48 protein-coding genes and 1 riboswitch (2 of these 49 running past the window's edge) are annotated in these 56,957 nt (G+C 67.3%); of the genes, 21 read left to right on the top strand and 27 right to left on the bottom strand.

Translation table 11 applies throughout. From position 1 onward, the window contains the following. Positions 1–94, bottom strand: the 5' portion of a protein-coding gene (locus VPH47_RS05190) for an AraC family transcriptional regulator (protein ID WP_032127825.1). Its footprint begins 629 nt before the window's first position; 94 of the gene's 723 nt are visible here — the first part of the coding sequence; its start codon is at positions 92–94; its stop codon lies off the left edge, out of view. A gap of 107 nt (positions 95–201) precedes the next feature. On the opposite strand from VPH47_RS05190, the gene VPH47_RS05185 reads away from it, so the two are divergent. Both VPH47_RS05185 and VPH47_RS05180 read left to right on the top strand, forming a co-directional pair. Next, a complete protein-coding gene (locus VPH47_RS05185; RefSeq protein ID WP_121504627.1) occupies positions 202–606 on the top strand; it encodes a hypothetical protein in 405 nt (134 codons plus the stop codon). Between the two features lie 77 nt (positions 607–683). Beyond that, positions 684–1,481: a hypothetical protein gene (locus VPH47_RS05180; protein ID WP_368850266.1), complete on the top strand. Its 798-nt coding sequence runs from the start codon at positions 684–686 to the stop codon at positions 1,479–1,481. Between the two features lie 63 nt (positions 1,482–1,544). Here the strand turns inward: VPH47_RS05180 and VPH47_RS05175 are convergent, their stop codons facing one another. The 6 genes from VPH47_RS05175 to hflK form a co-directional block, all read right to left on the bottom strand. Beyond that, complete coding sequence (locus tag VPH47_RS05175) at positions 1,545–3,668, bottom strand: methyl-accepting chemotaxis protein (protein ID WP_153855755.1); 2,124 nt, start codon at positions 3,666–3,668, stop codon at positions 1,545–1,547. Between the two features lie 110 nt (positions 3,669–3,778). Beyond that, complete coding sequence (locus VPH47_RS05170; protein WP_110713165.1) at positions 3,779–4,417, bottom strand: hypothetical protein; 639 nt, start codon at positions 4,415–4,417, stop codon at positions 3,779–3,781. Between the two features lie 117 nt (positions 4,418–4,534). Continuing rightward, on the bottom strand, positions 4,535–5,827 hold the full coding sequence (locus tag VPH47_RS05165) for an adenylosuccinate synthase (RefSeq protein WP_006463282.1): 1,293 nt from the start codon (positions 5,825–5,827) through the stop codon (positions 4,535–4,537). A gap of 293 nt (positions 5,828–6,120) precedes the next feature. Continuing rightward, positions 6,121–6,306, bottom strand: a complete 186-nt coding sequence (locus VPH47_RS05160; protein WP_005414170.1) for a DUF2065 family protein — start codon at positions 6,304–6,306, stop codon at positions 6,121–6,123. A 67-nt stretch (positions 6,307–6,373) separates the two neighbouring features. Then, positions 6,374–7,237 (bottom strand): protease modulator HflC, encoded by an 864-nt coding sequence (hflC, locus tag VPH47_RS05155; RefSeq protein ID WP_088026795.1) that lies wholly within the window; start codon positions 7,235–7,237, stop codon positions 6,374–6,376. Then, positions 7,234–8,367 (bottom strand): FtsH protease activity modulator HflK, encoded by a 1,134-nt coding sequence (gene hflK / locus VPH47_RS05150; protein ID WP_049401370.1) that lies wholly within the window; start codon positions 8,365–8,367, stop codon positions 7,234–7,236. Before hflK ends, hflC begins: the two co-directional genes overlap by 4 nt. Before the next feature lie 153 nt (positions 8,368–8,520). Here hflK and VPH47_RS05145 point away from each other — a divergent pair, with 153 nt between their 5' ends. Then, on the top strand, positions 8,521–9,516 hold the full coding sequence (locus VPH47_RS05145) for a YhdH/YhfP family quinone oxidoreductase (protein WP_049463116.1): 996 nt from the start codon (positions 8,521–8,523) through the stop codon (positions 9,514–9,516). Between the two features lie 88 nt (positions 9,517–9,604). Further along, a complete protein-coding gene (gene pilH, locus VPH47_RS05140) occupies positions 9,605–9,976 on the top strand; it encodes a twitching motility response regulator PilH (RefSeq protein ID WP_005410644.1) in 372 nt (123 codons plus the stop codon). A 146-nt stretch (positions 9,977–10,122) separates the two neighbouring features. On the opposite strand, the gene VPH47_RS05135 is transcribed toward pilH, so the two are convergent. Further along, on the bottom strand, positions 10,123–11,019 hold the full coding sequence (locus tag VPH47_RS05135; RefSeq protein WP_368850265.1) for a DnaJ C-terminal domain-containing protein: 897 nt from the start codon (positions 11,017–11,019) through the stop codon (positions 10,123–10,125). A 261-nt stretch (positions 11,020–11,280) separates the two neighbouring features. Here VPH47_RS05135 and VPH47_RS05130 point away from each other — a divergent pair, with 261 nt between their 5' ends. After that, positions 11,281–11,763 (top strand): peroxiredoxin, encoded by a 483-nt coding sequence (locus VPH47_RS05130; RefSeq protein WP_110713168.1) that lies wholly within the window; start codon positions 11,281–11,283, stop codon positions 11,761–11,763. A gap of 29 nt (positions 11,764–11,792) precedes the next feature. Next, positions 11,793–12,368, top strand: coding sequence for a bacterioferritin (locus VPH47_RS05125; RefSeq protein WP_110713170.1), 576 nt, complete (start codon positions 11,793–11,795; stop codon positions 12,366–12,368). A 114-nt stretch (positions 12,369–12,482) separates the two neighbouring features. Here VPH47_RS05125 and pbpC read toward each other — a convergent pair whose 3' ends face one another. The 9 genes from pbpC to prpB all read right to left on the bottom strand — a co-directional run bounded on the left by pbpC (position 12,483) and on the right by prpB (position 28,309). Further along, positions 12,483–14,864: a penicillin-binding protein 1C gene (pbpC, locus tag VPH47_RS05120; protein WP_180855562.1), complete on the bottom strand. Its 2,382-nt coding sequence runs from the start codon at positions 14,862–14,864 to the stop codon at positions 12,483–12,485. 49 nt (positions 14,865–14,913) lie between these two features. After that, positions 14,914–19,821, bottom strand: a complete 4,908-nt coding sequence (locus VPH47_RS05115; RefSeq protein WP_368850264.1) for an alpha-2-macroglobulin — start codon at positions 19,819–19,821, stop codon at positions 14,914–14,916. Positions 19,822–20,047: 226 nt separating this feature from the next. Further along, positions 20,048–21,508 carry a bifunctional 2-methylcitrate dehydratase/aconitate hydratase gene (locus VPH47_RS05110; protein ID WP_368850263.1) on the bottom strand — a complete coding sequence of 487 codons (1,461 nt, stop codon included), beginning with the start codon at positions 21,506–21,508 and terminating at the stop codon, positions 20,048–20,050. A gap of 124 nt (positions 21,509–21,632) precedes the next feature. Further along, a complete protein-coding gene (prpF, locus tag VPH47_RS05105; RefSeq protein WP_368850262.1) occupies positions 21,633–22,811 on the bottom strand; it encodes a 2-methylaconitate cis-trans isomerase PrpF in 1,179 nt (392 codons plus the stop codon). Between the two features lie 23 nt (positions 22,812–22,834). After that, positions 22,835–23,161, bottom strand: coding sequence for a type II toxin-antitoxin system RelE/ParE family toxin (locus VPH47_RS05100; RefSeq protein WP_006384132.1), 327 nt, complete (start codon positions 23,159–23,161; stop codon positions 22,835–22,837). Then, positions 23,148–23,405: a type II toxin-antitoxin system ParD family antitoxin gene (locus VPH47_RS05095; protein WP_032127809.1), complete on the bottom strand. Its 258-nt coding sequence runs from the start codon at positions 23,403–23,405 to the stop codon at positions 23,148–23,150. The genes VPH47_RS05100 and VPH47_RS05095 overlap by 14 nt, the downstream gene beginning before the upstream one ends. A 100-nt stretch (positions 23,406–23,505) precedes the next feature. Continuing rightward, complete coding sequence (acnD, locus tag VPH47_RS05090) at positions 23,506–26,124, bottom strand: Fe/S-dependent 2-methylisocitrate dehydratase AcnD (protein WP_368850261.1); 2,619 nt, start codon at positions 26,122–26,124, stop codon at positions 23,506–23,508. Positions 26,125–26,221: 97 nt separating this feature from the next. Continuing rightward, a complete protein-coding gene (gene prpC, locus VPH47_RS05085) occupies positions 26,222–27,379 on the bottom strand; it encodes a 2-methylcitrate synthase (protein ID WP_014038133.1) in 1,158 nt (385 codons plus the stop codon). A 36-nt stretch (positions 27,380–27,415) separates the two neighbouring features. Then, the gene (prpB, locus tag VPH47_RS05080) at positions 27,416–28,309 is read right to left on the bottom strand and encodes a methylisocitrate lyase (RefSeq protein WP_053510427.1); all 894 of its coding nucleotides are present in this window, start codon (positions 28,307–28,309) and stop codon (positions 27,416–27,418) included. A gap of 153 nt (positions 28,310–28,462) precedes the next feature. Between prpB and prpR the strand changes: the two genes are divergently transcribed. Further along, positions 28,463–30,046, top strand: coding sequence for a propionate catabolism operon regulatory protein PrpR (prpR, locus tag VPH47_RS05075; RefSeq protein ID WP_368850260.1), 1,584 nt, complete (start codon positions 28,463–28,465; stop codon positions 30,044–30,046). A 74-nt stretch (positions 30,047–30,120) separates the two neighbouring features. On the opposite strand, the gene VPH47_RS05070 is transcribed toward prpR, so the two are convergent. The 3 genes from VPH47_RS05070 to pdxH all read right to left on the bottom strand — a co-directional run bounded on the left by VPH47_RS05070 (position 30,121) and on the right by pdxH (position 31,838). Further along, positions 30,121–30,582 carry a DoxX family protein gene (locus tag VPH47_RS05070; RefSeq protein ID WP_368850259.1) on the bottom strand — a complete coding sequence of 154 codons (462 nt, stop codon included), beginning with the start codon at positions 30,580–30,582 and terminating at the stop codon, positions 30,121–30,123. A gap of 192 nt (positions 30,583–30,774) precedes the next feature. Continuing rightward, positions 30,775–31,242: an aminoglycoside 6'-N-acetyltransferase gene (gene aacA, locus VPH47_RS05065; RefSeq protein ID WP_368850258.1), complete on the bottom strand. Its 468-nt coding sequence runs from the start codon at positions 31,240–31,242 to the stop codon at positions 30,775–30,777. After that, the gene (pdxH, locus tag VPH47_RS05060) at positions 31,239–31,838 is read right to left on the bottom strand and encodes a pyridoxamine 5'-phosphate oxidase (protein WP_368850257.1); all 600 of its coding nucleotides are present in this window, start codon (positions 31,836–31,838) and stop codon (positions 31,239–31,241) included. The genes aacA and pdxH overlap by 4 nt, the downstream gene beginning before the upstream one ends. A gap of 40 nt (positions 31,839–31,878) precedes the next feature. On the opposite strand from pdxH, the gene VPH47_RS05055 reads away from it, so the two are divergent. Further along, the gene (locus VPH47_RS05055; RefSeq protein WP_368850256.1) at positions 31,879–32,706 is read left to right on the top strand and encodes a kinase; all 828 of its coding nucleotides are present in this window, start codon (positions 31,879–31,881) and stop codon (positions 32,704–32,706) included. 6 nt (positions 32,707–32,712) lie between these two features. Here the strand turns inward: VPH47_RS05055 and VPH47_RS05050 are convergent, their stop codons facing one another. Further along, positions 32,713–32,916 (bottom strand): dodecin family protein, encoded by a 204-nt coding sequence (locus VPH47_RS05050; RefSeq protein WP_005410663.1) that lies wholly within the window; start codon positions 32,914–32,916, stop codon positions 32,713–32,715. Positions 32,917–33,014: 98 nt separating this feature from the next. Here VPH47_RS05050 and VPH47_RS05045 point away from each other — a divergent pair, with 98 nt between their 5' ends. From VPH47_RS05045 to mdtD, 5 genes are all read left to right on the top strand, one after another. Next, positions 33,015–33,557, top strand: a complete 543-nt coding sequence (locus VPH47_RS05045) for a shikimate kinase (RefSeq protein ID WP_110713190.1) — start codon at positions 33,015–33,017, stop codon at positions 33,555–33,557. After that, positions 33,554–34,666 (top strand): 3-dehydroquinate synthase, encoded by a 1,113-nt coding sequence (gene aroB, locus VPH47_RS05040; protein ID WP_110713192.1) that lies wholly within the window; start codon positions 33,554–33,556, stop codon positions 34,664–34,666. The genes VPH47_RS05045 and aroB overlap by 4 nt, the downstream gene beginning before the upstream one ends. Before the next feature lie 164 nt (positions 34,667–34,830). Beyond that, positions 34,831–35,070: a WGR domain-containing protein gene (locus tag VPH47_RS05035; RefSeq protein WP_368850255.1), complete on the top strand. Its 240-nt coding sequence runs from the start codon at positions 34,831–34,833 to the stop codon at positions 35,068–35,070. A gap of 25 nt (positions 35,071–35,095) precedes the next feature. Further along, a complete protein-coding gene (gene hemE, locus VPH47_RS05030; RefSeq protein WP_019336385.1) occupies positions 35,096–36,178 on the top strand; it encodes a uroporphyrinogen decarboxylase in 1,083 nt (360 codons plus the stop codon). Positions 36,179–36,270: 92 nt separating this feature from the next. Next, on the top strand, positions 36,271–37,680 hold the full coding sequence (mdtD, locus tag VPH47_RS05025) for a multidrug transporter subunit MdtD (RefSeq protein ID WP_010482759.1): 1,410 nt from the start codon (positions 36,271–36,273) through the stop codon (positions 37,678–37,680). Between the two features lie 612 nt (positions 37,681–38,292). Here the strand turns inward: mdtD and VPH47_RS05020 are convergent. Continuing rightward, entirely contained in the window at positions 38,293–41,820 is a 3,528-nt protein-coding gene (locus VPH47_RS05020; protein ID WP_197612668.1) for a hybrid sensor histidine kinase/response regulator, read from the bottom strand. Between the two features lie 95 nt (positions 41,821–41,915). Beyond that, a complete protein-coding gene (locus VPH47_RS05015; RefSeq protein WP_368850254.1) occupies positions 41,916–45,461 on the bottom strand; it encodes an ATP-binding protein in 3,546 nt (1,181 codons plus the stop codon). A 164-nt stretch (positions 45,462–45,625) separates the two neighbouring features. Here VPH47_RS05015 and VPH47_RS05010 point away from each other — a divergent pair, with 164 nt between their 5' ends. From VPH47_RS05010 to VPH47_RS05000, 3 genes are read left to right on the top strand one after another with little or no spacing between them, the layout of a single operon-like run. Next, on the top strand, positions 45,626–46,258 hold the full coding sequence (locus VPH47_RS05010; protein ID WP_110713196.1) for a YceI family protein: 633 nt from the start codon (positions 45,626–45,628) through the stop codon (positions 46,256–46,258). Positions 46,259–46,268: 10 nt separating this feature from the next. Beyond that, on the top strand, positions 46,269–46,841 hold the full coding sequence (locus VPH47_RS05005) for a cytochrome b (RefSeq protein WP_153855745.1): 573 nt from the start codon (positions 46,269–46,271) through the stop codon (positions 46,839–46,841). A 3-nt stretch (positions 46,842–46,844) separates the two neighbouring features. Beyond that, entirely contained in the window at positions 46,845–47,417 is a 573-nt protein-coding gene (locus VPH47_RS05000; RefSeq protein WP_110713200.1) for a YceI family protein, read from the top strand. A gap of 99 nt (positions 47,418–47,516) precedes the next feature. On the opposite strand, the gene VPH47_RS04995 is transcribed toward VPH47_RS05000, so the two are convergent. Beyond that, positions 47,517–47,747, bottom strand: coding sequence for a glutaredoxin family protein (locus VPH47_RS04995; protein WP_110714365.1), 231 nt, complete (start codon positions 47,745–47,747; stop codon positions 47,517–47,519). A gap of 99 nt (positions 47,748–47,846) precedes the next feature. Between VPH47_RS04995 and VPH47_RS04990 the strand changes: the two genes are divergently transcribed. Beyond that, the gene (locus VPH47_RS04990; protein WP_049456519.1) at positions 47,847–49,229 is read left to right on the top strand and encodes an L-serine ammonia-lyase; all 1,383 of its coding nucleotides are present in this window, start codon (positions 47,847–47,849) and stop codon (positions 49,227–49,229) included. A gap of 128 nt (positions 49,230–49,357) precedes the next feature. Beyond that, positions 49,358–50,353, top strand: a complete 996-nt coding sequence (locus tag VPH47_RS04985) for an alpha/beta fold hydrolase (protein ID WP_368850253.1) — start codon at positions 49,358–49,360, stop codon at positions 50,351–50,353. Positions 50,354–50,459: 106 nt separating this feature from the next. Here VPH47_RS04985 and VPH47_RS04980 read toward each other — a convergent pair whose 3' ends face one another. The 3 genes from VPH47_RS04980 to VPH47_RS04970 are packed head-to-tail and all read right to left on the bottom strand — an operon-like array spanning position 50,460 to position 53,787. Next, complete coding sequence (locus tag VPH47_RS04980) at positions 50,460–51,527, bottom strand: homoserine dehydrogenase (protein ID WP_110713203.1); 1,068 nt, start codon at positions 51,525–51,527, stop codon at positions 50,460–50,462. Next, positions 51,524–52,759: an O-succinylhomoserine (thiol)-lyase gene (locus VPH47_RS04975; protein ID WP_110713205.1), complete on the bottom strand. Its 1,236-nt coding sequence runs from the start codon at positions 52,757–52,759 to the stop codon at positions 51,524–51,526. The genes VPH47_RS04980 and VPH47_RS04975 overlap by 4 nt, the downstream gene beginning before the upstream one ends. Next, a complete protein-coding gene (locus VPH47_RS04970) occupies positions 52,756–53,787 on the bottom strand; it encodes a homoserine O-succinyltransferase (RefSeq protein WP_049401407.1) in 1,032 nt (343 codons plus the stop codon). Before VPH47_RS04970 ends, VPH47_RS04975 begins: the two co-directional genes overlap by 4 nt. A gap of 77 nt (positions 53,788–53,864) precedes the next feature. Next, positions 53,865–53,983, bottom strand: a riboswitch (SAM riboswitch). Between the two features lie 149 nt (positions 53,984–54,132). Between VPH47_RS04970 and VPH47_RS04965 the strand changes: the two genes are divergently transcribed. The 3 genes from VPH47_RS04965 to VPH47_RS04955 all read left to right on the top strand — a co-directional run. Continuing rightward, positions 54,133–55,026: a M23 family metallopeptidase gene (locus VPH47_RS04965; RefSeq protein ID WP_368850252.1), complete on the top strand. Its 894-nt coding sequence runs from the start codon at positions 54,133–54,135 to the stop codon at positions 55,024–55,026. A 66-nt stretch (positions 55,027–55,092) separates the two neighbouring features. After that, positions 55,093–56,697, top strand: coding sequence for a peptide chain release factor 3 (locus VPH47_RS04960; RefSeq protein WP_049401409.1), 1,605 nt, complete (start codon positions 55,093–55,095; stop codon positions 56,695–56,697). 177 nt (positions 56,698–56,874) lie between these two features. After that, on the top strand, positions 56,875–56,957 hold the 5' end (the start) of the coding sequence (locus VPH47_RS04955) for a hemolysin III family protein (RefSeq protein ID WP_110713209.1). Its footprint extends 556 nt past the window's final position; the window shows 83 of its 639 coding nt (coding positions 1–83); it begins with the start codon at positions 56,875–56,877; its stop codon lies off the right edge, out of view.

Here is a 56,957-nt window from a genome sequence, read left to right as displayed (position 1 = left end):
CGTGGGTGTAACGCCCCTGAAGGTCCTTGATGAAGAACAGCACATCCGGGATGGCGTCGAACAGGGCTTCGATGTCGGCGGGCTCGACTCGCATGCCACAAGCATAGCCGAGGCCCCTTGCCGGTGCGATCACCCTTGCGGGACTTGCGCTTAACGCCGCCAGGTCCACCGTGGGGGACAGCCCCCACCGGAGAACCGGCCATGCCCCGCGGTGACAAGTCCGCCTATACCGAAAAGCAGAAGCGCCAGGCCGAGCACATCGAAGAGAGCGAGCGCGAGCGCGGTGCCAGCGAAAGCACCGCAGAGCGCATCGCCTGGGCCACTGTGAACAAGCAGGACGGCGGCGGCAAGCGCAGTGGCAGTGGACGCAAGGTGGCAAAGAAGGTCACCACCAGGAAGGTGGCTGCCAAGAAGACTGCTACGAAGAAGGCGCCGGCCCGCAAGACGGCCACGAAGAAGGCAACAAAGAAGACGGTGGCGAAGAAGGCCACCACCCCTGCATCGCGTAGTGCTGCCGCGAAGAAAGCGGCGAAGACCCGTGCGGCGAGGAAGACCGCGCGAAAGGTGGCGGCGAAGAAAGCGGCACGTACCCGCGCCAGCAGCTGAGCCCGTCAATCGGGATTGACGCCCGCAGATCAGCCATACTTCTCCAAGCCGCTGGACGCGGCAAAGGGGAATCATCCATGAATGTCCAATGCTCCGCAGCTTTGGCAGCCCTGCTATCGATGGCACCCGCTGCGCATGCGATCACCGCCTCTGACCCACCCCACGAATCCCGTCAGGCTGCGACCGCGACTGCGGACGCCGATATTGCGCGGATCGAATCTCTCGGCCGGTCATTGTTCGAACATGATCTTGCCGCCGAACGCGCAACCGACGCACTCGTAGCGAAGGGAATGCGCAAGGATGACCGCGTTGCTGGATGGGTCACCGAACAACGCGACAACCGCTATGTCGTCAGTATCCTCGGAGGTGCCAGTAGCGTGCTGTATCGGGTAGTCACCGACGACAAGGGAACGCTTGCCGGTCCTGTACAGACCCTGTCGCCACCCGAGCCACTATCGCCTTATGAGGCCGGCGCGGCAGCTGCGCGTGCACTGGCATTGAGCAGCAAGTTTCAAGCGTGCTCGAAGAACTACAACACGGTCGTGCTACCGAACGTGGACGGCACGGCAAATGCCTGGAGTGTCTACCTGCTTCCCGGCACATTCGATCCTGCAGCGGTGCCTCTGGGGGGAAGCCATCGCGTGGAAATCGCGGATGAAAAGATCACTTCCAGCCGGCCTTACACCCTCTCCTGCATCACGCTGCAGCGTCCACCGCGGAAGGGTGCCATGATGGTGACCCACCTACTCGATCCAACGCCGACCGAGGTCCACGTTTACTGGAGTCTCTGGGCACGCGCGCCACTGTTCGTGAGTACGGCCAAGGACGTGATCTGGAAGATTGAGAACGGACATATCAGCAAAGTCGTGGACTGACATCCGGTCACACCATGGACGCCCATGGTGTGACCGGCACCACAACGCTTACCGCGCAGCAGCTCAGGCTGCGCGACGCGGCACAACCGAAGCTGCGTCGCCTTCCACCTTGAACACCGACACCGACGTGGTCAGTGCATGCGCCTGTTCTTCCAGTGCGCGGCTGGCGGCGGTGGCTTCTTCCACCAGCGCAGCGTTCTGCTGGGTCACCTGGTCCATCTGCACCACCACCTGGTTGACCTGCTCGATACCGGCGGCCTGTTCCTTGCTGGCCGCAGCGATATCGCTCATCAGCTGGGTCGTGCGCGAACTTGCCTGCGCCACGCGCGCGATCGCCGCTTCCGATTCAACGGTCACCGCCAGGCCACTCTTCACCTTCGCAGCGGCGTCTTCGATCAGTTCCTTGATCTCCTTGGCGGCGACACCGGCACGCTGTGCGAGCGTGCGCACTTCGCTGGCGACCACGGCGAAACCACGGCCCTGCTCACCTGCACGCGCAGCTTCCACTGCAGCATTCAGCGCCAGGATGTTGGTCTGGAACGCGATGCCGTCGATCACCGTGGAGATTTCCGAGATGCGTGCCGAGGACTGGTCGATCTCACCCATGACCGACGCCATCTGTGCCATCGCCTGTTCGGTCTCGCGTACGGCGGCACCGGCGGCATGCGCTTCACTGTCGGCCTGACGCGCCAGCTCGGCGTTCTGGCGCACGGTGGAAGTCAGCTCCTCCATCGATGCGGCGGCTTCTTCCAGATTGGCCGCCTGCTGCTCGGTACGGCGCGACAGGTCGTTGTTGCCGGCGGCCAGTTCCTGCGCCGCGTTGTTGATGCTGTCGGCAGCCACCTGGATGCCTCGCACGATGCCGGTCAGCTGTGCGGTGGTGGTGTTGGCGTCGTCGCGCATACGGGCGAACACGCCGTCGTACTCGCCATCCATGCGTGCGGTCAGGTCGCCGTGCGAGATCGCGCGCAGCACGTCGGAGACATCGGCGATGCTGGCCTGTGAACTGGCCATCATGCCGTTGAGGTGCTCGACCATCGCCTTGAACTGGAACTGGAATGCAGCGGCGTCGCCACGCATGCTGAAATCACCGGCGCGCGCGGCGCGGGCCAGTTCATCGATCTGCGCGTTGATTGCCATCAGGCTCTGCTTCACTGCCGCCAGGGTGCGGGTCAGCGTGCCCTTCTCGCCCGGGTAATCCGGCAGGTCACGGCTGAGGTCGCCGATGGCGTAGCGCTGCATCACCTCGGCCATCAGCAGCTCCACCTGCACGTGCGATTCGACCAGGCTGTTGGTGGCCTGCACCATGCGGCCGAAGTCACCGGGGAACGCCGTGACGTCCATGCGATAGCGGATCGCGCCGGCCTCATGCTGCTCTGCCATCTGCAGCTGTGCGCCGATCGCCGCCTGCACACTCTGCCGCACACTGGCCATGGCTTCGCCCAGCTGGGTCAGTTCATCGCGGCCACCAAGACGAAACTCCTGGTCCAACTGTCCCTTGGACAGGCGTTCGGCCAGGTTCACGGCGCGGGCCAGCGGGCCGGTCAGGCTGCGGCCGATCATCACCGAGGCACCGATGCCCACCAGCAGCGCGACACCGCCCAGCACCAGCAGCTGCAGCAGACTGCGCTCACCCAGACGAATCGCCTCGGCGGCGGCATCACGGCTTTCCTTCTCTTCGAAGTCCACGCCATCGGACAGCGCCTTGTTCCAGCCATTGGCCGCTTCCTGCACCGGCCCCAGGGTCAGCGCCACGGCGCCCGGGTAGTCGCCCTGCTCCATCAGTTCGCTGGTCTGCTTGTTGAGCGGGCGCGCAATGGCACGCTTGGCCGCGATGGTTTCGGCAATGGCCTTGCCGTCGGCGTCGCTGGGCAGCGCCTGGTAGGCGGTCCAGCTGGCCTCGTAGCGCTTCACCAGATCGGCGATGCGCTGCTCGTCGTGGCCGCGGTCTTCGCCCTGGCGGATCAGCATCTCGCGGCGCACCACCATCATCTGGTTGTTGGCATCGAGCATCTGCGACAGCAGGCGCACCTTGGCCACGCTGACGTCGACCACCTGCTGCATCGCGCGCTTCTGCACGACACTGGCGGTGGCGCCGGTGGCCACCACGGCGGCGACCAGCAGCAGCAACAGGCCAAAGCCCAGCCCAAGACGCCAGGCAACCCTGACATTCCTCAAGTAGTTCATCGGTACATCCAAAACGGGGGGATGCGCCCCTATCGGCCGCTGCCGGGCGTGGCTTGATGGCGACCATGCCATCCGGCCGGGTACGGTTCAGAGAGGTGATGGCACGGCGGTCACGGCACCCGGCGCTGCCAGCGCCGCAGGGTGAAGGTGAACACCGCCAGCGCAGCGCCCGGAATCAGCAGGAACAACGCCGCCACCTTCCAGAAGAAGAACGGCCACAGCCACACGTAGTCCAGGTCAGTCAGCTTCAGCACGTCCATCGGTGGCAGCAGTTCCACCGAGGCCACGCGCCCCGCCAGCGCGGGCTCGACCTCCAGAACGGTCACCCGCAGCCACGAACGCCCGCGCGGCAGCGCATCCCCCCGGCCATAGCCGAAGTACGAGGCGGCAAATCCACCAGGCTCAACCGATTCCAGCGCGCGGGTAATGCCGGAGCCCGGCACGCCCGAACGCGTTTCGGCGCGGAAGTCAGTTTGATCTGTCGGGGTTTCCGCGCGCAGGCGCACCTCAGGGTCGATCGCCGTGGCAGTACCGTCATCCGCGTAACGCAGGCGCAGCCGCAATTGGTCATCAATGAAGCGGTAGACCGTGACCTCGGCCGTCGCACCCGGGCTCAGCACCAGAGGCAGCACCTGCGTGCGTGAGGCCATGTAGTTGGCGATCGCGCCCAGCACCAGCACCGCGCAGGCAAGCGCCCACAGGCTCCACAGCACCCACAGGGTGATCCGCACCACCGTTACGCCCTTCACGCTGATATCCGGGTCATCACGTCACTTCCCTGCTGGCCGTGCCGACACAGTAACGAAAAAGCCCCGCTTTCGCGGGGCTCTTCCTGTCACCTACGCCGGGCAGCGCCCGGCGCTACCTCAGGCGAACGGATCCTGCAGGACCATGGTGTGGTCGCGGTCCGGGCCGGTGGAGACGATGCTGATCGGGCAACCGGCCAGCTCTTCCAGCGAACGCAGGTAGGCACGTGCGGCCGGCGGCAGCTCGTCCCAGTTGGTGATGCCGTGGGTGTTCTCGCTCCAGCCCGGGAACTCCAGGTACACCGGGGTGCAGTCTTCCCAGCCCTGCGCGTCCAGCGGCGCGTATTCGGTGCGCTTGCCGTTGTATTCGTACGCAATGCAGACCTTCAGCTTTTCCATGCCATCCAGCACGTCCAGCTTGGTGATGCACAGGCCGCTGATGCCGTTGATGGCCACGGCACGCTTCAGCGCGACAATGTCCATCCAGCCGCAACGACGCGGACGGCCGGTCGAGGCACCGTACTCGGCACCGCGGTCACGGATGCCCTGACCGACTTCGTCGTCCAGCTCGGTCGGGAACGGGCCGCCGCCGACGCGCGTGGCGTAGGCCTTGGCGATGCCCAGCACGTAGTCGATCGAATCGGCGCCGACGCCGGAACCGGCCAGCGCACCACCAACAGTGGTGTTGGAGCTGGTGACGTACGGGTAGGTGCCGTGGTCGATGTCCAGCAGCGCACCCTGCGCGCCTTCGAACAGCACGCGCTTACCCTGCTTGCGCAGGTCGTGCAGGATGCCGGCCACGTCGGACTTCATCGGCTGCACGTATTCGCCGAAGGCCAGCGCTTCGTCGAAGGTCTTCTGGAAATCGACCGCGTCAGTGTTCAGATACTTGGTCAGCACGAAGTTGTGGTAATCCAGCGCAGTGCGCAGGAGTTCTTCCAGCTGCTTCGGGTAATGCAGGTCGGCGATGCGGATACCGCGACGCGCCACCTTGTCTTCGTAGGCCGGGCCGATGCCACGGCCGGTGGTGCCGATCGCCTTGCCGCCGGCAGCGCGCTCGCGCGCCTGGTCCAGGGCGATGTGGTACGGCATGATCAGCGGCGCGGCCGGGGAGATCTTCAGGCGCGAACGCACTTCCACGCCGGAGGCTTCCAGCTCGGCGATTTCCTTCTGCAGCGCGGCCGGCGAGATCACCACGCCGTTGCCGATCAGGCACAGCGCGTCGTCACGCAGGATGCCCGACGGAATCAGGTGCAGGACGGTCTTCTTGCCGTTGATGACCAGGGTGTGGCCGGCATTGTGGCCGCCCTGGAAGCGCACGACGGCGCCGATTTCCTCAGTGAGCAGATCGACGATCTTGCCCTTGCCTTCATCGCCCCACTGGGCACCCAACACTACGACAGACTGACCCATGACGGGCTCCTCGATTTGTTGCGGCCATCGGGGCCGCGGACGGTTGAACCGTGGCGGGGCTGGCCAGCACCTGGAAGGCGGCTCCAAACGGGGAGCAGCCGGCGATGGAAGGCCCAGACACGGAAAAAGCCGAACGGGGAGGCCCGTCCGGCTTTTGTGCATTATCCGGGTTTCCGGGGTCGGGTGCCACCTTTCCGACGGACGGCTTCACCGGCCGGTCAGGCGCCCCGCCCGGTCGTGCCGGCCGCTGGCCGGCAATCACAGGTTGCCGGCCAGCGGCCGGCACTACCCTTTCAATGCCGCACCCACCACAGCAGGCTCAGGCCGGCCAGCAGCACCAGCCCGCCGAAGCTGCGCAGGGCCGGGCTGGGCAGGTCCAGCAGGCGCTCGGCCATGCGCTTCCAGGCGAACGGGGCGACGAACAGGAACAGGCCTTCCAGCACCGCCACCAGGCAGACGGCGGCGAACAGATCTTTCATGGGGGACTCCGGAAAAAGCACGGGGCCCGGCATCTGGCCGGGCCCCGTGGGGTACTGCCCTGCGACCTCAGCGGTCGTTCTTCAGGTACTGCAGGAACGGGTCGTTCTTGTCGAGCACGATCACGCCGTTGCCGTCGCTCATGGAGCCACGGTAGGCCTCCAGGCTGCGGTAGAACGCATAGAACGACGGGTCGGCCGAGCCGGCCTTGCCGTAGATGCGCGCCGCATCGGCATCGCCTTCACCGCGCAGGCGCTGTGCATCACGCTCGGCTTCGGCGATCAGCACGGTGCTGTCACGGTCAGCCTGGGCGCGGATGGTCAGCGACTGCTCCTCGCCCTCCGCACGCAGCTTGGCCGCTTCCTGCTTGCGCTGCGCACGCATGCGCTCGTACACGTCATTGATCACCTGACTGTCGGTCGGCAGGTCCACCTGCTTGATGCGCAGGTCGATCATCTGCATGCCGAGGCCGGCCACCGCTTCGTTGATCCCCTTCAGCTGCTCGGCGATCAGCTCGCTGCGGTCGCCGGACACCAGCTGCTGCAGGGTGCGCGAGTTGATCTGGTTGCGCAGCGAGTCGGTGATGATCGGCGCCAGGCGGGCATTGGCGATACGCGGATCGCCGCCGGTGGCACGGAAGTAGTCACCCACGTTGGAGATGTAGCCGATGGCGAAGAAGTCGACGCTGACGTCCTTCTGCTCGGCGGTGAAGTAACGCGCCGGGGCGGTGTCGAGCACCTGGAAGCGGCGGTCGAAGACCTTCACCGTTTCCACCACCGGCACCTTGAAGTGCAGGCCCGGCTTGATGTCCGAACGCACCACCTTGCCCAGGTTCAGCACCATGGCGGTCTGGTCCTCGCGGACCACGTACACCGAGCCAAGCAGGCCCAGCACCACCGCCACGATCACGGCGATCCAGATAGGACTCTTCATCGGCTGCCCTCCTCACGGCCGCTCGGTCGCCCGGTCGGGCGGCCCACCGGCCGGCCCGGATCACGGGAAGCTTCCGCCGCTGCACCCGGCAGCGACGGCATCACCACCTCCGGATTGGTCACTCCCGGCGGCGCCGAGGTGGTGGGACGGGTATCGCCGGTCATCGGCACGTAGATCAGCTGGCGGCCATCGCCACCGATCACCTTGCGGTTCTCGCTCAGCACCTGCTGCACGGTCTCCAGCCACAGGCGCTTGCGGGTCACTTCCGGGGCGTCCTTGTACTGGGCCTGCAACAGGCTGAAGCGCTGCGCGTCACCCTCGGCCTTGGAGACCACGGCCTGCTTGTAGCCTTCGGCGGTGGTACGGGCGCGCGAGGCCTGGCCTCGGGCTTCCGGCACGACCTTGGCGGCGTAGGCCTGGGCTTCGTTGATCAGGCGTTCCTTGACCTGCTGGGCACCGTTGACCTCGTCGAAGGCCGGCTTCACTTCTTCCGGCGGACGGGCGTCCTGCAGGGTCAGGCCGGTCACGGTCAGGCCGGTCTTGAACGCCTTCAGCAGTGCCTGCAGGCGCTCCTCGGCGGCCACGGCCAGCGGGCCACGGTTGTTCAGCACCGCGTTGAGGTCGGCACGGCCGACTTCCTCGCGCACCGCGCTCTGCGCCGACTGCTCCAGCACCTGGTTGGCATCGACCGTGCCGAACAGGTACTGCTGCGGGTCGTCGATGCGGTACTGGACGTTCAGCGAGACGTTGACGATGTTCTCGTCGCGGGTCAGCACCGGCACCTGGATCGAGAAGGTCTTGATCTCGGTGGCATTGACCTTGGTGACCGATTCGATCGGCCACGGCAGCTTGAAGTTCGGGCCGGGCTGCAGGATGCGCGAGAACTGGCCGAAGCGCAGCACCACGCCACGCTGCTGTTCGCCGATCAGCTGGAAGCTGGAGAACAGCACCAGCAACACGACAGCTGCCACCACCCAACGCATGATGCCGCCGTCGAACAGGTCCTTCAGCGGCCCGGGCAGTCCGCCCCAGCCACCACCATTGCCACCGCCGCGCGACCCGAACGGCCCGCGTCGATTGTCCTCGGGGCCTTGTCCGCCCTTGTTGCCGCCGGGTGTATTCCAGGCCATGCACGCTCCATCAAGATTTGGGCTGCGGCGCGGGCCCTTCCCGCACCACCAGCCGTGAAACCATCACCGATCATACAAGATGGGGCGGATCGGCAGGATCGAAAGGGGGGCAACGGGGTAAGGTGGCGTTTTCCTCGAAGTCAGGCAACGCCGATGGCCCCCACCACCCCGTTCACCGCCTTCCGCATCGAAAACGACGCCGCCGGTTACCGCAGTGGCCTGGCCCAGCTCAATGTCGACGACCTCAACCCCGGCCAGGTACTGATCCGCGCCCACTGGTCTTCGGTCAACTACAAGGATGCCCTGGCCGGCACCGGCAAGGGCAGGATCCTGCGCCGTTTCCCGCTGGTGGGGGGCATCGACGTGGCCGGCACCGTGGTTGCCAGCACCGATCCAGACTGGCGTGAAGGCGATGCGGTGCTGGCCACCGGCTGCGGCCTCAGCGAAACCCGCGATGGCGGCTACAGCCAGTATGTGCGGCTGGAGTCGCGTGCGGTGATTGCCCAGCCGGCCGGGCTCAGCCCGCGCGAGGCGATGGTGCTGGGCACCGCCGGCTTCACGGCGGCGCTGGCGCTGCTGCGCATGCAGGACAACCGGCAGGTGCCGGAACTCGGCCCGCTGGCGGTCACCGGCGCCAGCGGCGGTGTCGGTGCGCTGGCGCTGTCGATCTTCAGTCGTGCCGGCTACACCGTGCACGCAGTCAGCGGCAAACCGGACCAGGCCGAGTTCCTGCATGGTATCGGCGCCGCTGAAGTACTACCGCGCGAGGCACTGTCCGACACCGGCCCGCTGCAGTCGGCCCGCTTCGGCGGGGGCCTCGACAATGCCGGAGGCGACATGCTTGCCAGCCTGCTGGCGCAGACCGTGCCCTACGGCAGCGTGGTCAGTGCCGGCCTGGCAGCCAGTCCGACGCTGGATATGACGGTGATGCCGTTCATCCTGCGCGGCGTGTCGCTGCTGGGGGTGTCCTCGGCCAATGCACCGCGTGGGCTGCGCGAAGAAGTGTGGTCGCGGCTGGGCAGTGACTGGAAGCCGCAGCACCTGGACCGCATCTGCACCGCCGAAGTCGGCCTCGATGGCCTTCCTGCCGTATTCGAACGGATGCTGGTGGGTGGTTCGCTGGGCCGTACCGTGGTGCGGATCGACTGAACGTCGCAGGCAGGCGACGGACGGCAGATGCGCCCCTCCCGCCAGTAATGTGCCCGCACTACACTGCGGGCATTACATGGGGAACAACATGGCACGCATTCTGATCGTCGACGACTCACCGTCGCAGCTGTTGGGGATACAGCGCATCGTCGAGAAGCTCGGGCACCAGATCCTGACCGCCACCGATGGCGCCGCCGGGGTCGAAACCGCCAAGGCCGAGCTGCCCGACCTGGTCCTGATGGACGTGGTGATGCCCAACCTCAATGGCTTCCAGGCCACCCGTACCCTCGCACGCGACGAGGCGACCCGGCATATCCCGGTGATCCTGGTGACCACCAAGGACCAGGACACCGACCGCATGTGGGGCATGCGCCAGGGCGCCAAGGCCTACATCACCAAGCCGTTCTCGGAAGACGAACTGTCCGAGGTGCTGGAACGGGTGTTCGCCGGGCAGGGCTGAAGCCGGCCTTGGTCGCCACATCGCCCCGGTAGGTGCCAACCTTGGTTGGCACGCTCTTGTCGTGCCGGCCGCTGGCCGGCAACCACGCACGACCGTCCATATCCATGAAAATGCCGGCCAGCGGCCGGCACTACCGGAAGGCGTGCTCAGATTGACTCGCCGAAGGCCTTGGCCAGGTTCCGGTAGGCCTTCTTCTGCGCCTCGTCGGTCGCGGCCGGGGCCACGATCTCGATCTCGACGATCTGGTCGCCATCCGGGTTGCCCGGCAGGCCGCGGCCGCGCAGGCGCAGCTTGCGGCCGGCATCGGAATCGGCCGGGATCTTCAGCTCCACCGTGCCACCCAGCGTCGGGACGCTCAGGCTGGTGCCCAGCGCGGCCTGCCACGGCGTGACGGGCAGCGTGTAGAGGATGTTGCGGCCGTCGACCTCGAACTGCGGGTGGGCGGCGTACTCCACTTCCAGCAGCAGGTTGCCGCCCTGGTTGCCCTGCCCGGCCAGCCGGATCACCTGGCCTGGGCGGATGCCCTTGGGCACGCGCACGTCCAGCTGCTTGCCGTTGACGGTGATGCGCAGGCTGTCGCCGCTGTAGGCCGCTTCCAGCGGAACCGACAGCTTGGCGCGGGTGTCGCGGTTGGGCGCGTGGCCCTGGCTGCTGAAGCCCGGCCCCGGACCGGCTCCGCCACCGCCACCGCGCTGGCGCGCGAACAGGCTCTCGAAGAAGTCGCTGAAGCCGCCATTGGGGCCGCCACCGCCGAACACTTCCTCGAAATTGAAGCCGCCGGCGCCGCCGTAGTTCGGCGGTACGTTGAACTCCTCGCCCGGGCGATAGCCCTGCGCGCGCAGCTGGTCATACGCCGCCCGCTTTTCGGGGTCGCGCAGCGCCTCGTAGGCCTCGTTGACCGCCTTGAACTTGTCTTCGGCCCCGGCCTCCTTGCTGACGTCCGGGTGGTACTTGCGTGCCAGCCGGCGGTAGGCGGTCTTGATCTCCGCCTCGCCCGCGCTCGGTTCCACCCCCAGGGTGGCGTAGTAATCCTTGAATTCCATCCAGCTACCTCGATCTGCTTCGGCCGCGCCGGTGGCGCCGCCCCGGGTTCATTCTACGCGCCGGCGATGCTACGCCGCCCCTCGTGCGGCCCCGGTGAGGCCGACTGATCCTGCGCAATGCGGCTGCCATCCCCATGCGCCACGCTGTGGCTGGAAGCCCCTGCCACAAAGCCTGAAGATGGGGCCTGCACACCGGGTTTCCAATGTCTTGACGCCCCTGTCCCATCCGGCCCACTAGCCTGCCCCAGCAAGGAGTTCCCCATGACCATCCATGTCGGCGACCGCATTCCGGAAGTGACCCTCAAGCGCATCCGCGAGGGCATCGAAACGCTCGATACGCACTCGCTGTTCGACGCACGCAAGGTGGTGCTGTTCGCGGTGCCCGGTGCGTTCACCCCGACCTGCTCGGCGCGCCACCTGCCCGGCTACGTCGAGAAGTTCCAAGCGTTCCGCCAGCGCGGCATCGACGTCTACTGCATGGCCGTCAACGACCCGTTCGTGATGAAGGCCTGGGCTGCCGACCAGAGCGTGCCCGACGGCCTGCTGATGCTGTCCGACGGCAATGCCGAACTGACCCGCGCGCTCGGCCTGGAGCTCGACGCCAGCGCCTCGGGCATGGGCATCCGCTCACGCCGCTTCGCCCTGTACGTGGTGGATGGCGTGGTACGCGCGGCCTGGATCGAACAGCCCGGCCAGTTCGAGGTGTCTTCGGCCGAGTACGTGCTGGACCACCTGCCCACCTGATCTTCCACCGCAAGAGGAAACGGCCAGCCATGTCCAGCAAGCCAGCCAAAGCTCCCAGATCTGCCGCCAAGGTACCCGGCATCAGCGATCGCAAGACCCTGCGCGAGCGTGCACGACGCAACATCGAGGACGGTGCGATCACCGACAGCTACAGCGCCGACCGCAAGGTGGTGATCAAGCTGCTCAACGATGCGTTGGCCACCGAGTACGTATGCGTGCTGCGCTACTACCGGCACTATTTCATGGCCAAGGGCATGCTGGCCGACGCGGTGAAAGCCGAATTCCTCGAACATGCACAGCAGGAACAGGCGCACGCCGGCAAGCTGGCCGAGCGCATCGTCCAGCTCGGCGGCGAGCCGGACTTCAACCCCGATACGCTGACCGCGCGTTCGCATGCCGAATACAAGGAAGGCAGCGACCTGCGCGACATGGTCCGTGAGAACCTGGTCGCCGAACGGATTGCCATCGACAGCTACCGCGAGATGATCAACTTCATCGGCGACCGCGATACCACCACCAAGCGCATCCTCGAAGAAATCCTCGCGCAGGAAGAGGAGCACGCCGACGAATTCGCCGACCTGCTGGATGGGTGGATCGGGGAATGATCCGGTAGATGCCCACCTTGGTGGGCGCCTTTGCCGCGTGCCAACCAAGGCTGGCACCTACCAGAGCACGGCGATGTCGTTGGCGCTGGACCGCGCGCCGACCAAGGTGGGCATCTACCGGAGGACGTTGAACCGCACCTGCGTCCACGCGCCGTCAGCCGCCAGCGCGGTCAGGGTGTGTGCGCCCGGCTCGGCGAATTCGCGCTGCATCAACTGCGCACCGTGGGTCTGCGCGATCCAGCGTCCATCCAGCAACCAGTCCACTGCCTGCTCACTGCCCAGCGCGCGCAGCTGCAGGCGCACGCCATGTTCCGCATTCGGCGCGCGCGCCAGCGTGGCGCCGTCGTTGAGCCCGTCCACATGCAGCGCCACACTGGCTTCGCGCCCATCGTCGCGGCAGTCTGGCGATAGCGCCGGCAGCTGCGAGGCCTCGCGCGTGGCCTTGGACAACCACGGTGACAGCAGCGCCGGCCAGCGCGCGATCTCACGTGTCACCTCCTCGTGTGACGCACGGCAATCGGCCGACACACGCAGGCCGGTCCGCGCGTCTGCGAGATAACGCTGCCGTCCCGGCTGCCAGCGCCGCGCCTCGCGCTCAGGGAAGGTCGGCGGCGCCGCGCCGTCCAGCAGATAGGCCGACATCCGCCGCTGGCACAGTGCCGCCGGCAGGCCCTCGGCGCGTTCGCCGGTGGGCCAGCAGATATCTTCCTGGCTGACACTGGCCGGCATCGGTGCAGCAGCCGAATCGCCGCGCTGGCGCGGCAGGCTGTCCACCACTTCGAACATCAGCGGCAGCGCGGTCACCGCGCCGTACTGGCCCGGCAACGGCGTGCCGTCCGGCCGGCCCACCCACACGCCCACGGTGTAGTGGCGGGTGCTGCCGATCGCCCACGCATCGCGGTACCCGTAACTGGTGCCGGTCTTCCACGCCACCCGCGGGCGTCCACCGACATCGAAGGTACCGACGCTGTAGCCCGGGCGAGGGTTCGATTCCAGCATCTCGCGCACGATCCAGCTGGCGCCCGGCGAGGCCAGGCGCCGCTCGATCATCGGTTCGTCATCGGTGTAGCGCACGCGCCCGGCGATGCCGTTGCGGTTGAGCGCGGCGAACGCACCGACCAGATCTTCCAGCCGCGCACCGGTGCCGCCCAGGATCAGCGACAGGTTGGGCGTGCTGCCCGGTGGGAAGCGCAGCTGGATGCCAGAGTGCGACAGGCGTGCGGCGAAGCGCGCCGCGCCCACCCGTTGCAGCAGGTCCACCGAGGGCACATTGAGTGACAGCCGCAATGCACTGGAGGCACCAATCGGCCCATTGAAGGCCATGTCGAAGTTGCCTGGACGGTAGCTGCCGAAACTCTGCGGCGCATCGACCAGCAGGCTTTCCGAATGGATCAGGCCATCGTCCAGCGCCATCGCGTACAGGAACGGCTTGAGCGTGGAGCCCGGCGAACGCCAGGCCTGCACCATGTCCACGTGGCCAAGGCGCTGGCGGTCGCCGAACGCCAGCGTGCCGACATAGGCGCGTGCCTGCAGGGTCTGGTTGTCGACCACCAGCAGCGCCGCCGAGGTGCGCTCGGGCAGCGTCGAGAAATAGCTGGCCACGCGTTCTTCCAGCGTGCGCTGCAGGCCGATGTCGATGCTGCTCTGGATGCGCGCCTGGCCTGGATGCGCCGAATGCAGGCGCTGCGCCAGCAGCGCGGCATGCAACGGCGGCCGCAGCGAGCGCGCGACCACGTTCTCGATGCGCGCGTCCTCCACCTCGTCCGCTGTCCACGCGCCCAGCTCGGCCATGCGTGACAGCACCTTGTCGCGCGCCTTCTGCGCCGCTTCCGGGTGGCGGTCCGGGCGCAGCCGGCTTGGCGCCTGCGGCAGCACCGCCAGCAACGCGGCCTCGGCGTGCGACAGCTGCGCCGCCGGCTTGCCCAGATAGGCCCAGCTGGCCGCTTCCACGCCCTCGATGGTGCCGCCGTAGGGCGCGCGCTCCAGGTACAGGGCCAGGATCTGCGGCTTGCTCAGGTGCACTTCCAGCTGCACCGCGCGCAGCATCTGCTTGAGCTTTCCCCAGGGCGTGCGCGTATGCGGGTCGAGGATGCGGGCGACCTGCATGGTCAGGGTCGAGCCACCGGACACGATGCGACCGCCGCGCAGCAGCTGGCCGCTGGCACGCAGGATCGCCAGCGGGTTGATGCCTGGATGGCGCCAGAACCAGCGGTCTTCGTAGGTCAGCAGCGCCTGCAGGTACAGCGGCGAGACGCTGTCGATCGATGCCGGATAGCGCCACACGCCCTCGGCGTCGGCGAACGCACGCAACGGTGTGCCGTCTGCAGCCACCACCAGGGTGCTGGTATCGCGCTGCTTCGGCAGCGGCGGCGGGAAGGCGAAATCCAGCACCAGCAGCAGTGCCAACAGACCCGCCGTACCCCAGCGCAGCCACGGCCACAGCGGCCGCAGCCGGCGGCGCAGGGCCGCCAGCCGGGTCGTCATCGTGTTCTTCATTGCGGGTTGCCAGCAGGACGGGCCGCGCCGTCGCGGCCCGTCCGCGCGGTCACGGCTGTACCACCGTGATCGTGGTCGGGTTGCTGCGGCCGACGCCGCGCAGCTGCGGCCGGTACATGTCCTCCACCAGCGGCGGCGGCACCGAGTAGGTACCCGGGGTCACCGCACGCACCAGATAGAACACGTTGGCCTTGCTGCCACGCGAGAGCTTCAGCGCGGCCACATAGCGGTCGTCGCGGAACTCCTCATGCTTGGTGTCGGCGGCTTCACCGCGGTCGCTGATGGTGATGCCATCAACCACCACATCGGCCCACTGCTTGGCGTCGCCCAGATTGAAGTTCTCGATCTCCAGGCCGGCCGGCAACAGGTCGGTCAGCAATGCATCGGGCATCGTGGTGTCGGCGGTAACGGTGACCCGCACGATCAGGGCTTCGCCCTCCTTCAGCGGACGCGGCGACCACGGTTTGCCATCGGTGCCGTAGTAGCTGCGCTCGACGCCCAGCACGCTGTTATCCGGTGCCGGCGCGCTGCGCGGGATACCGGCCACGTCGATGCTGGCGAACATCGGCGGCTGCCCCTGCGGAGTGAAGCGCACGCCGCTGGCCAGCTCGCTGGCGCTGAAGTTGCGGCCGAACAGCTTGCGCTCGCCGATCGCTTCGGTCGTGCCGCCGATCACCAGTTCACCGGCCACCAGCGCCTTCTGGTTGGCGGCCAGTGCCTTGCCAAGGCGGGCAATCGCTACCTGTTCCTGCGTGCTCAGCCACATCCAGCCGGCATTGCGGCGCGCATCCAGGCCACGGCCGAGGTCAACCGCACGTGCATCCCAGGCTGGCTTGGCCAGCTTGTTTTCGTGGGTCAGCGCGATCATCAGCGCGTCATCACGGATCGCACTGCCGTAGTCGCCGAAGTACGACGGGCGTTCGCTGCTGGACTTGGCGAAGGCGGCGGCCAGTGCCGCCTGGCCACGCTTGGCATCGCCCTGCAGCGACAGCGCCACGCCCAGATGGACCAGCGACAGGCCGCCGACCGCCTTGCTGCGCTCGTTGTCATACAGCGTGCGCAGCGTCCCCAGCGGAGCGCGGTTGACCCGGGCCAGCACGTAGCCCGAATAGGCCTGGTTGGCGAACTTCAGCTTCTCGCGGTCGTCCTGGCCGTAGAACTGGTTGCCGCCGGACAGCAGATCCTCGCTGAGACGGTTGAGCGCCTTCTGCAGCACGTTGTCGGGCACCGCGAAACCGGCGTCCTTCGCGTCGAGCAGGAACTCGGTGATGTACGGGGTCAGCCACGGGTTCACGTAGCCGTCGTCACCCCACATCGAGAAGTTGCCATTGGCCACCTGCATCGACGCCAGGCGGCCAAACGCACCTTCCATGCGCTCGCGACGGGTCTTGGCATCCAGCCCATCGGCACCGAGCATCGACGACGTCGCCTGGTCCAGGATCAACGCAGCGTAGCCCTTGCTGGTGGTCTGCTCGGCACAGCCATACGGGTAGTTCAGCGCGCCCTGCAGTGCACTGGCGAACGGAATCGGCGGCAGCGGACTGACCAGCAGGCGAGCATTCACCGACTCGGACATCAGGCCATCGGTCAGGCTGTTGTCGAGGCTGACCGCGGCCAGCGGATCCAGCGTACGCACCTGCGAACGCAATACCTGCGGCCACGCCGCACGCACCGGCAGGTCGTAGCGGCGATCGGCCTTGAAGCCGTTGCCGTCCACCCGCACCCGCACCTTGGCCACGCTGTGGCCCTCGCGCGCCGACAGCGGGAAGCTCAGCGTGGTCTTGGCATCGGCATTCAACTGCACGCTGCGGCTGCCCTCGCCCAGGTTCAACGGGCCTTCGCTTTCCACCTTCACGATGAACTGGCCCGGCTTGCCGGTGAAGTTCTGCACGTCCAGGGTCACCGTGCTGCGGTCGCCCGGGGCGAGTACGCGTGGCATGCTGGCTTCGGCCAGGATCGGCGCGCGCACGATGGTTTCCACATCGCGCTTGCCGTACTGGTCATCGCTGTAGACCAACGCCGACACGCGCAGGGTACCGTTGAAGTCCGGCACCTTCAGGCGGATCCGGGCGATGCCCTTGGCGTCGAGCTGCACCGGGCCGGAGAACAGGTCCACAGTCTGCACGCGCGCGGTCGGGCGCTTGGCCTGCGGCAACGCCTGCAGCGCCATGTCGCCACCGAACTTCAGCTTGCCGGCACCGCCATCAAAGCTCTCGATCACCCGGCTGTAGATGTCGTAGGCATCGATGCCGAGGCGACGCTGGGCGAAGAAGTGCGCACCGGCATCGGGCACCGGGAAGCGGGTGATGTTGAGGATGCCCACGTCCACCGCCGAGACGGTGACGTGCGCCATCTTGCCGGCCAGCTGCGGTGCGCTGACCGTCACCGGCAGGTCCTGCTCCGGGCGCATCTGCTTGGGCGCAGCCAGGCCGACGGCCACGGTGCGGCCCTTGCGGTCCATCGGCACGTGCACCACGCCCACGGCACGGGCCGGGGTGATCTTGCTCGGCGCACTGCCGCCACGGAACACCAGCGCGGTGATATAGACGTCGTGGCGTTCCCAGTCGGCGGTGACCGGAATCTTGAAGGTCGAACCCGGCTTGGCCTCGATGTCCTGCACGTACAGCATGCGGTCGGTCTCGACCATCAGGATGCCCTTGCCGGCATGCGGCGGGGTCACCGTCACTTCCAGGGTGTCACCGGCCTTGTAGCCGGTCTTGTCCAGGCCCAGCTTGACCTTGTCCGGGCGCGCGTCCAGGCCGCGGTTGTCGTCGCCCCAGCTCCAGCCGGCGCGGAACGGGTAGCGGCTGGTCAGGCCGGTGGACGGATCGAACACGTCCACCCGGTACTCACCCCACTCCACCGGGAAGTCGAAGGCGACCGCGCTGCTGCCGGCATCGACGGTGCGGGTTTCCTTGTTCTCGAAGCGGCGGGTGTAGTCGTAGTCCCAGCGGTTGTCGTTGAAAGTCCAGTGGTAGTCGCGCAGTTCGCGCACCAGGGTGATCTTCAAACCCTTGGCCGGCTGCGGCGCACCGGCGGCATCCACACGCATCAGTTCGAAGCGCGCATTGCCGTTGGAATCGGCGCCGTCCTCGGGGTTGAACAGCGGGCGCACGCCGACCAGCGCATTGGCCGGCCACATCACCCGCTTCAGGGTACGGGTGACCGTGCGGCCACCGGTTTCATACAGGCTGCCGGACAGCACCACGGCGATCGGTGCCTTGGCCTTGGCCGCCTCTTCCGGCAACGCAACGTCCTCACGCAGCTGGCCATTGGCCGGCAGCGTGGTATCGATCACGTCCTTGGCCTCGCGCGGCAGCTGCAGGGTCGGGTCACCGAAGAAATAGCCTGGCAGGCCGTCCACCGGCTTCTGCTCGACGGCCACCGCCATGCGCGCGGTGAAACGGTTGCCATCGGCCGGCGCGCCATACAGATAGGCGCCATTGGCCTGCAGGCGCAGGTCCTCACCCGGCTTCAGCGTCTTCTGCGCGCTGTCCAGGTCAAGCTTCATGCGCTCGGGCAGGAACTCTTCGATGCGCAGGGTCATGCCCTGGATCGCTTCCTTGCTGGCCGGATCGGTGCGGAACTCGACCTGCCAGCGCCCGGTCGGCGCCTCGGCGGGGATCACCTGCTCGAAGTTGATGTAGCCCTGCTCGCCCGGCTGCAGGCGAGTCTCGCGGAAGGTCTTGCCATCGGGCTGCTTCAGGCGCAGGAACACCGGCTGAGCCTTGACCGGCTTGCCGTCGTTGTCGCGCAGCAGCGCGGACAGGCGCACGGTTTCGCCCGGGCGATACAGGTCGCGCCCGGACCAGGCATAGACGTCGAACCAGGCGTTGTCACGGCCGGCCACGGCGAATTCGCTCAGGTCCAGCGCCGGCTGGTTGAACGGCAGGAAGCTGGTGTCCTTGCCGCTGCTGGCGACCAGCACGTGGGTGGCATCCAGGGTGTAGTTCAGCAGCGCATTGCCATTGCCGTCGGTGCTGCCCTTGAGCACCACCTCGCCCTTGGCATCCAGCACGCGCAGGTCGATGTTCTTCAGCGGCGCACCGTTCTTGAGGCCGGCGGTATGTACGAACAGCTTGTCCTTGTAGGCACGGGTATGCAGGCCGATGTCGCTGACCGAGAAGAACGCGGTGTCGAACTCGCCTTCATAGTCACCGGTGCGCTTGAGCAGGGCGAAGTACAGGCCCGGCTCCTGCAGTTCCTTGATGTCCTGGGTCGGCAGGTAGGTCAGCACCCGCTCGTTCTTCTTGCCGCCGAGGATGAAGCGGTTGACGTAGACCGGCTCGGCCAGCTTGTTGATCGGGCTGCGCTCGTAGTCGCTGCTCAGCTCCCAGCTGCCACGGCGGCCGCCGCGCTGGTACTGGCTGAAGAAGGTCGGCAGGTCCTTCTCGCGCACGCGCAGGAACTCGACGTCGACCTCCGGCACGTTCACCGAGACCACCGGCAGGCCTCGGCTGTCCTTGGCCGGCAGAACGCTGCCCTGCGAGGCGAAACCAACCACCGGCTTCAGCTCGCCGCTGAACACCTTCTGCTTCAGTTCCTTGCCCAGGCGGCTGCCATCGGCGGCGAGCAGGTCGGCCGAGACCACCAGGCTGAACTCCTTGCCAGCCTCGACGAACGGGTAACGCAGGGTCAGGCCGTCATCGGACAGCGTCCAGCTGCTGTCGTCGGTGCCGACCTTCTCTTCGAAGCGCACCAGCTTGTCGAAATCCTGGGTGCCGACCAGTGGGCGCGAGAACTCCAGCGCCAGCGACAGGCCGTCATTCTTCTGGTCCGGGTAGGCGCGCAGCAGGGTGAATTCCTTCACCTGCTCGGCTTTGGTGGTGATCGCTTCACCGCTGGTCTTGGGCAGCTGCCCGCTGTCGTTGCGGCAGCCGGCCAGGCCCAGCAACAGGCCTCCTGCCAGTACAGCCGCCGCCCATCCCCACCGCTTCCGCCGTGCCGGACCGCTCATGTCGTCACTCCTTGATCGAGGCGGCCATTATAGGCGGGCTGCGTCAAGGTGTTGACGCGAATTCGGCAATTGCTCCGGGCGCGGGTAGCACCGGCCGCTGGCCGGCGGGATCGGTAGTCGCCAACCTTGGTTGGCGTCGGCCGTGCCAACCAAGGTTGGCACCTACCAAAGCAGGTGCAGCTACGTGCCCGGCAAGCAGGCGCAGCGCCAGATCCGGCGAAGCCCCCTACCCCGGCAGGTACAGATCCACGTAGTCGGTCACCGGCATCGCCGCCAGCGCCACCGGGTCCAGCGATGCGGCCAGGATGCGCTGCTGCTGGGCGGTCGGGAAGCGGTGGGCCAGGTGCCGGCGGAACTTGTCCATCAGCAGCGGAATGCCCTCCCCGCGGCGCCGCGCGTGGCCGAGCGGGTACTCCACCAGCACCTCCGGCAGTTCACTGCCATCGTTGAAGCGCACGCTGAGGCCGTTGGCGATGCTGCGCTTGCCCGGGTCCAGGTAGTCGGCGCTGAGCTGCGGATCCTCGTGGCAGGCCATCTTTGCGCGCAATGCGTCGATGCGCGGATCGGCGGCGACGTCGTCCTCATAGTCCTCGGCCACCAACCGCCCATGCAGCAGCGCGATGGCGATCATGTACTGCACGCAGTGGTCGCGGTCGGCCGGATTGTGCAGTGGGCCCCTCTTGTCGATGATGCGGATGCAGGCTTCCTGGGTGCGGATGGCGATGTGCGCGATATCCTCGACCTGCCGCCCCATCGCGCGCAATTGCTGGTGCAGCGCGATCGCTGCCTCCACCGCAGTCTGGCCGTGGAACTCGGCCGGGTAGCTGATCTTGAACAGCACGTTCTCCATCACATAGCTGCCCAGCGGCCGCTCCAGCGTCAGTGCCTGTCCATGCATGGACACAGCCTCGAAGCCCCAGGTCGGTGCGCTGAGCACGCTGGGGTAGCCCATCTCGCCGCTGGCCGCCATCAGCGCCAGGCGCACGCCACGGCTGGTCGCGTCGCCGGCCGCCCAGCTCTTGCGCGAGCCGGTGTTGGGCGCATGCCGGTAGGTTCGCAGCGCCTGGCCATCGACCCAGGCCAGCGACAGCGCATTGAGCATGCGTTCGCGATCCAGCCCGAGCAGCTGCGCCACCACAGCGGTGGTGGCGACCTTGACCAGCACCACATGGTCCAGCCCGACCCGATTGAAGGAATTCTGCAGGGCCAGTACACCCTGGATCTCGTGCGCCTTGATCATCGCCAGCAGCACGTCGTGCACGGTCGGCGGCGGGCGGCGCAGGGCCTGCGCGTTGCGACCCAGCCAATCGCAGACGGCAAGGATGCCGCCCAGGTTGTCCGACGGATGGCCCCATTCGGCCGCCAGCCAGGTGTCGTTGAAATCCAGCCAGCGCACCATCGCGCCGAGGTTGAAGGCGGCCTGCACCGGGTCCAGCACGTAGTGCGTGCCCGGTACGCGTGCGCCGTTGACCACGCTGATGCCCGGCACCAGTGGACCGAGCAGCTTGCTGCAGGCTGGGAAGGACAGCGCCTCCAGGCCACAGCCCAGCGTATCGAGCAGGCAGTGATGCGCGGTCTGGAACGCCAGCGGTGAGTCGATGCGTGCGTCGCGCACGTAATCGACGATGTCCACCAACAGCGCATCCCACGCTGCACGCTCGTTGGAGGGGGTGTGGCTGTCGGACATCGTCGATCTCCTCGTTGCGGTGCACGGTTGTCCGTGCACCATGCCAACCAAGGTTGGCATCTACCAAAGCAATCGGTCTCTGCGGCCCGGTAGTCGCCAACCTTGGTTGGCGTTTACCAACGCATCACTCGGCCGGCACCCGCACCTTGCCTTCCATCAGCACGCGGGCGCTGCGGCTCATGATGGCCTTGGTCACCGTCCACTGGCCGTCAACGAGACCGGCCTGCGCACCTACGCGCAGCGTGCCGGAGGGATGACCGAAGGTCACCGCTTCGCGTTCGCCACCACCGGCGGCACGGTTGACCAGGGTGCCCGGAATCGCCGCCGCAGTACCGATCGCCACGGCGGCCGTGCCCATCATCGCGTGGTGCAGCTTGCCCATCGACAGCGCACGTGCGTGCAGGTCGATGGCCGAGGCCGCAATGGCCTTGCCGCTGGACGACACGTAGTCCTGCGCCGGCGCCACGAAGGCCACCTTCGGCGTGTGCTGGCGGGTCGCCGCATCTTCCAGGTTCTTGATCAGACCCATGCGCAGCGCGCCATGTGCGCGGATGGTCTCGAATTTCTGCAGTGCGGCCTTGTCCTCGTTGATCGCCGGCTGCAGCTCGGTGCCGGTGTAGCCCAGGTCGGCGGCGTTGAGGAAGATGGTCGGAATGCCAGCGGTGATCATCGTCACCTCGAAGCTACCCACGCCGGGGACATCCAGGGTATCGACCAGATTGCCGGTCGGGAACATCGCACCCGCATCGCCGTCATCGGACGGATCGATGAATTCCAGCTGGATCTCGGCCGCCGGGAAGGTCACCCCGTCCAGCTCGAAATCGCCGATCTCCTGCACTTCGCCATCGCGCATCGGCACGTGCGCGATGATGGTCTTGCCGATGTTGGCCTGCCAGATGCGCACGGTGCACAGGCCATCGCGCGGCACGCGGGCCGGATCGATCAGACCATTGGCGATCGCGAACGGACCCACTGCAGTACTGAGGTTGCCGCAGTTGCCGCTCCAGTCGACGAAGGCGGTGTCGATCGAGACCTGGCCATACAGGTAGTCCACGTCGTGGTCAGGCACCGAGGCGGTGGAGATGATCACGCATTTACTGGTGCTGGAGGTGGCGCCGCCCATGCCGTCGGTCTGCTTGCCATACGGATCGGGCGAGCCGATCACGCGCATCAGCAGCGCATCGCGTGCGGCGCCAGGCACCTGCGCGGCCTCGGGCAGATCCTGCAGGCGGAAGAACACGCCCTTGCTGGTGCCGCCGCGCATGTAGGTGGCGGGAATACGGAGTTGCGGAAGAAAATTCATCGTCGGATCCAAGCGTTTGGATTTCAGGAAATGTCTTGCATCAGTGCGTCAAGGCCACGATCAACGCACCACACTCGCATGACGTCCACGCGGTCCGGCAGATCGAGGTAGTAGACGAGATAGCGTTCAAAGCCCGGAACCTGCATGAAGCGCAAGAGTGCCGGCAACTGTGCGGCGAGGTCGGCATGGCGGACGGAACCTGACGCAGGGAACATCGCAATACGTTGAAGCGTGGCCTCCAGCTCGGCAAGAAAGCGCTGGCCCAGTGCCAGCCCTCCCTGTCGTGCGTACCACAGCGCGGCGTCGGCTGCGTCTGTCTCGGCCCGGGGCCTCCATTCAATCGCCTTCACGCTCCATCCTTTCGGTCAGTTCGCGACGCATCCGCTCGAATGTGGCCGCAGTCACCGGAACGGCAGGTCCCGACGCCAGCCCCTCGGCAATCAGCTGCTTGAGCAGCGCTTCAGCCTTGCTGCGCTGGCGCTGGCGGATCAGGTCACGCACGTAGTCCGACGTACTGGAGTAGCCGCCTTCGCGCACTTCTTCGTCCACGAACTGCTTGAGCGGATCGGTCAGCGAAATGTTCATGGTGGCCATGAAACTCTCCTTTGGCAGTTTTTGCCAAGTCAGTGTGCGCCCTGCCCTGGTGTCGGACAAGCCCGCCCCCGGCCTCCGGGGGCAGGCATTCAGCCCGGCATCACGCCACCTTGGCGCCTTCCAGGAAGTCCTGGGCGAAGCGCTGCAGCACGCCACCGGCTTCGTAGATCGCCACTTCCTCGTCGCTGTCCAGGCGGCAGGTGACCGGCACGATCACGTCCTGGCCGTCGCGGCGGTGGATGACCAGGGTCAGGTCGGCGCGCGGGATGCGCTCGCCGATCACGTCGAAGGTCTCGGTGCCGTCGATGCCCAGGGTCAGGCGGGTGGTGCCCGGCTTGAACTCCAGCGGCAGCACGCCCATGCCGATCAGGTTGGTGCGGTGGATGCGCTCGAAGCCTTCGGCCACGATCGCCTCCACGCCAGCCAGGCGCACGCCCTTGGCGGCCCAGTCACGCGAGCTGCCCTGGCCGTAGTCGGCACCGGCGATGATGATCAGCGGCTGTTTGCGGTCCATGTAGGTTTCGATCGCTTCCCACATGCGCATGACCTTGCCTTCCGGCTCCACGCGCGCCAGCGAACCCTGCTTCACGCTGCCGTCGTCGTTGCGCACCATCTCGTTGAACAGCTTCGGATTGGCGAACGTGGCGCGCTGCGCGGTCAGGTGGTCGCCGCGGTGGGTGGCGTACGAATTGAAGTCCTCTTCCGGCAGGCCCATCTTCGCCAGGTATTCACCGGCGGCACTGGACGCCAGGATCGCGTTGGACGGCGACAGATGGTCGGTGGTGATGTTGTCCGGCAGCACCGCCAGCGCGCGCATGCCAGACAGCGTGCGCTCACCCGCCAGTGCACCCTCCCAGTATGGCGGCCGGCGGATGTAGGTGCTCTGCGGGCGCCAGTCGTACAGCGGGCTGACCGCCGCACCGTGCTCCACGCGCACGTTGAACATCGGGTTGTAGACACGGCGGAACTGCTCCGGCTTCACCGCGGCCTTCACCACCGCGTCGATCTCGGCGTCGCTCGGCCAGATGTCCTTCAGGCGCACCTCGTTGCCGTCGGTGTCCACGCCCAGCACGTCCTTCTCGATATCGAAGCGCACGGTGCCAGCGATGGCATAGGCGATCACCAGCGGCGGCGAGGCCAGGAAGGCCTGCTTCGCGTACGGGTGGATGCGGCCGTCGAAGTTGCGGTTGCCCGACAGCACGGCGGTGGAATACAGGTCGCGGTCGATGATTTCCTGCTGGATCTTCGGGTCCAGCGCACCGCTCATGCCGTTGCAGGTAGTGCAGGCGAAGGCGACGATGCCGAAGCCCAGCTTCTCCAGTTCCGGCAGCAGGCCGGATTCTTCCAGGTACAGCTGCACCGCCTTGGAGCCCGGCGCCAGCGAGGACTTCACCCACGGCTTGCGCAGCAGGCCACGTTCGTTGGCCTTGCGCGCCAGCAGCGCGGCGGCGATCACGTTGCGCGGATTGGAGGTGTTGGTGCAGCTGGTGATGGCGGCGATGATCACCGCGCCATCGGGCATCAGCCCCTGCGACTGTTCGGCCTTGCCCGCTTCCAGCTTGGCTGCGTCGGCAATGCCGCGCTCGGCCAGTTCGGCGGTGGCCACGCGCTTGTGCGGGTTCGACGGACCGGCCATGTTGCGCACCACGCTGGACAGGTCGAAGCGCAGCACACGCTCGTACTGCGCGGTGGCCAGGTCATCGGCCCACAGGCCAGTGGTGCGTGCGTAGTTTTCGACCAACGCCACCTGCGATTCCTCGCGGCCGGTCAGGCGCAGGTAATCGATGGTCTGCCCGTCGATGTAGAACATCGCGGCAGTCGCGCCGTACTCCGGGCACATGTTGGAAATGGTGGCGCGGTCACCGATGGTCAGTGCCGCGGCACCCTCGCCGAAGAATTCAAGATACGCACCCACCACGCGTTCCTTGCGCAGGAACTCGGTCAGGGCCAGCACTACGTCGGTGGCGGTGATGCCCGGCTGCGGCCTGCCGGTCAGCTCGACACCGATGATGTCCGGCAGGCGCATCCAAGAGGCGCGGCCCAGCATCACGTTCTCGGCTTCCAGGCCGCCAACACCAATCGCGATCACGCCCAGCGCGTCCACGTGCGGGGTATGGCTGTCGGTGCCCACGCAGGTATCCGGGAAGGCCACGCCGTCCTGCACGTAGACCACCGGCGACATCTTCTCCAGGTTGATCTGGTGCATGATGCCGTTGCCCGGCGGAATCACGTCCACGTTCTCGAACGCCAGCTTGGTCCAGTCGATGAAGTGGAAACGGTCTTCGTTGCGGCGATCTTCGATGGCGCGGTTCTTCTCGAACGCCTGCGGATCGAAACCACCGCACTCCACCGCCAGCGAGTGATCGACGATCAGCTGCACCGGCACCACCGGATTGACCTTGGCCGGGTCACCGCCCTTGTCGGCGATCGCATCACGCAGGCCGGCCAGGTCGACCAGTGCGGTCTGGCCGAGGATGTCGTGGCACACAACGCGTGCCGGGAACCACGGGAAGTCGAGGTCGCGGCGGCGCTCGATCAGCTGCTTCAGCGAATCGCCAAGCGTAGCCGGATCGCAGCGGCGCACCAGGTTCTCGGCCAGCACGCGCGAGGTGTATGGCAGGGTGGCATAGGCGCCGGGCTGGATTGCATCGACAGCGGCGCGCGCGTCGAAATAATCCAGCGTGCTGCCGGGGAGGTTCTTGCGGTAATCGGTATTCATGGGCTGGCGGAGTGCTTGGGGCGGGCCGGGTGCCGGCGGTGCGGCGGCGAAAGCATCCGGCCGGCACGCGGCCGGCCGGATGGGTACAGCAGGTGGATCAGACGCGCTTGTCGATGGCGACGAAGTCGCGGTCTTCCGGACCGATGTAGTTGGCGCTCGGGCGGATGATCTTGCCGTCGATGCGCTGCTCGACGATGTGCGCGCTCCAGCCGGCGGTGCGGGCGATCACGAACAGCGGGGTGAACATCGCGGTCGGCACGCCCATCATGTGGTAGCTGACGGCGCTGAACCAGTCCAGGTTCGGGAACATCTTCTTGATGTCCCACATCACCGATTCCAGGCGCTCGGCGATGTCGTACATCTTCATGCTGGACTGTTCTTCGGACAGCTCGCGGGCCACGTCCTTGATCACCTTGTTGCGCGGATCGGAGACGGTGTAGACCGGGTGGCCGAAACCGATCACCACTTCCTTGCGCTCGACGCGGGCCTTGATGTCTTCCTCGGCTTCATCCGGGTTGTCGTAGCGCTTCTGCACTTCGAACGCCACTTCGTTGGCGCCGCCGTGCTTCGGGCCGCGCAGCGCGCCGATGCCACCGCAGATCGCGCTGTACATGTCGCTGCCGGTACCGGCGATGACGCGGCAGGTAAAGGTCGAGGCGTTGAACTCGTGTTCCGCGTACAGGATCAGCGAGGTGTGCATCGCCTTCACCCACGATTCCTGCGGCTTCTCGCCGTGCAGCAGGTGCAGGAAGTGGCCACCGATCGAGTCGTCGTCGGTTTCCACGTCGATGGCGCGGCCGTTGTGGCTCCAGTGGTACCAGTACAGCAGCATCGAACCGAGGCAGGCCATCAGCTTGTCGGCGATGTCGCGCGCGCCCGGATGGTTGTGGTCGTCCTTCTCCGGCGCCACGCAGCCGAGCACGGACACGCCGGTGCGCATCACGTCCATCGGGTGCGCCGACGGCGGCAGTTCTTCCAGCGCCGCCTTCACCGCGGCCGGGATGCCACGCAGCGACTTCAGCTTGGCCTTGTACGAAACCAGCTCGGCGCGGGTCGGCAGCTTGCCGTGCACCAGCAGGTAGGCGATTTCCTCGAACTCGCTGGTGTTGGCCAGGTCCAGGATGTCATAGCCACGGTAGTGCAGATCGTTGCCACTGCGGCCCACGCTGCACAGCGCGGTGTTGCCGGCGGCGGTGCCGGACAGGGCGACGGACTTCTTCGGCTTGAAGGTCGGGGTTGCGGTCGTATCGTTCATGTTTCCCTCCGAAAACTTGATGGTGCAGGGTACTGCTTATTTCTTGGCGGCGAACAGTGCATCGAGCTGCTGCTCGAACGCGTGGTAGCCGATGCGGTCGTAGAGTTCTTCGCGGGTCTGCATGGTCTCCACCACGTTGCGCTGGTGGCCATCGCGGCGGACCGCCTGGTAGACGTTCTCGGCGGCCTTGTTGGCGGCACGGAACGCCGACAGCGGGAACAGCTGGATGGCGACGCCGGCCGAGGCCAGTTCATCACGGCTGAACAGCGGGGTGGCACCGAATTCGGTGATGTTGGCCAGCACCGGCACCTTCACCGCGTCGACGAAGCGGCGGTAGGTCTCCAGGTCGTAGGCGGCCTCGGCAAAGATGCCATCGGCACCGGCCTCGACACAGGCGATGGCGCGCTCGATGGCCTTGTCCACGCCGTCCACCTGGATGGCGTCGGTGCGCGCGATCAGGAAGAAGTCCGGATCGGTCTTGGCATCGGCGGCCGCCTTCACCCGGTCGACCATTTCACCCTGCGAGACGATCTCCTTGCCCGGGCGGTGACCGCAGCGCTTGGCGCCGACCTGGTCCTCGATATGGCAGGCCGCGGCGCCGGCCTTGATCAGCGACTTCACGGTGCGCGCGATGTTGAACGCGCTCGGGCCGAAACCGGTATCGATGTCGACCATCAGCGGCAGGTCGCAGACATCGGTGATGCGGCGCACGTCCACCAGCACGTCTTCCAGGGTATTGATGCCCAGGTCCGGCAGGCCCAGCGAGCCCGCGGCAACGCCGCCGCCCGACAGGTAGATGGCGCGGAAGCCGGCGCGCTTGGCCAGCAGGGCGTGGTTAGCGTTGATCGCGCCGATCACCTGCAGCGGCGACTCGGCAGCCAGCGCCTCACGGAAACGGGCACCGGCGGAGAAAGGGGTGGAAGCAGTCATGCGGCAATCCAGGTTGAAGAACGGATGGGTAGGCGCAAGCACCATGCCAAGCTGCAAGCAGTTGATTTCACGGGGATGACCGACACGCAGCCGCGAAACAAATGAAACATTGAAACAGATGTATCATGAAACACCCCGTCTGAACCCGTCGCCATGTACCTGCCCCGCTCGCCCCTGCGCCATGCCGATGCCGACCCCGGCCGACCGGTGATCTGGACGGTCAGCGTCTCGCGACTGACCGGCCTGCTCGGCGACGTCATTCCCGAGTTCGACCGCCGCGCGCGCATCGAACAGATCAACCTCGGCTTCGAGGAAGCGGTGGAGGTGATCGGGCAACGCCTGCGCCGCGAGCACTGCGATGTGGTGATTGCTGGCGGCTCCAACGCCGCCTGGCTGCGTGGCCGGCTGGATCTGCCGCTGGTGCCGATCCAGGCCAACGGCTTCGATCTGATGGAGGCGCTGGCGCGCGCGCGACGCATCGCCAGCCGCATCGGCCTGGTCACCCACGCCAGCGACGTGCCGGTGTTCAGCAACTTCCAGCAGAGTTTCGGCCTGGATATCGAGCATCGGCGCTTCGTCACCCGCGAGGACGCGCGCGACTGCATCGCCGACCTGCGCGCCAACGGCATCGAAGTGATCGTCGGCACCGGCATGGCCATCGACCACGCCGAACAGGCCGGCCTGCCCGGGGTGCTGCTGTATTCGGCCGACTCGGTGCGGCAGGCCTTCGAGCATGCGCTGGAACTGACCCAGACACTGGCCCGCTCCAGCGGCAATCGGCCTACCCCACGCCGACGCCCCGCAGCGCGCGCCGACGCGCATGAACTGCTCGGCGACAGCGAGGCGATGGCGCAGGTGCGCGCGCAGATCGCGCTCTACGCCCCACATGACAGCACCGTACTGGTCAGCGGCGAAACCGGCACCGGCAAGGAACTGGTGGCGCGCCAGCTGCACGCCGCCAGCGGCCGTCGCGGACGCTTCGTGGCACTGAACTGCGGCGCGATCAGCGAATCGCTGCTGGAGGCGGAGCTGTTCGGCTACAGCGATGGCGCCTTCACCGGCGCACGCCGTGGCGGCCGTGTCGGCCTGGTCGAGGCGGCAGATGGCGGCACCCTGTTCCTGGACGAAATCGGCGAACTGCCGCTGCCGCTGCAGACCCGCCTGCTGCGGGTTCTGGAGGAACGTGAAGTACTGCGCGTGGGCGCTACCGAACCGACGCCGGTGGACCTGCGCGTAGTCGCTGCCACCCTGCAGTCGCTGGAACAGCGCGCGGCGGCCGGCAGCTTCCGCCGCGACCTGTATTACCGTCTGGCCGCGCTGCGCATTGCCCTGCCCTCGCTGCGTGCGCGACGCAGTGACATCCCACTGTTGGCGCAGCACTTCTTCCGCCTGCTGCGTGGCATCGATGCGCCACTGGATGAGGATGCGCTGGCGGTGCTGACCGCTGCCAGTTGGCCAGGCAACGTGCGTGAGCTGCGTAATCTGGTGGATCGGCTGCGCATCCACTGGCAGCCCGGTGAAGGGCTGATTGATGCCGCGCGACTGCTGCAGCTGGCACCCGAACTGGTGAATGAGAGCGCCGCCGCGCTACCACTGGAAAGCAACGGCAAGCGCCCGCCGCGTGCGCAGCTGGAGACGCTGCTGCAGGAACATCGCAATGATCGCGAGGGGATGGCGCAGGCGTTGGGCGTCTCACGCACCACGCTGTGGCGCTGGCTGCGCGCTGACGGCCTGTAGAGCCGAGCCCATGCTCGGCTGATCTTCCCGCAGAAGCAGCCGAGCATGGGCTCGGCTCTACAGGGTGCGTGCCGTCAGCGCGCCCAACGCGCCTCGATGGCGAACCGACCGCTCCCTATCGCCGCAACCCATAGCAGCAGCACCCCAAGCGGCACTTCGCTCAGGTAGAAGAACCAGCTCAGCCAATCGGGCAGGCTCAATCCCGCAGGAATGCGCGCGATGCCATCGGTCATTGCGGCCACCGCACAGATGCCCGCCAGCAGCAGCGCCGAGGGGCGACTCAACAGACCCAGCACCAGCAGGCCGCCGGCGATCCATTCGATCGCACCGAGCACCGGCGCACTGAACACCGGGAATGGAATGCCCGCATCAACCAGCGTATGCACCATGCGCTCGCGCCCCGCGTCGGTGAACACCTTGTTCCAGCCGGATACGCAGAACATCACGCCGGTGACGATGCGGGCAAGCAGCAGCAGGAAGGCTTCCACGCCGCGGCGCGGTGGAGGCACGGCAAACAGGCAACGCCAGGAGGGCATGGCAATTCCGGAAGTCGAGGGCATCCAGCCGAGTGTGCAGGTCACTGGCCTGCTCGCAGATGAAGCGAACCCGTCGGTTCGCGACAATCTGCTCCTGTAGCGTCGATCCATGCTCGACTGCTTTTCGTACCGGAGCAACAGCAGTCGAGCATGGATCGACACTACGGGAGCATCGCCAACCAAGGTTGGCGGCTACCGGGGCAGCTCGGCATCCAACGTCATGCGGAAATACACGACGCGCTCGGTTTCCTCGAAGCCACACGCGCGATGCGCGGCGTGCGCCTGTACGTCTTCCATGCGACTGTCAGAGGCCAGCTCGCTGCAGCCGGCTGCGCGCGTCCACGCCTGCACTGCCGCCAGCAGAGCGCGGCCCACGGCGTGGCCCTGCCACGGCGGCTGCACGTACCAGCCTTCCAGGAAGCCGACTGGCGAAGACTCGGTGCCATTCACGTAGTCATGGCGCAGGCGTACTTCGGCAAAGCCCACCGCTTCGCCACCGACCAGACAAGCGAGGAATACCGCGCCTTCGGCATCGGCCAGCGACTCCGCCAGTTCCTCCAGCGGATCATCGGCATCGGGCCACAGGCCGAGACGCAACTGCGCCCACGCGGCCGCATCGGCCGGCGTGGCCTGGCGGATCGTGGGCGCGCTGTCGATCACGGGTACAGCAGGCGCTTGCTCCAGCGCCCTTCGGCACCGGCTTCATAGCACCAGCGTTCGTGCAGGCGGAACTGCGCGCCGTACCAGAACTCGATGCGGTCAGGCACCACCCGCAGGCCGCTCCAGCCGCCCGGGCGCGGCACGTCCTTGCCCTCGAAGCGGGCTTCGATCTCGGCCACGCGCGCGTCGAACTCCTCGCGCGTCGCCAGCGTCTTCGACTGCTGCGAGGCCCAGGCACCGATCTGGCTCATGCGCGGGCGGCTGGCGAAATAGGCGTCGGCCTCGGCATCGGCAACCTGCTCGACACGGCCTTCGATGCGCACCTGGATGCCGGCCTCGCGCAGGCTGCGCCACAGGAACAGCAGCGCGGCCTGCGGATTGGCCTGCAGCTCCTGGCCCTTGTGGCTGTCCAGGTGGGTGTAGAAGACGAAGCCACGCTCGTCGAAGGCCTTCAGCAGCACGGTGCGCGCCGAGGGACGGCCCTGCGTATCGGCGGTGGCCACGGTCATCGCGTTCGGCTCGACCTCGCGGCTCTGTTTGGCCTCCTCGAACAGGCCGGCAAACGTGGACAGGGCTTCGGCGTACAGGTCGCTCATGATTGCGTTCTTCTCACACGGATTGGGCTATTGTGGCTGCATGGCCGCTGCTGCGTATATGCCCCAGGTGAAAGGATTCCCCGAAACATTGGCCGAACAGGCGCTGGATGATGCGCTGGACAGCGGTGCAGCGGTTCCAGTATTGGCGATCAGCGGCCTGCAGGGGAGCGGCAAATCGACGCTGGCCGCGCAGGTGGTGGCGCGCGCCCAGGCACGCGGCCTGAACGCGGCCACGCTGTCGATCGATGACGTCTACCTCACCCGTGCACAGCGCCAGCGACTGGCCCGCCAGGTGCATCCGCTGCTGATCACCCGCGGCCCGCCCGGCACCCACGACCTGCCGCTGGCCCATGCCGTGCTGGACGCGGTGGCCGCACGCCAGCCCTTCGCCATGCCGCGCTTCGACAAGCTGGCCGACGAACGCCTGCCCGAAGCGCAATGGCCGCAGCTGCAACAAACGCTGGACCTGCTGGTATTCGAAGGCTGGTTCCTGGGCACGCCCGCGCAGGACGACGACGCGCTGGACAGCCCGCTGAACGCGCTGGAACGCGAGGCCGACGCCGATGGCCGATGGCGTCGCTGGTGCAACCAGGCGCTGGCCCGAGACTACCCGGCGCTGTGGCAGCGCTGCGACCGCCTGTGGTTCCTGCAGCCACCGGATTTTTCGGTGGTACCACGCTGGCGCTGGCAGCAGGAACAGAACCTGCAGGCCGCGCAGCCGGGCCGGCACGGCATGAGCCGGCCACAGCTGGAGCGCTTCGTGCAGTACTACGAGCGGGTCAGCCGGCAGGCACTGCACGCCCTGCCCGCCTTGGCCGACCACGTGGTGGTGCTGGACGGCCAGCGCCAGGTACAGGACGTGCGCTGAGCGCGCCTATTCCACCAGGAACGTCACCCGCAGGTTGACCCGCCATTCGGTGATCTCGCCGCTGCCATTGGTGACCACCTTGGTCTCGTTCACCCAGGCGCCCTGGATGCCCTTGACCGTCTCGGAGACCTTCTTCAGCCCGCTGCGCACGGCGTCTTCCACGCTCTTCGGCGAGGAGGCGGTGATTTCGATGACCTTGGCGACCGTCATGGCCTGTACTCCGGCTGGCGCGGGAGACCCCGCAGGAAGGCCTACCCTGACGTGAAGAACGTAAAGGCCGGGGCACGGAGGTGTTAGCATCAGAGGGCATGAATCCTGCTCCGAACCTGATCCTGATCGGCCCGATGGGCGCCGGCAAAACCTGCATCGGCCGCCGCCTGGCCGAGCGCTTCACGCTGGACTTCGTCGATGTCGACCAGGCCATCGTCGATGCCGCCGGCGCCAGCATCCCGACCCTCTTCGAGCACTCCGGCGAAGCCGGCTTCCGCAGCCATGAACGCGAGGCGCTTGCGCGCGTGCTGGAAGGCCGTAACCAGCTGGTCTCCACCGGTGGCGGCGCGGTGCTGGATCCCGGCAACCGTGCACTGATCGCCCGGCGTGGCTTCGTGGTCTACCTGCGGGTCAGCGTGGCCGCGCAGTTGGAACGCCTGGCCCGCGACAAGGGCCGGCCGCTGCTGCAACGCCCGGACCGCGAGCAGGTGCTGCACGATCTGGCTGCTCACCGCGACCCGCTGTACCGCGAACTGGCCGACCTCACCCTCGATACCGACCCGTATACCGCTGCCGACGCGACCGCCCACCTGGTGGTCAAGCTGGCCACGCAATGGCAGCGCCAGGACCTGACCGCATGACTCCCCCCGCCCTGCTGCAGGTCGCCGTTGGCGGCGACCGCCCTTACTCCATCACCATCGGCGCCGGTGCCCAGGCCGACGGCGCTGCGCTGGCCTCGCACGTTCGCGGCCGCCACGTGCTGCTGCTCAGCGACAGCGAAGTGGCTCCGCGCTACCTGGCCGCCGTGAAGCAGACACTGTTGGCCGCACGCCCCGACCTGATCGTCGGCGAGCACGTCCTGGCCGCCGGCGAAGCCTCCAAGACCCTGGCCGAATTCGGCCGCGCGATCGAAGCGCTGGCCGCGCTCGGCGCCACCCGCGACGCCTGCGTGTTCGCCCTCGGCGGCGGCGTGGTCGGTGACCTCGCCGGTTTCGCCGCCGCCTGCTGGATGCGCGGCGTGGACTGCGTGCAGCTGCCGACCACCCTGTTGGCGATGGTCGACTCCTCGGTGGGCGGCAAGACCGCCGTGGACATCCCGGCCGGCAAGAACCTGGTCGGCGCGTTCCATCCGCCGCGCGCGGTGATCGCCGATACCCGCGTGCTGGCCACCCTGCCGCCGCGCGAGCTGCGCGCCGGCCTGGCCGAAGTGGTGAAGTACGGCGCGCTGGGCGATGCGGTGTTCTTCGAATGGCTGCAGCAACACGCCGGGGCGCTGCTGGCCGGCGAGGATGCGGTGCTGGCCGAGGCAATTGCACGCAGCTGCCGGCACAAAGCCGCCATCGTCGAACGCGATCCGTTCGAGAAGGGGGAGCGTGCCCTGCTCAACCTGGGACACACCTTCGGCCACGCCATCGAGACCGAACAGGGCTATTCCGCCCCGGGCCGTGATGCGCTGAACCATGGCGAGGCGGTGGCGGTGGGCATGGTCCTGGCGGCAAAGCTGTCCACCGACCTCGGCCTGGCCGACGATGCCGACCGCGTGCGCCTGCAGGCACTGCTGGAGCGTCTGGGCCTGCCGGTGACGATCCCCGCAGGACTGGACCCGCAGGCCTTGCTCGGCCGCATGCGGCTGGACAAGAAGAACGTGGCCGGCCGCCTGCGCCTGGTGCTGTGGCGCGGCATGGGCCGCGCCGAAGTGGTGCCGGACGTGGATGAAGCGGCGGTGCTGAAGGTGCTGGGCGCGGGCTGACCGTATCCGGGATCCGGTAGCGCCGGCCGCTGGCCGGCAACTTCAGCAAACGGGGAAGCCGGCCAGCGGCCGGCACTACCGGGCTGCGCGGCAGGATTGCCGGCCAACGGCCGGTACGACCGCGTTGCGGCCGGGGTCACCCTGGCCCCGCTACAATCGGCGCCATGCACGTCTACCTGCAACATCCCGACGCCGGTGCGCAGGCACCGCGCTTCCTGCGCCTGAGCCTGCAGCCGGATCTGTTCGGCGGCTGGGAACTGCTGCGCGAGAGCGGCCGCGTCGGCAGCCGCTCGCAGCTGCGGCGCGAGCTGTTCCTGCAGGCCGACGAAGCCCGCCACACCTTCGAGAAGGCCCGCGATGCCGAACTGCATCGCGGCTTCCAGATCCTTTCGCACGGCGACTGACGCCGCTGCCTCATTCGCCCAAGGAATGCCCATCGTGACCAGCCCTCTCCGCAACGATCGCCTGCTGCGCGCCCTGCGCCGCGAACCGGTGGACTGCACCCCCGTCTGGCTGATGCGCCAGGCCGGACGCTACCTGCCGGAGTACCGCGCGACCCGGGCCAAGGCCGGCAGCTTCCTGGCCATGGCCAAGAATCCGGAGATTGCCTGCGAGGTCACCCTGCAGCCGCTGCGCCGCTTCCCGCTGGATGCGGCCATCCTGTTCTCGGACATCCTCACCATTCCCGATGCGATGGGGCTGGAGCTGTACTTCGTCGAAGGCGAAGGCCCGAAGTTCCGCCACCCAGTGCGTGATGAAGCGGCCATCGCCAGGCTGGCGGTGCCGGACATGGAACAGGACCTGGGCTACGTGATGGACGCGGTGCGCCTGATCCGCCGTGAGCTGGACGGCCAGGTGCCGCTGATCGGTTTCTCCGGCAGCCCGTGGACGCTGGCCTGCTACATGGTGGAAGGCGGCGGCAGCAAGGACTTCGCGCGGATCAAGGCGATGGCACTGAACCATCCGCAGGCCCTGCACCGCCTGCTGGAGGTCACCACCGAGGCGGTGATCGCCTATCTCGGCGCGCAGCGCGCGGCCGGCGCACAGGCCCTGCAGGTGTTCGATACCTGGGGCGGCGTGCTGTCGCCGTCGATGTACCGCGAGTTCTCGCTGCGCTACCTGCAGCGGATTGCCGAGGGTCTGGAGCGTGGCGAAGGCAGCGAGCGCACGCCGCTGATCCTGTTCGGCAAGGGCACCGGCCTGCACCTGGAAGCGCTGTCGCAGACCGGCGCCGATGCGCTGGGCCTGGACTGGACCCTGGACCTGGACGAAGCGATGCGCCGCACCGGTGGCCGCGTCGCCCTGCAGGGCAACCTCGACCCGACCACGTTGTACGCCTCGCCGGATGCGATCGCCGCCGCTGCAGCACGCGTGCTCGACACCTATGCCGCTGGCAACGGTGGTTCGCGCGAGGGCCATGTGTTCAACCTCGGCCACGGCATGTCGCCGGACATGGACCCGGCGCACGTGCAGGTGCTGGTCGACGCGGTGCACGCGCACAGCCAGCGCTGAACAATGCCCATGCGGTTGCGGCGCGATGTTGATCGCGCCGTGACCCGCAGTGCGCGATCATGGCGTCCCCCACGCTGCACCGGCCGCACCCCATGTCCACATCGCCATCGACCTACAACCGCCAGCGCCCCCTGCTGTGGCTGGTTTCGTTGGCGATCTTCATGCAGATGCTGGACTCGACCATCGTCAACACGGCCTTGCCGGCGATGGCGGCCAGCCTGGGCGAGAGCCCGCTGCAGATGCAGTCGGTGGTGTTCAGCTACGCGCTGGCAGTGGCCACCTTCATTCCCGCCTCCGGCTGGATCGCCGACCGCTACGGCACCCGCCGTACCTTCCTGGTGGCGATCATCCTGTTCACCCTCGGCTCGCTGGCCTGCGCGCTGGCCCAGCACCTGCACCAGCTGGTCGGTGCGCGCGTGCTGCAGGGCATCGGCGGTGCGATGCTGCTGCCGGTCGGTCGCCTGGCGGTGATGCGTTCGGTACCGCGTGAGGATTTCCTGCGCGCGATGAGCTTCATCGCCATCCCGGCCCTGGTCGGCCCGTTGATCGGCCCGACACTGGGCGGCTGGCTGGTCGAGATCGCGTCGTGGCACTGGGTGTTCCTGATCAACCTGCCAATCGGCGTGATCGGTTTCATCGCTGCGATGAAGATCATGCCCGACCACTACGCCAGCCATCGCACCCGTTTCGACCTGCGCGGCTACATCATGCTGGCCTTCGCGATGGTGGTGCTGTCGTTGGCACTGGACGGCATCTCCGGGCTCGGAACGCCACATGCGCTGGTGATGCTGATGACCGTGGCTGGCCTGGCCGCGCTGGTCGGTTACTGGCTGCATGCCGCCAACTCCACCGCACCCTTGTTCTCGCTGGCCCTGTTCCGCGTGCCCAGCTACCGCATCGGCATCCTCGGCAACCTGTTCTCGCGCATCGGCAGCAGCGCCATGCCGATGCTGATCCCGCTGCTGCTGCAGGTCGGCCTCGGCCTGGGCCCGATGAATGCCGGCCTGATGATGGTGCCGGTGGCGGCGGCCGGCATGGTGTCGAAGAAGCTGGCGGTGAAGCTGGTCGAGCGCTACGGCTACCGCCGCGTGCTGATGGTCAACACCGTGCTGGTGGGCCTGGCGATGGCCAGCTTCATCCTGATGACACCCGGCCAGCATCTGGCCTGGCGCCTGCTGCAGCTGGCGTTCTTCGGCGCGGTCAATTCACTGCAGTTCACCGTGATGAACACCGTGACGCTGCGGGATCTGGACCGCGAGTTCGCCAGTTCCGGCAACAGCCTGCTGTCGATGGTGATGATGCTGGCCGCCGGTTTCGGCGCCGCGGCCGCCGGCAGCCTGCTGGCCGCATTCGGCAATCACCTGGACAGCAACAGCGCGACCGCCGCGCTGCACGCCACCTTCCTGTGCGTGGGCGCGATCACCCTGACCTCGACGATGATCTTCTGGCAGCTGCCGGACACCAAGCCCGAACCACGGCAGGTCGAGCACGTCGCGGAGTGAGGCGGTTCGGCAGGGTTGCACCCTGCACCCGCAGAGGCCGAAGCCGAAGCGACAGCGAGCATTCCGTGGGATGGCGGGGCGGTGTGGGCTTGCAGGACACGCCGTAAACCCGTCCCTGGGGGCTCGATGGCGCCATCCATGGCGCCAACGGTCCTGCAAACCCACACCGCCCCACCTCTGACAGGTTCACGTGGCTTTGGGTAACGGCGACTGTTGGAACGCGAGGTTGTTGGTAGGTGTCGACCTTGGTCGACACATCTGTCAGATATCGAATTCCAGATTGGGGTCAGAGCCCGTTGCGCAGCAACGGGATCCGACCCCGTGCTCCGACAGATCGCGGAAAGCTTTCGAAGGCGGGGTGGGTCCGGTGGCGGGAGTGTCCGCGGCATGGGTCCGAGGCATGCCTCGGGCGGGTTGGGCAGGATGCCCAGCCCCGGTCTTGCCGTGTGCGCAGGACAGCGCACACGAGCAAGCCGCGGCCAAGCCCCCAGGGACGGGTTTACGGCGTCTCCCGCCACCGGACCCACCCCGCCATCCCACGGAATGCAGGCATTTGACGTTGACGTTGACGTTGATTCTGCAGGTGCAGGGCTGCAAGCCCTGCAATAAACCCTACCTTCCCATCACCCGGGCGATCGCTTCCACCAGCAGCTCACCGGTCACCGGCTTGCGCAGGAAGCCGCCGATGCCGGCCGCTTCCACCTGCTGCTGAAGGTCCGGATCAGTGCGCGCGGTCACCGCCAGCAGCGGCAGCATGTAGCCCTGGTTGCGCAGGTGCTGCGCCAGTTCGAAACCACTCAGGCCCGGCAGGTCCAGATCCAGCAGGCCGACATCGAAATCACCCGCGCTGATCTCGCGCAGCGCCGCCAGTGCATGGCCTGCATGCACCACCTCATGCCCGCGCGCACTCAACAGGCCTCGCACCACGTCGGCCACGGTGGCATCGTCCTCGACCAGCAGCACCCGCAACGGCGGCATGTTGGCTACGTCCTCGCGATGCGCTTCGCCCTCGGCCTCGGCACTGGCATCGACCACCAACGGCAACGGCAGGGTCACGCCGAAGCAGGTGCCGCGGCCCAGCTGGCTCTCCACCTGGATTCGTCCCTGCATCGCCTGCGCCAGTTCGCGGCAGATCGCCAGGCCCAGACCACTGCCACCGTACTGCGCGGCAGTGCGGGCGCCATCGGCCTGCTCGAAGCGGCGGAACAACCGCTGCTGCTGTTCCTGGCTGATGCCCGGACCTGTGTCGCGCACCTCGAAATGCAACGCGCGCAGCTCGCCATCACTGCGTGCATGCAGGGTAATGGTGCCACGGCTGGTGAACTTGACCGCATTCGAGAGCAGGTTGAGCAGGATCTGGCGTACCCGCATCGAGTCGCCGGTGGCCTGCAGGCCTGGGGGCAATTGGTTGTCGAGGGTGAAGCGCAGGCCCTTCTGTGCGGCCAACGGGCCCATCAACGCCGTCAGATCCTGCAGCAGGCAGCTCAGCGCGAACGGCTTGGACTGCAGCTCCAGGCGGCCGGACTCGATGCGTGCCAGGTCCAGCGCATCGTTGACCAGGTGCAGCAGATGTTCGCCAGCGTGGCGGATCGACTGCGTGTAGCCGCGCTGCTGCGGATCCAGGTGCGAAGCCAGCAGCAGCTCGCTCATGCCGAGCACGCCGGTCATCGGGGTACGGATTTCGTGGCCGAGGTTGGCCAGGAAACGGGTCTTCGCCGCCGAGGCCTGCTCAGCCAGTTCCTGCTTGTGCAGCGCCAGCTGATAGGCGTGGCGGCGCTGCAGGCGGCGGCGATACAGCCAGGCGAACCAGCTGGTCAGCAGCAGCGCGATCGAGGCCAGCACCAGCAACCCGGACAGACTACGCCACCACGGCGGCTGTACGCGGAACTCCAGACTCTGCACCCGCGACCAGACGTGATCGGCCGAACGCGCCTGCACTTCCAGGCGGTAACTGCCCGGTGGCAGGCGCGAGAAAAGACGCTCACCGGCCGGTCCCACTTCCACCCAATCGGGGTCGTAGCCGGCCAGCCGGTAGCGGTAACTGTTGGACGCCGAATCAGCGAACGACAGCAGGCGCGCGACGATGCGCAGGTCACGATCACCATCGGCAATCTGCAACGGCGTGTCGTGGGTCAGGTCGAGCACCTGGTCATTGCGACGCACCTCGACCCGCTCGATCACCAGCGGTGCACGCCGCACCGACGGTCGTACCTGCTCGGGGTCGAACACCACCACGCCGGCCGGTGTACCGGCCACCAGGTGGCCGTCCTCCGACATCACCAGCGTGTGCTCGCGGAACTCCTGGCTGGGCAGGCCATCGTGCACACCGTACAGGCGCACGCTCTGGCCATCGGCGCCGATCCGTACCAGGCCGCGCGCGCTGGTGGCCCAGACCACCCCTTGCGCGTCAACCACCAGCCCGGACGCGGAGATCGCCGGATAGCCCTGCTCGGCGCCGACCACGGCCTGCCGTTCCAGCCGGCCCTGGCTCCAGCGGTAGCGCGAGAGGCGACCATCCTCGGACAGCCATACCTGGCCATCGGCACCCACGTGCAGTGCGTGGATCGCCGTCGCCGGCGCACCCGGCACCGGCTGGAATCGTTCGCTTTCCGGCAACCACTGCAGCAGGCCGCGGCTGCTGGCCAGCCAGATGTGGTCCTGCGGCCCGCATTCCACGTCGAGGTTGAGCTGCCCCTGCTGCAGGCCGCGCTGGCCGTTGTCCAGCTGACGGCGCAGGCGCCCGTCGAGGTCGCGCTGCTGCAGGCCGGACGACAGCATCAGCCAGAGGCTGTCGCCATCACAGGTCGTCATCGACTCGATGATGCCTTCCATGGTTGCGTCGGCGCCGGCGTCGCGGCCCCAGCGACGTAGATCGCGCTGCTCCGGGTCATAGCGCAGCAGGGCATCGTTCGAACCGATCCAGACCTGTCCACGGCGGTCCTCGCGCACCGAGCTCAGCCAGTGCATGCCGTTGACCCAGGTGCGGTGCTGTTCGATCTTGCCGGTCTTCGGGTCGAAGCGGTCCAGCGCACCATGGCTACCCACCGTCCAGATGCCGCCATTCCGGGATGGGCTGGTGCCCAGCACGTAGGCGTTGCGCAGCGAGCGGGGATCGTCCTCCAGCCGCGACAGCACCGAGAACTGCCACCAGCGGGGCAGCAGATGCCACAGCCCGGCGTTGGTGCTCGCCAGCCAGATGCCACCTTCACGGTCCTCGTAGGCACCGGTCCAGTTCGGCCGTACCGGTCCACGTGCCACCGCGCTGTACAGCGGTACGGTCCGGTACTGGCCGTCGACCGCGCGGCCGAGGCCTGTACGGGTGTCCAGCCAGTACCCGCCCTGTTCATCGCGCAGCATCATGCCCAGCACCTGCTCGCCTTCAGGCAGCTTCCACGGCGGCGCCTCGAAGCGACCATCAGGGCGGCGCACGATGGCGCCGGCCATCGTACTGATCCACAGGCTGCCGTCGGGCTCGGTGGTCAGGCCATTGATCAGGAGACTGGGAATGACGTCGGTGCCAATGCGTTCGAAATCGGTGCCGGTCCAGCGCGCAACGCCGTGCTTGGTGCCGATCCACAGGCTGCCGTCGGCCAGGGTAGCCAGATACGGAACCGATGCCGCAGGCAGGCTGCGCGGATTGTTGGCTTCCGGCAGGAAGCGCTGCAACCGATCCTGGTTGTCCAGTCGGTACAACCCACCCTCGTGGGTTCCGAACCAGATCGAACCGTCGGGCGTAGTCGCCAGGCTCCAGACCGTGTTGGTGCCCATCAACGGCTGGCTGCTGCGGTCGTAGAAATGCAGTTGGCGGCGATCGGCCGACATCCGCACCAGACCGGCATTCTCGGTACCGATCCAGAGCTGGTTGCGCGCATCGACCAGCACCGTCCAGATGCGGTTGTCGCGCAACCCGTCTTCCGAGCGCCAGATCCGGTAGTTGCGCCCGTCGTAGCGGGCCAGGCCATCGTTGGTGGCGATCCACAGGTAGCCGTAGCGATCTTCGGCCATGCGATTGACGGTATTGGACGGCAGGCCGTCGAACACCGTCACCTGGCGCGGGCTTGGCGGCACCGGCTGCGCTGCAGCGGGTGACAGGCAGCACAGGAGGACCAGCAGCAGCATCGCCGCCCGCAGATACGCCACCGATTGCCTCCTCACGCTGCCCTGATGATTCCCGCGCTGCGGGCGTCGGCATGGTAAACCGAAAGTCGCGCCGTTCACGCCCGGCGCCGACGCTTTCACGTTGCGGTCTGTCGTTTTGTACGGGCCTGGGCGATCGCCGCCACCAGCATGTCGCCGGTGACCGGTTTGCGCAGGAAGCCATCGAAACCGGCAGCCAGCACCTGCGATTCGGCATAGGCATCGGAGCGCGCGGTCACCGCCACCAACGGCAGCTCATACCCCAGGGCACGCAGCTGGCGGGCGATGGCGGTTCCGTCCAGCGCCGGCAGGTCGAGGTCGAGCAGGCCGACATCAAAGCCGTCGGTGGCGATCTCCGACAGCGCGCCCAGACCATGCAGAACGTGCACCACGTCATGGCCACGGCTGCGCAACAGGCCTGCGATGACCTCGGCCACGGTGGCATCGTCCTCGACCAGCAGGATGCGCAACGGCGGCAATACCGGCTGCGCCGGAGCATCGCCCGCTGCGACGGCCGCCTGCCGGGTCCAGGGCAGCGGCAACCGTACCCGGAAGCGCGCGCCCTTGCCCGGTTGGCTGTCCACTTCGATGCGCCCGCCCATCGCCACGGCCAGCTCCTGGCAGATCGCCAGGCCCAGCCCGCTGCCGCCGTAGCGCGATGCTGTGCGTGGGCCATCGGCCTGTTCGAAGCGGTGGAACAGGCGGTCCTGCTGCTCGGCATTGATGCCCGGGCCACTGTCGTGCACCTCGAAGCAAAGGCCACCGCCGTTCTCCTCCAGGCGCACCGCCAGGCCGACATGGCCACGCTCGGTGAACTTGATCGCATTGCCCAGCAGGTTGAGCAGGATCTGCCGCACGCGCATCTCGTCGCCGCTGACACTGATCGGGCCCGGCGGATCGCCGCCACGCTGGAAATCCAGCTTGCGCTGCTTCGCCATCGGCTGCATCAGCGTCTGTACCTGGTCGAGCAGGCCGGCCAGGTCGAACGGACGCAGATCCAGCTCCAGTCGACCGGCTTCGATGCGCGCGAGGTCCAGCGCATCGTTCACCAGCCGCAGCAGATGGCTTCCAGCCTGCTGGATCGAACCGGCATAGCTGCGTTGCACCGGGTCCAGCGGCGTGGCCAGCAGCAGCTCGCTCATGCCCAGCACCCCGGTCATCGGCGTGCGCACCTCATGGCCCAGCGTGGCCAGGAACCGGCTTTTGGCCTGCGAGGCCTGTTCGGCCAGTTCCTGCTTGTGCACGGTCAACTGCCATTGCTGGCGGCGACGCAGGCGCGCCCGGATCGACCACACCAGGGTGAGCAGCAGCAGCGAGCCGATCAGGATGTAGCCGAAGATCGCCATGCCGCTGCGCCACCAGGGCGGCAGCACCTTCACCTGCAGCTTCTGTGAGGGTGTCCATGCACCACTGGCAGTGGCTGCCTGCACTTCGATGACATAGCTTCCGGTGGGCAAACGCGAAAGCGTACGCTGGCCGTTGCCGCCCTGCTCCACCCAGTTCTGGTCGTAACCGCGTACCCGGAAGCGGTAGCGGTTGCCCTGGGGATTGGCATATGACAGCAGTCGAGCGTCGATCTGCAGGTCGCGATCATCCGGCCCCAGCAGCAATGTGCCGGCGTTCGGCAGTGGCTGCCAGCCACGCGCATCGTCGCGGCGCACGCGCACGTCGGCAATCACCAGCGACGATTCCGGCAGCACGACGTCGGCGGCATTCACATCGAAGGCGACCAGGCCGGTCTGGGCGACTGCCAGCACGCGGCCATCAGCATTCACCGCTGGCGGTCGGCTGGTGAATTCGGCGTCGGACAGGCCATCGCGTTCGTTGAACTGCTGCAGGCGCCGTGCCTTGGGGTCCCAACGCAGCAGACCACGCGGCGTGGTCGCCCACAGGCGTCCGTTGTCGGCCAATGCCAGGCCCCCCATGCTGACCGGTGGCACGCCGGCACTTCCATCGATGCGCTGGATCAGGCGCAGGCTCATGCCATCCCACTGGTAGCGCTCGAGCGCCCCTTGGCGGGCCAGCCACAGTTGTTGCGGATCAACCCACACCAGATCGTAGATCAAACCACGCGAGACACCCGGCACCGCCTCGAAGCGCCCGGCATGCTCGCGCCAGATGCCCATGTCGCCCATCACCCAGACCTTGCCCTGGGCGTCGAAACGGATCTGCTCGATCGGTGAATCGGCCGCCTTGCGGAAATCGTCCAGCGGATAGCTGCGCAGCACGCGGCCGTCGGCACTACGCTGCTGCAGGCCCAGGTTCATGACTGAAAGCCAGACCGTGCCATCAGGCGCCTGGCGCATCAGATCGATGCGCTGGCGCAGGTCGGCGCCACCATCAATGTGCCAATCCTGCAGTGCGCGTGTCGTCGGGTCATACACAGTGATGCGACCAGCACGCCCCAGCCACAGGCGCCCATCCGGGCGCGGCAGCACCGACCACACCGCACCGCTGCCGATCTCACGATCGCTGGCCAGCAGGCGCAGCGTGCCGCGCGTATCCAGCTGGTACACGCCGTGCGCCGATCCCACGTAATAATTCTGGCCGTCACTGGCAGCGCTCAACAGGTACTGGCTGTCCAATGGCTTGCCATCGAGCTGGTTCCAGATCGAAAAGCGGCGCCAGTCCGGCGGCAGGTAGGCCAGACCCTGGGTCAGCAGCGCCACCCACAATCCGCCCTCATGGTCCTGCAGCAGATCAAGCACGCCACTCTGCGCCGTGAGGAAGCCGCTGCCACGGTCGCCCTCGAGCCGCCGCAGTGCGCTGGCATCGCCACGCAGCAGACCGTCTGATGTACCCGCCCAGTAGCCCCCCTGGCGATCGGCCAGCACCAGTGCCGAACGCAGGCGGGCACTGTCGACCCAGCGCGGGCGGCTGACCCGGTCCTGCGCATCGATGCGGTACAGACCGTCGTTCTGGCTGCCGATCCAGATCGAGCCATCCGGATCGCGACTCATCCGCAGCACGCTCAACACGCCCAGCTCGCGTGGTGCCACAGATTCGAATCCGCGGCCGTTCCAGCGTGCCACCCCACGCTCGGTGCCGATCCACAGGCGCCCCTGCGCATCAACCAGGCTGCTGTAGATGGTGTTGCTGGGCAGGCCGTCCAGGCGCGCGGGGTCGTGCTTGAAGAAGCGCAGGCTGCCATCCTCCCCGAACCGGCAGACGCCTTGGCTGCTGGTGCCGATCCAAAGCGCATCCTCGGCGTAGGCCAGCGTCCAGAACTGGCCCAGGCACGGACCATTGACCGCATCGAAGGTCCTGAATCGCTCGCGGTCCGCATCCAGGCGTGCCACACCCTTGCCATTGATACCCACCCAGACGCGGTCCAGCGGATCGACCAGCAGGGTCTCGATCTCATTGCCGGGCAGCGAGCCCGGCTGTTCCGGATCATGTTCCCAGACCCGCAGGGTATCGCCGTCATAGCGCACCAGGCCACCGTCGGTGGCTGCCCAGATGTGCCCCTGGCGGTCCTCGGCCAACGCCAGCACCATGCGCGAGGGCATGCCTTCGGCTGCACCGAAACGGCGCAGGCGCGGTGTTTCTGCCATGTCCGGGGCCGCAGCTGCCGAGCTCAACGCCATCAGCAACAGCCCCATGCCCACGATGCCTCGGCACCACCGGCGCCAGCCACTCGTCATCCTGAACCCCCTGTCCTGGCCCGATTGTCACACAGGGCCGGGTTCATGGCTGCAACAGCCTGTTTCCACGGGTGGCCCCACCACGAACTGTTGCAGCCATGTGCGCATCGTTGGCAGGGGCCTGTGCGTATGATCACAGCGTCCCCTTCCGGAGCCCGCCATCGATGCGTCCCTGCCTGGCCCTGCTGCCCATGCTGCTCGCCACCGCCCCCGCCTGGGCGGACGCAGACACCTATCGCCTCGATCCGGTGCATACACGGGTGTTGTTCACCATCGACCACGCGGGCTACTCGCAGGCCATGGGTACGGTCTCCGGCAGTGAAGGCCGCCTGCAGTTCGATCCCGACAACTGGCGCGAAGCCACGCTGGACGTCGAGGTACCCGTGTCGCGATTGGACCTTGGTGACGCCAAATGGAACCAGGCCACGCTGGCCCGCAGCCTGCTCGACGGCGAGCGTTTCCCCAGCGCACGCTTCGTCTCCAGCCGGGTCGAACCGATCGATGCCAAGCGTGCGCACGTGATCGGTACCCTGACCCTGCGCGGCGTCAGCCAGGAAGTCACCCTGGACGTGACCCTCAATGCCATCAAGCGCTACCCCCTCCCCCCGTTCCGACGCACCGCCGGTTTTTCCGCCAGCACCACGCTGAGCCGGCGCGCGTTCGGCATCACCGCCTGGCCGGGCGTCATCGGTGATGCAGTACAGCTGAGGATCGAGGCTGAAGCCACCCTCGACCGCAGCGACGCCCCGGGAACTCCCGCTCCCGTTCCGCACTCCGACCCCAAGACGGCCCGCTAGAGGACCTTTCATGACCGCCAAGAACACCCCCGCCGCCTGGGGGAGTGTCAGCCAGATCCTGCATTGGTTGATCGCACTGCTGATCCTCGCCCTGGGCGTGGTCGGCCTGACCATGGGCGAACTGCCCAAGACCCCCAAGTACTTCTGGGTCTACACCGCACACAAGTCGATCGGCATTACCGTACTGGCGCTGGTGCTGTTCCGCCTCGGCTGGCGCCTGTACGCCGGCGCCCCCAAGCCGGTGCCGGGCGTGCCCAGCTGGCAGGAGCGCATCGCCAGCGCCACCCACGTGCTGTTGTATGTGCTGATGTTCGCCATCCCGCTGTCGGGCTGGCTGTACGACTCGGCCAGTGGCCTGCGCCCGTTCCGCTGGTTCGGCCTGGTCGACGTGCCCAAGCTGAGTGGCCCGGATCCGCAGGTCGTCGCGGTGTCCCATGCCCTCCACGAATACGGCTTCTGGCTGTTGATCGCGGTGGTGCTGGCCCATGCCGGTGCTGCCCTCTACCACCACCTGTTCCAGCGCGATGCGACGTTGTCCCGCATGTTGCCGCGCGGCTGGCTCGCCTCCCCTCAGAAGGACTGACCGATGAACCTGAAACTGACCACCCCGGCCGCCGTGGCCGCCGCCCTGGCCGGCATGCTGGCCACTGCTCCGGCGCTCGCCGCCGACTACGCGCAGGCTCCCGGCGCCGGTTCGATCCTGGTGTTCGCCACCAAGTACGACGGTGAAGTGTTCACCGGCAGCTTCCCGGGCTTTGCCACCAAGCTCAGCTTCGACCCGGCCAATCCGGCCGCCGGTTCGCTGGACGTGGTGATTCCGCTGGCCGGTGCCAAGAGCGGCAACAGCGACCGCGACTCGACCCTGCAGGGCGCCGACTTCTTCAACGTCGGCAAGTTCGCCACTGCGCGCTACACCGCCAAGGGCTTCCGCGCGGTGGGCAATGACCAGTTCGCCGCCGATGGCACGCTGGAGCTGCGCGGCGTCAGCAAGCCGGTCACCCTTACTTTCACCTGGAAGCCGGGCACCCAGCCGGTGCTGACCGGCAAGGCCACGGTCAAGCGCCTGGACTTCGGTGTCGGCGGCGGTGACTGGGCCGATACCAAGACCATCCCGGACGACACCGCGATCAGCACGATCGTGAAGTTCAACGCGAAATAAGCAACAGGCCGGGGCACCGCCCCGGCCATCATCTCCGGTAGCGCCGGCCACTGGCCGGCAACCTCACCGATCCGGGCAGTTGCCGGCCAGCGGCCGGCACTACCGATCGACGGCCAGCCAGGCCTGCACCGTGGCTGCATCGAACGGCCAGTCCAGCTCACGCTCGCCGCGCTCGTCACGCAGCACCGGCACCCGCGCGCCGTAGCGTGCTTCCAGCGCCGGCTGGTCATCCAGGAACACCGATTCGAACTCCGGGGCCCGCGCCTTGGCCAGTTCGGCCAGGGCCATGTCGCACAGGTGGCAATCGTCACGTTGGATCAGGGTCAACACCGGTCGGGCTCCCATGGCGGAAATGCTGCGCCGCAGCCATCGGATGGCCCGGCAAGCCGTTAGAATAGCGGCTTGTCCGGTACCCGCAGTTTGGCATCCATGGCTGTCAGCACGTTCGACGTTTTCAAGATCGGCATTGGTCCGAGTTCCTCGCACACCGTCGGGCCGATGAAGGCCGCCGAGCGATTCATCCATCGCTGGCTGCTCGATCCGGGCCGCCTGCACGAGGTCGCGCGCATCCGCGCCGATGTCTATGGCTCGCTGGCGCTGACCGGCCGCGGCCATGGCACCGACAAGGCGATCCTGCTGGGCCTGGAGGGCCAGCGGCCGAACCTGATCGACCCGGACATCATCCCGGCCACCCTGGAGCGCATCCGCAGCAGCAAGCGCATCCAGCTGATGGGCCAGCACGAGATCGCCTTCGACGAGAAGCGCGACCTCGGCATGAACAAGCGCCAGAAGCTGCCGTACCACACCAACGGCATGCGTTTCACCGCGTACAACGCCGACGATGAAGTGATCGCCACCCGCGATTACTACTCGGTCGGAGGCGGCTTCGTGGTCAACCAGGACGACGCGGCCGATGACCGCATCGTGCCCGACGAGACCCCGCTGCCCTACCCGTTCAAGAGCGGCGACGAGCTGCTGGCGCAGACCGCACGCAGCGGCCTGAGCATCGCCCAGCTGATGTTCGAGAACGAGAAGTGCTGGCGCAGCGAAGACGAGATCCGCGCCAACCTGCGCGAGATCTGGAGCGCGATGCAGTCGTGCGTCGCGCGGGGCATCCGCGAGGAAGGCGTGCTGCCGGGTGGCCTGAAGGTCGGCCGTCGTGCACCGGCGCTGTACCGCGAGCTGTCGTCGAAGCCGGAAGCGGCGATGCGCGACCCGCTGACCACGCTGGACTGGGTCAACCTGTACGCACTGGCAGTGAACGAGGAAAACGCTGCCGGTGGCCGCGTGGTGACCGCGCCGACCAACGGTGCAGCCGGCGTACTGCCGGCGGTACTGCATTACTTCGACCGTTTCTGCCCGGGCGCGAACGAGCAGCGTGTGTTCGATTTCCTGCTGACCTCGGCGGCGATCGGCATCCTGTACAAGGAAAATGCTTCGATTTCCGGTGCCGAAGTGGGCTGCCAGGGCGAAGTGGGCGTGGCCTGCTCGATGGCGGCCGGGGGCCTGGTTGCGGCACTGGGTGGCAACCCGAGCCAGATCGAGAACGCCGCGGAAATCGGCATGGAACACAACCTTGGCCTGACCTGCGACCCGATCGGCGGCCTGGTGCAGATCCCCTGCATCGAGCGCAACGCGATGGGCGCGGTGAAGGCGATCAATGCCTCCCGCATGGCGATGCGTGGCGACGGCAAGCACAAGGTGTCGCTGGACAAGGTCATCAAGACCATGCGCGATACCGGCCGCGACATGCAGGACAAGTACAAGGAAACCAGCCGCGGTGGCCTGGCGGTGAACGTCATCGAGTGCTGAGTTGTAGAGCCGAGCCCATGCTCGGCTGATCGGGTAGGAGCAGCCGAGCGTGGGCTCGGCTCTACATCGGACGACACCGTCACCATGTTCCGGTTAGGCTCGGGGCTCCCCTGCCCCGGATTGGCCCCATGCGCGTGATCGCTGCTGCCCTGCTTGCCTGCCTGCCGCTGTCCGCGCTTGCCGCGCCGACCTATGGTCCGCGGCTGGAAGGTTTCGACTACGGCTATTCGGTGAAGATCTTCGCGCTGGAGTCGCAGCGGCAGCCACTGGAAATGGCCTATCTGGATGTCCTGCCCAAACGCCGCGCCATCGGCGTGGTGGTGCTGCTGCACGGCAAGAATTTCTGCGCAGCCACCTGGCAGCAGACCATCGCGCCGCTGCTGAACGCCGGCTACCGGGTGATCGCCCCGGACCAGGTGGGCTTCTGCAAATCCAGCAAGCCCGAGCGTTACCAGTACACGTTCGCGCAGCTGGCGGCCAATACCCACGCCCTGCTGCAGCAGCTGCAGCTGGAGGACATGCCGGTGCACCTGGTCGGCCACTCGATGGGCGGCATGCTGGCGGTGCGCTACGCGTTGATGTACCCGCAGGACCTGCACAGCCTGTCACTGGTCAATCCGATCGGGCTGGAGGACTGGAAGGCGCTGGGCGTGCCATGGCGCAGCGTCGATGCATGGTATGCCGGCGAACTGAAAACCAGCTATGACAGCATCCGCCGCTACCAGCTGGACGTGTACTACGACGGCACGTGGAAGCCGGCGTACGAACCATGGGCACGCATGCAATCAGGCATGTATGAAGGCCCGGGCAAGCAGGCCGTTGCGTGGAGCCAGGCACTGGCCTCGGACATGGTGTTCAACCAGCCGGTGGTCTACGAACTGAAGAACCTGCAGGTACCGACCACGCTGTTCATCGGCCAGAAGGACCGCACCGCGATCGGCCGTGACCTGGCGCCGCCGGAGGTGAAGGCGACGCTGGGCAATTATCCGGCGCTGGGCAGAGCAGCGGCCGAGGCGATTCCCGGCGCGACGCTGGTCGAGTTCCCCGAACTGGGCCATTCACCACAGGTGCAGAACCCCAAGCAGTTCAACAGCGCATTGTTGAAGGCCTTGAAGTCCCGCTGACCGACGGCTGCTTGTGTAGAGCCGAGCCCATGCTCGGCTCATCCAGCAGGAGGCGATTCCGCCAGGAGCAGCCGAGCATGGGCTCGGCTCTACACAAGCGATGCGGTCAACCTACGATCCGCAGTACATCATCCAGCAGCGCGGCTGCGGTGACTTCCGCGCCCGCGCCCGGTCCCTGGATCAACAACGGTTGGCGGCGGTAGCGATCACTGTGGATGGCCACGCGGTTGTCGGTGCCCGCGCCCTGTGCCAGCGGATGATCGGCCGGCAGCTCGCGCAGGCCCACCTGCGCCCCTTCGCCATCAACGCGGCCGACGAAACGCAGCACACGACCGTTGTCACGCGCCTGCTGCCAACGCGCCTGCAACGGCGCATCCAGTTGCTCCAGTGCGGCCACCGCATCTTCCAGCGGCAATGCCGCCAGCGCGTCAGGCACCAGCGAATCCACCTGTACCTGCGACGCATCCAATGCCAGGCCGCTGCTGCGCGCCAGGATCAGCAGCTTGCGGCGTACATCTTCGCCGGACAGGTCCAGGCGTGGATCCGGCTCGGTGTAGCCCGCCGCCAGTGCTTCCCGCACCGCCACCGAAAACGGCGACTGGCCGTCATAGCGATGGAACAGCCATGCCAGCGAACCGGACAGCACGCCTTCGATGGCATGGATGTGATCGCCACCGGCCACCAGCGCACGCAGGCTGCTCAACAGCGGCAGGCCCGCGCCCACCGTCGCGCTGTCGCCATAGCGTGCGCCACTGTCGGCACAGCTTTCAGCAATGGCCTGCGCGCGGGCCAGCTGCGCACCACGGCCCAGCTTGTTGGCGGTCACCACGTGCACGCCGCGCGCAAGCCACTGCACGTGGCGTGCGGCGACGTCTTCGCTGGCGGTGGCGTCGACCACCACGTCACCCCGTTCCAGCCCTTCGGCGCTCGCCCACGGCGGCGAACTCTGGCCATCGCGGGGTGCACGACGTGCCAGTTCCAAGGGCAGCGCCAGGTCGCGATCGATCTCCAGCGCGGTGCGTGAATTGGCCAGCCACTGCACGCTGGGCAGTTCCAGGCCACGTGCCTGCAACGCCTGGTAGCGCTGCACGAAGGCTGAGCCAACCGTGCCAGTGCCGAGCAGCGCCAGGCGCCCCGCGCCCAGCGCAGGAATGTCAGCGGCGAGCGCGCTCATGCATCCACCACCTGTTTGCGGCGCGCAGCCGCATCGATCACGGCTTCGGCGCGCTGCAGCGCTGCGCCGAGATCAGCCAGCAGGTCACGCTCGGCCTCGATGCCGACCGACAGGCGCAGCAGGCCCTCGCTGATGCCGGCGGCCGCGCGCGCTTCGGCGGTCATCGCTGCATGGGTCATGGTGGCCGGGTGCGCGATCAGGCTTTCGACGCCACCCAGCGATTCGGCCAGGGTGAAACAGCGCAGGCCATCGACGAACGCACGCACCGCCGCATGCGGATCATCGCCGGCGCAGTGCGCCAGTTCGAATGACAGCATCGCGCCGAAGCCATTCTGCTGGCGCGCGGCGATGGCGTGGCCCGGGTGATCGGCCAGGCCCGGGTAGTACACCGCGCCGACCGCCGGATGCTGGTCCAGCAGGGCGACGATCGACGCGGTGTTTTCCTGGTGCACGCGCAGGCGCGCATCCAGCGTGCGCAGGCCGCGCAGGGTCAGGAACGCATCGAACGGCGAACCGGTCAGGCCCAGTGCGTTGCCCCACCACACCAGCTGCTCGTGCAGTGCCGGATCGCGCGCGACCACCGCACCACCCACCACATCACTGTGGCCATTGATGTACTTGGTGGTGGAATGCAGCACCAGGTCCGCACCGAACGACAGCGGCTGCTGCAGCGCCGGCGACAGGAAGGTGTTGTCGACCACCACGAGCGCACCGGCCTTGTGCGCGGCCTCGATGACGAAGCGCAGGTCGGTGATGCGCAGCAGCGGGTTGGACGGGGTTTCCACCAGCACCAGCTTCGGCTGCGTGGCCAGCGCCTGCGCCAGCGCGCGCGGATCGGTCAGGTCGGCGGTGACCAGCTCGAAGTGGCCCTTCTTCGCCAACGCGTTGAACAGGCGCCAGCTGCCGCCGTACGCATCGTGCGGAACCACCAGGGTATCGCCCGGCTGCAGCAGCGCGTTCAACACCAGGTTGATCGCGCCCATGCCGGTTGCAGTGATGACACCGCCGGCGCCACCTTCCAGTTCGGCCAGCGCTTCACCCAGCAGGTCGCGGGTCGGGTTGCCACTGCGCGTGTAGTCGTATTGGCGCTTGTTGCCGAAACCTTCAAAGCTGAAGTTCGACGACAGCACGATCGGCGGCGTGACCGCGCCGTGTGCGGTGTCCCGATCGATGCCGGCACGGACGGCGGCAGTGGTGCGACTACAGGACGGCTCGTTGGCGTGCAGGCTCATGCGGACTCTCCAGAGGTGCGGAAGGCGGTGGCGAGGATCGCGTCGATGCGATCGGTTTCTTTGAGGAAGGCATCGTGGCCATAGGGCGAGCGCAGCACGCGCAGGCTGCCGCGCGGGCCCAGCCCTTCGACCAGGCCGACCAGGTCGGCCAGCGGCACCAGGCGGTCGCCCTCCACGGCCACCACCACGGTCGGCGGCAGGATCGCGGTGGGGTCGACGCGGTGCAGGTCGATCGATTCAGACAGGCGCAGGTAAGCGGTCACCGGCGTGCGCGCGACGTACTGCGCACCGGCCGCATCGAGATAATCTTCGGCGGCCACGCGTACGCGGCCATTGATCACTTCCGGTGCGGCGTCGAAGCGCTCGCCGAACTCTTCCGGGGTGCGGTAGCTGAGCATGGCGAACTGCCGGGCCAGGGCCAGGCCGTGGTCTTCACCGCACTGCAGCTGGCCAAGCGCGACCGCGCGGCGCTGCAGTGCACGCCAGGCGGCGGCATACGGGTGCGGACGATGCGCGCCGCTGGCCAGCACCAGCTGGCGCACACGTGCACGGTGGCGGATCGCGAACTGCTGGCCGACCAGCGCCCCGTAGGAGTAGCCCACGAACGCCTTCAGCGTGCGGATGCCGAGATGGTCCAGCAGCAGCGCCAGTGCATCGGCCTGGTCGGCGGTATCGATCGGCACATCCAGTGCACCGTCGGCGCCGATGAAGTCGAAGGCCAGTACACGCAGCTGCTGCGGATCCAGCGCGCGCCCGCTGCCGACCAAGTCTTCGGCCCAGCCCTTCTCGCTGAACTGTGCATTGGACGCCACATGGCGATGGGCGGAAATGCCGCCGGCCAGCACCACCACCGGCGCATTGGCCGGGCCGACCCACTCATAGCGCAGGCGCACCGGGCTGGGGCCGGCGTGACGCATCGACAGCACCGCGGCGAACTCACCGCGCTCGGCATGCACGCGGTCTTCGACCGGCACGCTGACGGGGACAAAGGGTTCGGGGCGAAGCGCGGTACTGGCGGCGAAGCTCATGGCGGGATCCGGTTGGGGAATCGGCCATCGAGCCTTCGCGGGGCCCGCGTTCGAGATGCACGTGGGGTGCATGGTTCGAACCATCTTTCGGTGGACGCCACGGTCCCCGCAGGATTTGGCACCTACGCAGACGCTTGCGCGCCTGCGGGCTGCCCCGGCTTCAAAGGGCCTGTCCCTCTGCCGGTCTCGATGGTGGAGCCACGATGCCAGCCCTTTCCGGTACTGTCAATCCCTTCATGCGGATAAAGCGATGAATATTTTCAACGCGACTATGCGAAGGCGGTCGCGGCCGTCCTGTTCAGGATCGGCTACAGTCCCGGCGGTCCCTACCCACTGGAACCACTGATGCTGCGCCTGCCCCTGACCTGCCTGCTGTTGTCCCTGCTGGCGAGCACGACGGCCAGCGCCGGTGACTGGCGCCAGGGCTGGGGACTGGTGCCCAAGGCCGCCCCGGCCGCTCCGCCGCCCCGTGGCGAGACCGCGCAGAGCGCTGCGCCGATGGCCCAGCTGCGCCTGCAGCCGCTCGGCGAGCACTGGCAGGCCCGGGTCGACAACGCACTGGCCGGTCCGCTGCAGGTCGAACTGCGCGCCGCGCCCGGACGCCCGGTCGAAGGCCTGCCGGTGCAGTCGCTGATCCAGGGCGACAGCAGCCTGGTGGTCGGCCACCTGCCCGCCCCGTCCAACGGCCGCCCCCTGGACCTGCGCCTGCAGTCGGTGCCCGGCAATCCGGCCGCACAGGCCGAGGATGTCGCCTACCGCCTGCCGTTCGATACGACCCGCCCACGCGTGGACCAGGCGCCACAGGGCCGATTCAGCCACGATGACGAGGAAAACCGCGATGCGGTCGACTTCGCGCTGCCGGAGGGCACCCTGGTGCTGGCCGCGCGCGAGGGCACGGTGATGCAGATCCAGGATGGCTTCCGTGGCAACGGCCAGGACCGCGAACGCGATGGTGCCCGCGCCAATTTCATCCGCGTGCTGCACAGCGACGGCAGCATGGCCCTGTACGGCCACCTGCAGGCCGGCGGCATGCGCGTGCGCCGTGGCCAGGCAGTGGGCGCCGGGCAGCCGATCGGCCTGTCCGGCAACAGCGGCTACAGCAGCGCGCCGCACCTGCACTTCGTGGTGCAGGTCAACCGCGGCATGGGCCTGCGCTCGGTACCGGTGCGCATCTTTGCCGAGCAGGGCCAGTTGCAGTTCGCCCGCCAGGGCGAGGCCGACGGCGGTACCGGGCGCTGACCGGCCCTGGCCGGTATAATCGAGCGCTTATCTCTTTGAAAAGCGCCCCGGGCGGGCGCCACTGCCATGTCCGAAGTCGCCAACGAAGCGTCGCGTCGCCGCACCTTCGCCATCATCTCCCACCCTGACGCCGGCAAGACCACGCTGACCGAAAAGCTGCTGCTGTTCGGAGGCGCGATCCAGATGGCCGGTTCGGTCAAGGGCCGCAAGGCCGCCCGCCACGCCACTTCCGACTGGATGGCGCTGGAAAAGGAACGCGGCATCTCCGTCACCTCTTCGGTGATGCAGTTCCCGTACGAAGGCAAGATCGTCAACCTGCTCGACACCCCCGGCCACGCCGACTTCGGCGAGGACACCTACCGCGTGCTGACCGCGGTGGACTCCGCGCTGATGGTGATCGACGTGGCCAAGGGCGTGGAAGAGCGCACCATCAAGCTGATGGAAGTCTGCCGCCTGCGCGACACCCCGATCATGACCTTCATCAACAAGCTCGACCGCGAGGGCAAGGACCCGATCGAGCTGCTGGATGAAGTGGAAACCGTGCTGGGCATCCAGTGCGCGCCGGTGACCTGGCCGATCGGCATGGGCCAGCGCCTGAAGGGCGTGGTCCACCTGCTGACCGGCGAAGTGCACCTGTACGAACCGGGCCGCAACTTCACCCGCCAGGACTCGACCATCTTCCCGTCCATCGATGCGCCCGGCCTGGCCGAGAAGATCGGTGCGCAGATGCTGGCCGACCTGCGCGACGAACTGGAACTGGTGCAGGGCGCCAGCCACCCGTTCGACCTGCAGGCCTACCGCGCTGGCAAGCAGACCCCGGTGTTCTTCGGCTCGGGCGTGAACAACTTCGGCGTGCAGCCGTTGCTGGACTTTTTCGTCGAGCATGCGCCGTCGCCGCAGGCACGCTCCACCACCGGCCGCGAGATCGCCCCGGAAGAGAACAAGCTGACCGGCTTCGTGTTCAAGATCCAGGCCAACATGGACCCGCAGCACCGTGACCGCGTGGCGTTCATGCGCGTCTGCTCGGGCCGCTTCAGCGCCGGCATGAAGACCTTCCACGTGCGCACCGGCAAGGAAATGAAGCTGGCCAACGCGCTGACCTTCATGGCCAGCGACCGCGAGATCGCCGCCGAGGCGTGGCCGGGCGATGTGATCGGCATCCACAACCACGGCACCATTTCCATCGGCGATACCTTCACCGAAGGCGAAGCGGTCACCTTCACCGGCATCCCCAACTTCGCCCCGGAACTGTTCCGCCGCGCACGCCTGCGTGATCCGCTCAAGCTCAAGCAGCTGCAGAAGGGCCTGGCCCAGCTGTCCGAGGAAGGTGCGACCCAGTTCTTCCGCCCGCTGACCAGCAACGACCTGATCCTGGGTGCGGTCGGCGTGCTGCAGTTCGACGTGGCCGCCTATCGCCTGAAGGACGAGTACGGCGTGGAAGCCACCTTCGAGCCGGTCAGCGTGACCACTGCGCGTTGGGTCCACTGCAGCAACGAGAAGAAGCTGGAAGAGTTCCGCGAGAAGAATGCGCTGAACCTGGCGCTGGATGCGGCCGGCCACCTGGTCTACCTGGCACCGACCCGGGTCAACCTGCAGCTGGCCCAGGAACGCTCGCCGGACGTGCGCTTCTCGGCCACCCGCGAAGCGGCGCACACCGTTTCGGTAGGCTGACGCCACGGGGTCGGATCCCTTTCCGGCAGGAAAGGGCTCTGACCCCGGCCGTCGCAGGCGGTTCATCCCCGCAACACAGGAATTCACCGACCATACGGTGACGGGCGTGCACACACCGCCCATCGCGGCGATGATAGGGGGGTGCGGGTCCCCCTCCCCGCGAACGATGCCTACGCCATGTCCACGACTTCCGTTGCTTCGATCCGCGAAGAAATCGCCAGCGCCCTAACCCACGGTCTCGGTGCCGTGTTTGCCCTCGG

Origin of the sequence: Stenotrophomonas sp. WED208 (assembly GCF_040984485.1) — a bacterium.
GTDB lineage: Bacteria > Pseudomonadota > Gammaproteobacteria > Xanthomonadales > Xanthomonadaceae > Stenotrophomonas > Stenotrophomonas riyadhensis.
This window is presented reverse-complemented; position numbering and strand designations above follow the sequence as displayed.

What these genes read in the sequence shown, in the direction of transcription:
- VPH47_RS04975 (WP_110713205.1), bottom strand. Translation starts at nt 52,759, where the DNA reads ATGAGCCTGCACGCCAACGAGCCGTCCTGTAGTCGCACCACTGCCGCC.
- acnD (WP_368850261.1), bottom strand. Translation starts at nt 26,124, where the DNA reads ATGAATACCGATTACCGCAAGAACCTCCCCGGCAGCACGCTGGATTAT.
- pilH (WP_005410644.1), top strand. Translation starts at nt 9,605, where the DNA reads ATGGCACGCATTCTGATCGTCGACGACTCACCGTCGCAGCTGTTGGGG.
- VPH47_RS04990 (WP_049456519.1), top strand. Translation starts at nt 47,847, where the DNA reads ATGGCTGTCAGCACGTTCGACGTTTTCAAGATCGGCATTGGTCCGAGT.
- VPH47_RS05160 (WP_005414170.1), bottom strand. Translation starts at nt 6,306, where the DNA reads ATGAAAGATCTGTTCGCCGCCGTCTGCCTGGTGGCGGTGCTGGAAGGC.
- pbpC (WP_180855562.1), bottom strand. Translation starts at nt 14,864, where the DNA reads ATGAAGAACACGATGACGACCCGGCTGGCGGCCCTGCGCCGCCGGCTG.
- VPH47_RS05125 (WP_110713170.1), top strand. Translation starts at nt 11,793, where the DNA reads ATGTCCAGCAAGCCAGCCAAAGCTCCCAGATCTGCCGCCAAGGTACCC.
- hemE (WP_019336385.1), top strand. Translation starts at nt 35,096, where the DNA reads ATGCCCATCGTGACCAGCCCTCTCCGCAACGATCGCCTGCTGCGCGCC.
- VPH47_RS05180 (WP_368850266.1), top strand. Translation starts at nt 684, where the DNA reads ATGAATGTCCAATGCTCCGCAGCTTTGGCAGCCCTGCTATCGATGGCA.
- VPH47_RS05015 (WP_368850254.1), bottom strand. Translation starts at nt 45,461, where the DNA reads ATGACGAGTGGCTGGCGCCGGTGGTGCCGAGGCATCGTGGGCATGGGG.
- VPH47_RS05135 (WP_368850265.1), bottom strand. Translation starts at nt 11,019, where the DNA reads ATGGAATTCAAGGATTACTACGCCACCCTGGGGGTGGAACCGAGCGCG.
- VPH47_RS04985 (WP_368850253.1), top strand. Translation starts at nt 49,358, where the DNA reads ATGCGCGTGATCGCTGCTGCCCTGCTTGCCTGCCTGCCGCTGTCCGCG.
- hflC (WP_088026795.1), bottom strand. Translation starts at nt 7,237, where the DNA reads ATGAAGAGTCCTATCTGGATCGCCGTGATCGTGGCGGTGGTGCTGGGC.
- VPH47_RS05115 (WP_368850264.1), bottom strand. Translation starts at nt 19,821, where the DNA reads ATGAGCGGTCCGGCACGGCGGAAGCGGTGGGGATGGGCGGCGGCTGTA.
- aroB (WP_110713192.1), top strand. Translation starts at nt 33,554, where the DNA reads ATGACTCCCCCCGCCCTGCTGCAGGTCGCCGTTGGCGGCGACCGCCCT.
- VPH47_RS04980 (WP_110713203.1), bottom strand. Translation starts at nt 51,527, where the DNA reads ATGAGCGCGCTCGCCGCTGACATTCCTGCGCTGGGCGCGGGGCGCCTG.
- VPH47_RS05000 (WP_110713200.1), top strand. Translation starts at nt 46,845, where the DNA reads ATGAACCTGAAACTGACCACCCCGGCCGCCGTGGCCGCCGCCCTGGCC.
- prpF (WP_368850262.1), bottom strand. Translation starts at nt 22,811, where the DNA reads ATGAATTTTCTTCCGCAACTCCGTATTCCCGCCACCTACATGCGCGGC.
- VPH47_RS05050 (WP_005410663.1), bottom strand. Translation starts at nt 32,916, where the DNA reads ATGACGGTCGCCAAGGTCATCGAAATCACCGCCTCCTCGCCGAAGAGC.
- VPH47_RS05070 (WP_368850259.1), bottom strand. Translation starts at nt 30,582, where the DNA reads ATGCCCTCCTGGCGTTGCCTGTTTGCCGTGCCTCCACCGCGCCGCGGC.
- VPH47_RS05165 (WP_006463282.1), bottom strand. Translation starts at nt 5,827, where the DNA reads ATGGGTCAGTCTGTCGTAGTGTTGGGTGCCCAGTGGGGCGATGAAGGC.
- VPH47_RS05005 (WP_153855745.1), top strand. Translation starts at nt 46,269, where the DNA reads ATGACCGCCAAGAACACCCCCGCCGCCTGGGGGAGTGTCAGCCAGATC.
- VPH47_RS05145 (WP_049463116.1), top strand. Translation starts at nt 8,521, where the DNA reads ATGGCCCCCACCACCCCGTTCACCGCCTTCCGCATCGAAAACGACGCC.
- VPH47_RS05010 (WP_110713196.1), top strand. Translation starts at nt 45,626, where the DNA reads ATGCGTCCCTGCCTGGCCCTGCTGCCCATGCTGCTCGCCACCGCCCCC.
- pdxH (WP_368850257.1), bottom strand. Translation starts at nt 31,838, where the DNA reads ATGAGCGACCTGTACGCCGAAGCCCTGTCCACGTTTGCCGGCCTGTTC.
- hflK (WP_049401370.1), bottom strand. Translation starts at nt 8,367, where the DNA reads ATGGCCTGGAATACACCCGGCGGCAACAAGGGCGGACAAGGCCCCGAG.
- VPH47_RS05055 (WP_368850256.1), top strand. Translation starts at nt 31,879, where the DNA reads ATGGCCGCTGCTGCGTATATGCCCCAGGTGAAAGGATTCCCCGAAACA.
- prpB (WP_053510427.1), bottom strand. Translation starts at nt 28,309, where the DNA reads ATGACTGCTTCCACCCCTTTCTCCGCCGGTGCCCGTTTCCGTGAGGCG.
- VPH47_RS05110 (WP_368850263.1), bottom strand. Translation starts at nt 21,508, where the DNA reads ATGTCCGACAGCCACACCCCCTCCAACGAGCGTGCAGCGTGGGATGCG.
- VPH47_RS04965 (WP_368850252.1), top strand. Translation starts at nt 54,133, where the DNA reads ATGCTGCGCCTGCCCCTGACCTGCCTGCTGTTGTCCCTGCTGGCGAGC.
- VPH47_RS04970 (WP_049401407.1), bottom strand. Translation starts at nt 53,787, where the DNA reads ATGAGCTTCGCCGCCAGTACCGCGCTTCGCCCCGAACCCTTTGTCCCC.
- prpR (WP_368850260.1), top strand. Translation starts at nt 28,463, where the DNA reads ATGTACCTGCCCCGCTCGCCCCTGCGCCATGCCGATGCCGACCCCGGC.
- VPH47_RS05045 (WP_110713190.1), top strand. Translation starts at nt 33,015, where the DNA reads ATGAATCCTGCTCCGAACCTGATCCTGATCGGCCCGATGGGCGCCGGC.
- VPH47_RS05130 (WP_110713168.1), top strand. Translation starts at nt 11,281, where the DNA reads ATGACCATCCATGTCGGCGACCGCATTCCGGAAGTGACCCTCAAGCGC.
- mdtD (WP_010482759.1), top strand. Translation starts at nt 36,271, where the DNA reads ATGTCCACATCGCCATCGACCTACAACCGCCAGCGCCCCCTGCTGTGG.
- prpC (WP_014038133.1), bottom strand. Translation starts at nt 27,379, where the DNA reads ATGAACGATACGACCGCAACCCCGACCTTCAAGCCGAAGAAGTCCGTC.
- VPH47_RS05185 (WP_121504627.1), top strand. Translation starts at nt 202, where the DNA reads ATGCCCCGCGGTGACAAGTCCGCCTATACCGAAAAGCAGAAGCGCCAG.
- VPH47_RS04960 (WP_049401409.1), top strand. Translation starts at nt 55,093, where the DNA reads ATGTCCGAAGTCGCCAACGAAGCGTCGCGTCGCCGCACCTTCGCCATC.
- VPH47_RS05035 (WP_368850255.1), top strand. Translation starts at nt 34,831, where the DNA reads ATGCACGTCTACCTGCAACATCCCGACGCCGGTGCGCAGGCACCGCGC.
- VPH47_RS05095 (WP_032127809.1), bottom strand. Translation starts at nt 23,405, where the DNA reads ATGGCCACCATGAACATTTCGCTGACCGATCCGCTCAAGCAGTTCGTG.
- VPH47_RS05175 (WP_153855755.1), bottom strand. Translation starts at nt 3,668, where the DNA reads ATGAACTACTTGAGGAATGTCAGGGTTGCCTGGCGTCTTGGGCTGGGC.